Source organism: Kitasatospora saccharophila (assembly GCF_039529925.1).
GTDB lineage: Bacteria > Actinomycetota > Actinomycetes > Streptomycetales > Streptomycetaceae > Kitasatospora > Kitasatospora saccharophila.
In genome coordinates this window covers 57,434-115,104 of record NZ_BAAANS010000007.1, presented here as the reverse complement: position 1 = coordinate 115,104, position 57,671 = coordinate 57,434, and the positions used below count along the sequence as shown (strand labels likewise).

Genomic DNA, 57,671 nt, shown 5'->3' with positions numbered 1-57,671 from the left:
AGGGCGTGTCGCGCCGCGACTACCCGGTGGTGCAGGACCTGCTGCTGCTGGTGGTGGTCGGCTACGTGGCCGTGCAACTGCTCACCGACCTGCTGTACTCCTGGCTCGACCCGCGCGTGCGGTGGGAGTGACGACACGATGACCACGATCTCCTCTCCTCTTCTCCTCAAGGCGGCCCGCCCGCGCAACCGCTACGTCGCCGGGCTGCTGACCTGGCGGGGCGTCAGCGGGCTGGTGCTGGTCGGCACGGTGGCGCTGGCCGGGCTGCTGGCGCCCTGGCTGACCGACGCCGACCCGAACGCGCAGGGCCCGCAGGCGCTGGCCACCCCGAGCGGGGCGCACCCGCTGGGCACCGACGACATCGGGCGGGACCTGCTCAGCCGGATCCTGCACGGGATCCTCACCGACCTGTCGATCATCCTGACGGCCGTGCCGGCGGGCGCGCTGGCCGGTGCGGCGCTGGCCCTGCTGGCGGGCACCTCGCGGGCCGCCGACCTGGTGGTGCAGCGGCTGTTCGACCTGGTGCTGTCCTTCCCCGGGCTGATCCTCGGCCTGGCGGTGACGGCGATCCTCGGGCCGGGCCGCTGGCCGGTGGTGATCATCATCGCGCTGGCCGAAGTCCCTTACTTCGGGCGGCAGTTGCGGGCGGGCGTGCTGGTGCAGCAGGAGCGCGAGTACGCGCTGGCCGCCCGGGTGGGCGGCGCGAGCCGGGCCCGGGTGCTGCTGCGGCACGTGCTGCCGAACGCGGTGGACCCGCTGATCGTGCAGGGCGCGGTGGCGCTGTCGGTGGGCGTCTTCATCGAGGGCGCGCTCAGCTTCCTGGGCCTGGGCGTCCGCCCGCCGGAGCCCACCCTGGGCAGCCTGATCAGCGGCTCGGTCGCCTACCTGGACACCAACCCCGTCCTGGCCGCCGCCCCGCTGGCCGTCACCACCGCGCTCGTCCTCGGCTTCACCCTGCTGGCCGAGGCCCTGAACCGGGGAGCGCGCGGATGAGCGCGGGAACCCGACCCCAGCAGAGTCCCGAGCCGGAGGGCCGCCCGATGACCGAACTGATCGACCGTCCCCCGCTGGTGGACCGACTCCCCTCCCCCACCGCCGAGTTGCTGCGGGTGCGCGACCTGCACGTGGCCTTCGGCGAACGGGTCGCGGTGCGCGGGGTGGAGTTCGCGCTGGGAGCCGGGGAGAGCCTGGGGATCGTCGGCGAGTCCGGGTCGGGCAAGTCGACGACGGCGCTGGCGCTGCTGCGGATGCTGCCCGCCGGGGGCCGGATCACCGGCGGCTCGGTGGAGCTGGGCGGGCAGGACCTGGCCGGGCTGCCGGAGGAGGCGCTGCGGGCGGTGCGCGGCAGGCGGATCGCGATGGTCTTCCAGGACCCGATGTCCTCGCTGAACCCGGTGCTCTCGGTGGGCCGCCAGCTGGACGAGGCGCTGCGGGCGCACGGCGAGCGCCGGACGAAGGCCGAACGCTCGCTGCGGGCGGCGGAGTTGCTGGAGCTGGTGGGCGTGCCGAAGGCCGCCACCCGGCTGGACGACTTCCCGCACCAGTTCTCCGGCGGCCAGCGCCAGCGGATCATGATCGCGCTGGCGCTGGCGCACGACGCCGAGGTGCTGGTCGCGGACGAGCCGACCACCGCGCTGGACCCGACCGTGCAGCGGCAGATCCTGCGGCTGCTGGCCCGGATCAACCGGGAGCGCGGCACCGCGCTGGTGGTGATCAGCCACGACCTGGGCGTGATCGCCGAGACCTGCTCCCGGCTGCTGGTGATGCGCGACGGCGAGGTGGTCGAACAGGGCGGCACCGAACGGCTGTTGACCGATCCCCGGCACGCCTACACCAAGTCCCTGCTGGCGGCGGTGCCCCGGCTGGACGCCCCGTCCCGGGCGGCCGCGAACAGCACCCCGGGGGCCGAACCGCTGCTGGTGGTGCGCGGGTTGGCGAAGGGCTACGGGCCGCGCCGGCGGCGGACGGTCGCACTGGCGGACGTCGACCTGGAGTTGCACCCGGGCGAGACGCTGGGCCTGGTCGGCGAGTCGGGTTCGGGCAAGTCGACGCTGGCCCGGGCCCTGGTGGGCGGGCACGCGCCCGACGCGGGCAGCGTCAGCTTCGCCGGCCGGCCGCTGGACGGCCGGCGGGCCCGGCGGGAGGTCCAGATGGTCTTCCAGGACCCGTACGCCTCGCTGAACCCCCGGCTGACGGTGGGCCGGATCATCGCCGAGCCGCTGATCGCGCACCGGATCGGCGACCGGGCGCAGCGGCAGGCCCGGGTGGCCGAACTGCTGGAGCAGGTGGGCCTGGAGGCGTCGGCGGCGGCCCGTTCGCCGCGCGAGTTCTCCGGCGGCCAGCGGCAGCGGATCGGCATCGCCCGGGCGCTGGCGCCGGAGCCGAGCGTGCTGGTCTGCGACGAGCCGGTGTCGGCGCTGGACGTGTCGATCCAGGCCCAGGTGATCGACCTGCTGGCCCGGTTGCAGCGGGAGTTGGGCCTGGCGGTGCTGTTCATCGCGCACGACCTGGCGGTGGTGCGGCAGGTCAGCCACCGGATCGCGGTGCTGCACCGGGGCCGGATCGTGGAGAGCGGCCCGGCCGACCGGGTCATCACCGCTCCCGAACACCCTTACACGGCCGAACTGTTGGCGGCCGTCCCGTCCCTTCCCACCCCTACCGCCGGGAGCCTGCTGTGACCGAACGGACCGAGCCGACCGAGCCAACTGAGCCGACCGAGGGCGCCGGCCGGCGCCGCGATCCGTACCAGGGCTTCCCCGGGCGGGTGGGGCGGACGTTCGGCGAGTCGGTGCCGTCCTGGCCGCGCCGGGTGCGCCCGCGCGAAGGGGCGCCGAACGTGGTGGTGGTGCTGGTCGACGACCTGGGCTACAGCGACATCGGGCCGTTCGGCTCGGAGGTGCCGACGCCGGTGCTGGACGCGCTGGCCGAGCGGGGCGTGAAGCTCGCCAACTACCACACCATGCCGCTGTGTTCACCGGCCCGGGCGGCGCTGCTGACCGGTCTGAACCCGCACCGGGTGGGGTACTCGTTCGTGGCCAACGCGGACCCGGGCTTCCCCGGCTACGGGATGGAGATCGCGGACGACATCCCGACCCTGGCGCAGACCCTGCACGACGCCGGGTACGCGACGTACGCGGTCGGCAAGTGGCACCTGACCCGGGACTCGGCCTCCTCGGCGGCCGACAGCCGGGCCAACTGGCCGCTGCAGAAGGGCTTCGACCAGTACTACGGGGTGCTGGAGGGGCTGACCAGCCTGTTCCACCCGCACCAACTGGTGTGCGACAACTCGCCGTTGGACATCGACGAGTTCCCGGACGGCTACTACTACACCGACGACATCACCGACCGGGCGATCGGCATGGTGAAGTCGCTGCGGGCGCACGACGCGGACAAGCCGTTCTTCCTCTACCTGGCGCACAACGCGGTGCACGGCCCGCTGCAGGCCAAGCCGGAGGACCTGGAGCGGCACCGGGGCCGCTACGACGGCGGCTGGGACGAGCTGCGCGAGCGGCGCTTCGCCCGGCAGCTGGCGGCCGGGCACTTCCCGCCCGGCACCGAACTGCCGGAGCGCAACGGCGAGGCCGGGTACGAGGTCGGGGCGTGGGACGAACTCGACGAGGTGCAGCGCAAGTTGTACGCCCGCTACATGGAGGTGTACGCCGCGATGGTCGACAACGTCGACCGGAACCTGGGCCGGCTGACCGCCGTCCTGGAGCAGCTCGGCGAACTCGACAACACCATCGTGGTGTTCACCTCCGACAACGGCGGCACCGGCGAGGGCGGCGCGGAGGGCACCCGCAGCTACTTCAGCCGCTTCGTCCACCACCCGAACCTGCCCGCCGACTGGAACCCGGACGTGCAGCGGGAGATCGACCTGATCGGCGGCCCGCAGTCGCTGGTGCACTACCCGCGCGGCTGGGGCATGGCCTCCAACACGCCGTTCCGGCTGTACAAGGGCCAGACCCACGCGGGCGGCGTGCGGGTGCCGTTCGTGCTGTCCTGGCCGGCCGGGCTGCCGCGCGCGGCCGGCGACGACGGGGTGCGCGGACAGTACCAGTACGTCACCGACCTGCTGCCGACGCTGCTCGAACTCGCGGGCGTGCGAAGGCCGCTGGAGCGCGGCGGCCGTCCGGTGCAGGAGCTGGACGGGGTGTCGTTCGCGTCCGTGCTGCGGGCCGCCGACGCGCCCTCCACCCACCGCGAGCAGTACTGCGAGATGACCGGCAACCGCTCGTACTACCGGGACGGCTGGAAGCTGGTCACCCTGCACCGGCCGGGCGCGCCCTACGACGACGGCGAGTGGGCGCTCCACGACCTGCGCACCGACCCGACCGAGATCCACGACCTGGCGGCTCAGCACCCGGAGCTGGTCAAGGAGTTGGCCCAGGCGTGGGAGGACGCGGCCTGGCGCGACGGGGTCTTCCCGCTGGCCGACGCCTCCGGCGGCTTCGTGCTGCGCAACCCGGAGGAGGAGGCGCTGCGCCGCCCGGTCACCCTGCTGGCCGGGACGCCGGAGCTGGAGCGCTACCGCTCCTCCCGGCTGGTGGCGTTCCGCTCGTTCACGGCCGAGGTCGCGCTCGACCACCACGGCGCCGCCGACCAGGGCGTGCTGGTCTCGCACGGCGACCAGGGCGGCGGCTACAGCCTGTACGTGGAGGACGGGCGGCTGCGGCTGGCGTACAACCAGTACGGCGAGCTGTTCGAGGCCGACGCGGGCGAACTGCCGCCCGGGGCGCACCTGGTGGCGCTGGAGGCGACGGCGGTGGCCGAGCTGAAGTGGACGTTCGAGGTGCGGGTGGACGGGGTGGTGGCGGGTGCGCTCGGCCCGGTGCACCAGCTGATCGGGATGGCCCCGTTCCAGGGCATCAGCGTCGGCGTGGACCGCAAGTCGCCGGTGTCCTGGCCGGTGTGGGAGCGCCACCGCTCGTTCCGCTACACCGGGGCGCTGCGCTCGGTGACCTACCTGCCGGGCCCGGCGGCGCCGTACGACCCGGAGACGGTGGTGCGGGCGCTGCGGGAGGCGGCGGCGGCCTTCGAGTAGCCGGGGCGGGGGCGGGGCCGGGAGGTCGGCAGCCGCAAGGTTGTTGACCTCCCGGTCAAATATGGCGTACCGTCAGACGCATGGGAAGGCCGAAGCAGTTCGACGAGGAGGCCGCCGTCGCGCAGGCGATGGAGGTGTTCTGGACCAAGGGCTACGCCGGCTCCTCGCCCGCCGAGCTGGCGGAGGCCGCCGGGATCGGCAAGGGCAGCCTCTACCACGCCTTCGGCTCCAAGCGGGAGCTGTTCGGGCGGGCGCTGAGCCGCTACGACCGGGCCGGCGCCGAGTTCACCGAGGAGTTCCTCGCCGGGCCCGGCACCGCGAAGGAGTGCATCCGCGCCTACCTGCGGACGCTGGTCGACGCGGACCTCGACGCCCCGGTGCGGCGCGGCTGCCTGGCCGTCAACACCGCGCTGGAGCTCGGCGGGCGCGACCCTGAGGCCACCGCCGCGGTGCGCCGCTCGGTGGAGCGCAGCGCCGACCTGCTGGCCGCCCGGATCGAGCGCGGCAAGCTGGCCGGGGACGTGCCCGCCTCGGTGGACGCGGCCGCGCAGGCCCACTTCCTGATGGTGACGGTCGCCGGCCTGCGGGTCGCGGCCCGGACCTTCGACCGGGAGACCCTGCACGCCGCGATCGACACGGCCGTCGCCCCGCTCTGACCCGCCCTCCACCCCTCCTCCGGGAGGGGTCTCGCACGCCCGAATATTTGACCTCCAGTTCAAGAAAATTCCCCCGCGCACCCCGCGCACCCCGCGCGCTCCACGGCCCCAGGAAAGAGGACCACCATGAAGCTCGGACTCGACGGACGCACCGCCCTGGTCACCGGCGCCGGACGGGGCATCGGCCTGGCCGTCGCCCGCGCCCTCGCCGCCGAGGGCGTCCAGGTGGTCGGGGCCACCCGTACCGCCACCCCCGAACTGACCGAGGTCGCGGCCGCCGTCGCCGTCGCCGACCTGGGCACCCCGCAGGGCGCCGCGGACGCCGTCCGGCAGGCCCTCGACGCGGTCGGCGGCATCGACCTGCTGGTCAACAACGTCGGCGGGGGCGACGCCGACCGACTGGTGCTGGGCAGCGTGCTGGACGTCCCCGACGAGCAGTGGGCGGCGATGCTGGAGCTCAACCTGTTCAGCGCGGTGCGCACCACCCGGGCCGCGCTGCCGAGCCTGCTGGAGCGCGGCGGGGCGATCGTCAACGTCTCCTCCATCAACGGCCGCACCCCGGCTGGCTCCCCGGTCGGCTACGCCGAGGCCAAGGCCGCGCTCACCCAGTACGGCAAGCGCCTCAGCGAGGAGCTCGCCCCGCGCGGCGTCCGCGTCAACACCGTCTCCCCCGGCCCCACCGCCACCGACCTGTGGACCCACCCCGCGGGCTACGGCGGCCGGGTCGCCGCCTCCCTCGGCATCCCGCACGAGGCCCTGCTGGCCAACCTCCCCGCCCAGGCCGGGAGCGCCTCCGGCCGCCTCACCACCCCCGAGGAGGTCGCCGACCTGGTCGTCTTCCTGCTCTCCGACCGGGCCGCCAACATCCACGGCGCCGACCACGTCATCGACGGCGGCACCCTCAAGACCGCCTGACCACCTGACCGCCTGACCGCCTCCGGCCGGCGCGGCAACGGGCGGACGTCAGGGCGCGGACGCCACGGAGCGGACGTCACGGGGCGGGGGCGTCCAGCGGCTTGGTCCAGCGGCGCCACTGGTCCTCGCGGCCGTAGCCGGCGGCCTGCCAGGCGGACCGGCCGAGCTCGTTGTGCTCCAGCACCATCGCGTCGGCCCGGCGGCCGCCGGCCTCGGTGAAGCGGGCGTGGGCGGCGTCGAGCAGGGCGGTGCCGATGCCGCGGCGGCGGGCGGCGGGGTGGACCGCGAGGCGGTAGAGGTGGCAGCGCCAGCCGTCCCAGCCCGCGATGACGGTGCCGAGGAGGGCGCCCTCCCGCTCGGCCAGGATCAGCGCCGCCCCGTCCCGCTCCAGCAGCCGGGCCACGCCCGCCCGGTCGTCGCTGATGCTGGTGCCTTCGGCGGCCTCGGCCCAGAAGGCCAGCACCGCGTCGATGTCCTCGGGGCGCGCGGCCCGCAGTTCGTACTCGCTCATGCCACCGTTCCTATCACCCCAGCTCAGCGTGCTGCCAACGGGTTTACGCCCGCGCTCCGCCCCTGACGCGTCCACCCGGCGGTCCGGCCGGCAGCCCGTGCGGCGGGCCCTCTTGACGGCCCGGGCCCGGCCCGACAGGGTGTGGCGCACTCCCTCGCACCGCTCCCGTCCTCCTCCCCCAGCCTGGAGATGGCATGCGTGCACCCCTGCTCCGCCGACACCGGCCCCGCTCCCGCCGCGCGGGCGACGGCCTGCCGGCGGCCGCCGCGATCGGCGCGGTCGCCCTGGCCGCGACGGCCACCCTCGGCCTCGGCGGCCCGGCGTCGTCCACCGAGCCGCCGCGGATCGAGGTGCTCGGCAACGGCACCTTCACCGCGCCCCTGGAGTACACCGGCACCCCGACGGGCTGGCTCTGCCAGCAGAACGTGCTGCGGTCCTACAACCAGTACCGGGGGTACTGGCTGGAGGGCAGCCCGGCCGCCGACGAACTCGCCTGGTGCACCCAGCGGGTGGCCGTGCTGCCGAACTCGACGTACACGCTGAGCGCGGACGTCCGCGGCCCGTACGTCTTCCTCGGCACCGAGGGCGGCGGGCCCGGCGAGACCGTGCAGAGCTGGTCGAACGATCCGGACTGGAACCTCCTCACCGTCACCGTCACCACCGGGCCCGACGCCACCTCGCTGCTGGTGCGCCTGCACGGCTGGTACGGGCAGACGCCCTACCAGGTCAAGCGGGTCAGCATGGTCGGGCCGGGCGTCCTGCCGACCTGGTGCGCCCCCAGGTCCCCGGGCGGTTCGCCGTCGACGCTGCCGCCCAGCGCCCCGCCGTCCACCCGCACCAACACGGCCAGCCCCGGCAGCACCGCCAACGACACCGTCGGGCCGTACCCGGAGACGCCGAACCCGACCTTCAACACCGTCGACCCGTGCCCCGACCAGTACTGACCCTCTGACCTGACCGTTCGTCACCTTCCGGCCCGCACACCCGCGGGAGCGGGCCGGAAGCGGCCTTTGCCGGCCCTTGACTCGCGCCCGCGGCATCCCGCATGGTGAGCTCACTCCCTCGCACCGCTGCCCCGTTCACCTCCCCCACCCGGAGTTCCGGCATGCGTGCATCCCCACCCCGTCGCCAGCGCGAGCGGCTCCCGCTCGGCACCCTCGCCACGGCCGCCCTGCTGACCGCCACCGGCGGTTTCGTCCTGTTCGGCCCGGGCAGCGCCCAGGCCGCCCAGGAGACCGTCCGGGACGGCTCGTTCGCCCGGCCACTGCCCGACAACTGGACCTGCGAGGGCGACGTCCGGCGGCTCGACCAGGGCCAGGGCGTCGAGGGCCGCCCCGGCGGGTACGACTACGCCGGCTGCACCCAGCAGGTGACGGTCAAGCCGTACACCAGCTACGACCTGACCGCGGACGTCTCCGGCGCGTACGCCTTCGTCGGCGTCACCGGCGGCGAGGCCGAGACCACCTACCTGTGGGCGAACGGGCCGGAGCGGACCGGGCTGCACACCGTGGTCCGCACCGGCGGGACCACCCGCACGCTCACCGTGTACTTCCACGGCTGGTACGGGCAGGGCCCCTACCAGGTGCGGCGGGTCTCGCTGTACGACAGCAGCACCGGCCTGCCGGCCTGCCCGGACATGACCGGGACGACGCCCAGCTCGTCGCCGCCCAGCCCGCCGACCCCGACCTGGAGCCCCGGTTCCAGCCCCAGCGGCACCCCCGTCCCCACCCACGCGCCGCCCTCGATCACGCCGACCCTGCTCCTGCCGGCCGGGTCGTACTCGCCGCCCCCCGGCCCGACGTTCGGTACGACGCCCGCACCGTCCTCGTCCTACTCGCCCCCGCCGGGCCCGACGTTCGGTACGACGCCCGCACCGTCCTCGTCCTCCCCGACCTGGACCGGTCCGACCTGCCTGGTCCCGCCGACCGCCCCGCCGTCGGCGTCGGTCAGCACGCCGGCGCCCCGGCCGACCGAGACCTGACGCCGTGTCAGCCGCGCAGCGTCCACACCGTGGTGGCCTTCTCGGCCGCGTCCTCCAGGTCGGCGGCGACCGGGACGGTGTACTCGGCGAGCGCGGTGAAGCGCCCGCGCGGCAGGTAGGCCCGCCCGGGGTCGCCGACCACCACGGTCGCGCCCCGGGCCGCGGCCCGCTCCAGGAACGGCAGGAAGCGGGCCGCCATCGCCCGCTCGTAGAACACGTCCCCCGCCAGCACCACCTCGTCCGGCGCGCCGTCGCCGTCCAGCACGTCGGCCAGCTCGCCGGTCACCGCGACGCCGTTCAGCTCCGCGTTCACCTCGATCGAGGCCACCGCGTACGCGTCGATCTCGACCGCCCGCACCGCGGCCGCCCCGCTCAGCGCCGCCGCGACGGCCACCAGGCCGGAGCCCGCCGCCAGGTCCAGCACCCGGCGGCCCGCCACCAGTTCGCGGTGGTCCAGCACGTACCGGGCCACCGCCACCCCGCCCGCCCACGGGAACGCCCAGAACGGCGGCGGCAGCCCCTGCAGTCCGCGGGCCCGCTCGGTGGTCTCCCACAGCGCGATCGCGTCCCGCGCCGTCCGCAGCCGGACCTCCGGCACGAACGGCACCGGCTCCGGTGAGGTGTGGGCCCGGACGAACTCGGTGTCGGCGGACGCGCTCTGACGCACGGCGGCCGTGTTGTTCCCCATGCCGCCCAAGGGTAGGGGCAGCGGGCGGACGCCCCGTACCGCGGCGCGGCCCGCACCGGGTCACCACGTGATCACGGGCGACGTACCGTTTCGATACCGAAGCCGTTATGAGCTGCGGAAACGCTCGCCCCGCCGCGGGCCGCGCGAGTACGATCCGGGCAGACGCCCCGGTCGTGGCACCCCACAGTGCCAGCCCGCGGGCGGCGGCTCCGCGCGGGCCCGCTCCTGCCCGACCACGGCGGGAGGGGCGAAACCGCGCTCCACGGCACCGCGCGCCGGGCAGTCGCGCGAAGCGGAAGGGCACCGATTTGACGGACCGGCTCACCGGAGGGGACTCCTCACTGCTGCGGCGGATCAACGCGGCGGTCACCCTGCGGTCCTTGCGCGACGGGCAGGCCGTCACGCTCACCCAGCTCGTCGGCGACACCGGCCTGTCCCGGCCGACCGTCGAGGGCGTGATCGAGGGACTGCTGGAGTCCGGGCTGGTCGCCGAGGTCGAGCACGGCCAGGAGGCCGGGCGCCAACGCGGCCGCCCGGCCCGCTGGTTCCGCTTCCGCGCCGAGGCCGGGCACGTGCTGGGCATCGAGATCGGCGTCCACGACCTGCGGGTGGTGCTCGCCGACCTGGCCGGCGAGATCCTGGCCAGCCACGCCAAGCCGGTGGACGAGTCGGTGGAGGCCGAGGAGCGCCTCACCCTGGTCCGCACCACCGTCGCCGAGGTGCTGCGCAAGGCCGGCGTCTCCCGCGACAGCCTGTGGGAGGTCGTCGTCGGCACCCCCGGCATCGTCGACCGGGACGGCACCGTCCGGCTCGGCACCGCGATGCCCGGCTGGACCGGCCTCGACCTCGGCGCCCGGCTGCGCCGCTCCTTCCGCTGCCCCGTGGTGATCGAGAACGACGCCAACCTGGCCGCCATCGCCGAGCACTGGAAGGGCGCGGCCGTCGGCAAGGGCGACGTGGTCTTCGTGATGGCCGGGCTCAGCCCCGGCGCCGGCTCGCTGATCGGCGGCCGCCTGCACCGCGGCCACGGCGGCGCCGCCGGCGAGATCGGCGCGCTCCACCTGCTCGGCCAACAGGCCACCCCCGAACGGCTGCTGTCCACCACCGGCAAGCCGCTCGACCCGCTGGACGAGGCCGCCGTGGCCCGGGTGCTGCGGCTCGCCCGGGAGGGCGACCAGGTCGCCCAGATCGCCATGGACCGCTTCCTGAGCCGGCTCGTCCACGACGTCACCGCGCTCGTCCTCGCCCTCGACCCCGAACTCGTCGTGGTCGGCGGCTGGGCGGCCGGCCTGGACGGCGTCCTGGAACCGCTGCGCGAACAGCTCGCCCGCTACACGCTGCGCTCCCCCGAGGTGGCGATCGCCGCGCTCGGCTCCGAGGTGGTCGCGATGGGCGCGCTGCGGATCGCCCTCGACCACGTCGAGGAGCAGCTGTTCGCCGTCGACCCGCCCGCCAACCGGTAGGCCCGGCAAGGGCGTCGGGGCTTCGGTCCGTTACGGCAGGCAGAGCAGGTCGTACTCGCCCCCGAGCCGCCCCCGGGCGTGCGCCGCCATCCGGCGCGCGTACCGGGGGTCGTGCTTGAGCGAGTCGTAGCCCGGGCGGTCGCCGGACGGCAGGACGCCGGCCGTCTCGGCGAGGTAGACGTCGAAGCCCGGGTGCATCAGCACCGCGTACGGCAGGTCGTCCACGTCGAGCGCGAACACCGGGTACTCGCCCAGCCCGTCCCGCTCGCCGCCCGGACCGACCGAGAGGACCCGGCGCGAATCGGAACCGCCGGGCAGCAGGAAGCACTCGCCGAACAGCGCGGAGAACGGCTCGAAGCACGAACCCCAGCCCTCGCCGTACTCCTCGGTGGCGATCTCGCCCAGGGTGCGCGGCGCGAGCCCGCCACCGGCGTCGAACCAGCCGTGGCGCTCCAGCATCCCGCTGTCGTACGCCAGCCAGCTGCGCAGGCTGGGCGGCAGCGGGTGTCCGCTCGGGAAGGCTTCGAGCTCGGGGCGCGGGCGCAGCGGGCCGTCGACCCACGGGCCGGCGAACCGGTCGTGCGGCAGCACCGGACGGGACGGGTCCGCCCGGACGGCGGCGAGCGCCCGCTCGACCAGTGCGCTGCCGTGCGCCGCGGCGCCCCCCGGGTCGGTCGGGTCCGCCGAGTCAGCCGGATTCGTCGGCTCCGAAGCGTCGATCAGGTCCATCGCGGTGCTGCCCCCGTCCACCGGCCGTCAGTGGGGAGAGCGTAACGCCGGGCACTGACAAGCGCCCTGACGCCCCGTCACACCGGGCCGGGGGCCCGGGGCGGGTTCAGGAGACGGCGGCGGCCTTGACCTCGCCGGCGACCTTGACGGCCACGCCGGACTCGCCGAAGGTCAGCTTGCAGGTGTCGGCCCGGTAGGTGGAGACCGCGACCGCCGCCAGCCGGCCGGCCGCCGCGTACTGGGTGGTGACCACCAGCACCGGGGTGCCCGGGGGGCGCTCCAGCAGCGCGGCCTCGGCGGACTCCGCGACGCCCAGCTCCACCGAGCGGGACTGGCCGTCCACCCCGACCCGCTCCAGCTGGCGCAGCACGCCGCGGGCCCGGTCGTTGCCGTCCACCACCACGGCCAGGTGCGGCAGCGCGGCCGAGGGCACGTGCAGCGACTCGGCCGCCACCGTCACGCCCTGGACCACCCGCGTCCGGCGCACCGTGTGCACCTGATCGCCCTCGGCCAGGCCCAGCGTGCGGGCCAGCGCGGCGGAGGCCGGACCGGTGGTGCAGTCCACCACCTTCCACTCCTGCCCGCCGTGGACGGCACTGCCCCGGCCGCCCTCCCGTCCGCTGACCGGGATGCCCACCCGCGGGGCCGCCACCAGCGTGCCGATCCCGCGGCGGCGGACCAGCCGCCCCTCCAGCTCCAGCTGGTCGAGTGCCTGCCGCAGCGTCGCCCGGGCCACGCCGAAGCGCGCCGAGAGCTCCCGCTCGTTGGGCAGCACCTGCCCGGTGGAGAACTCGGTGTCCATGGTGCGCAGCAGCACCGTGCGCAGGTGCCAGTACTTCGGCTCCGCCACCGCCGCGAGCGTTCCTTGCCCCACCGTGTCCTCCACCCTGAAGGGACGACAGTCCACCGCTCACCTCCGTTTCGGCAGGTGGAGGGGGCGGGCTTTATCCGTCCTTCTTTATTAAAGGTCTTTGCAGTAAGTGACAGTAGGGGGTGTCCCGGGAGATGGTCAAGACCAATGAGAAGGGTTCCTTGCGGATCGCCCCCCGACCCGGTATGGCGTCCCGATTCGCCCGCAATGCCCGGCTTTCCGGGCGAACCGGTACCCTCACTGCGTGCAAAGCATCACGACAGTCAACGTCAACGGGATCCGGGCCGCCGCCAAGAAGGGCTTCCTGGAGTGGATCGACGACACCAAGTCCGAGGTGGTCTGCCTCCAGGAGGTGCGCGCCGAGCCCGGGCAGTTCGCCGAGGTGCTGGCCCGCCTCGACGGCTGGCACGCCGTCTGGGCCCCCGCCGCCGCCAAGGGCCGGGCCGGGGTCGCCGTGCTCTCCCGCCGCACCCCCGACGCCACCCGGATCGGCTTCGGCTCCGCCGAGTTCGACCTCTCCGGCCGCTACGCCGAACTCGACCTGCCCGGCCTGACCGTCGCCTCGCTCTACCTCCCCTCCGGTGAGGTCGACACCGGGCGGCAGGACGAGAAGGAACGCTTCATGGCCGAATTCCTCGTCCACCTGGGCGAGTTGCGCGCCCGCGCGGCCGCCGAGGGACGCGAGGTGCTGGTCTGCGGCGACTGGAACATCGCCCACCGCGAGGCCGACCTGCGCAACTGGAAGGCCAACCAGAAGAAGGCCGGCTTCCTCCCCGAGGAGCGCGCCTGGCTCTCCCGCGTCCTGGACGAGCACGGCTACGTCGACGTCCTGCGCCACCACCACCCCGACCAGGACGGCCCCTACTCCTGGTGGTCCTACCGCGGCCGCGCCTTCGACAACGACGCAGGGTGGCGGATCGACTACCACATGGCCACCCCCGGCCTCGCCGCCCGCTGCACCGACGCCCGGGTCGAGCGCGCCGCGACGCACGCGGAGCGCTGGAGCGACCACGCGCCGGTCACGGCGGTGTACGACACCGCCGGGTAGCGGGCCGGGCGGGGGCCGGCCGCCCGGCGGCGATCCGCGCCCGACCCGCACCACGGAGAACGCCGATGACCACCGGACCCGAGCCGGTCCCCGGCCCGTTCGGGCAGCGGGGACCGGTCGGGACGGCCGAAGGCGGACGGGCGGACGGGCGTCAGACCCGGTCGGCGGCGATCAGCACGTACTGGAACGAGCCGTCCTTGTAGGACTCGATGAAGGCCTCCTCGATGCCGGTGACCAGCGAGGAGGTGGCGCGCAGCTCCCAGTAGGGCAGCGTGTCGGGGGTCAGGTCGATGACGGCCTGCGGGACGAGGCGGTTGTCGGCCATCGCGCGCAGGTACTCGCGGCGGGAGTGGATGTTGCACTCGAAGTGCGCGTTGATCTGCGAGACCCACTTGGAGGGCTGGCCGTAGCGCGGGTTCCAGCAGCCGGTGATGGTGACGTAGCGGCCGCCGACCTTGAGCACCCGGGAGTGCTCGGCGAACAGGTCGTGCAGGTCGACGTACATGCTGGACTCGTTGTTCCACGAGCCGGACATCTGGCCGTTGGCGAACGGGGTGTCGAGCATGTTGCAGACCCGGGAGCGGACGTGGTCGGCGATGCCGAGCTCCTGGACCCGGCGGTTGCCGAACTCGGCCTGGGTGCTGGAGAGCGTGACGCCCTCGACCTTGCAGCCGAAGCGCTGGTGGGCCATCACCATCGAGCCGCCGCGGCCGCAGCCCGCGTCCATCAGGGTGTCGCCGGGGGCGATCGGGCCGAGGTGGTCGAGGAGCACCTCGGCCTGGGCGGACTCCAGCCGGTGCAGCTCGTTGATCAGCTTCTTCTCGTACTCGCTGTCCTCGGGGGTGCCGAGGGCGGCGGCGTCGATCTCGCCGATGCCGTAGTGGTGGTGGTAGAGCCCGTCGACGTCGCCCAGGCGCAGGTTCACCGGGCGGGCCTCGTTGTTCCAGTAGCGGGCGATGTCGCCCTGGTAGGCGGTCGCCGGGGACGGGACGAACGCGGACGGGGACACGGCGGTGCCGGTCTCGGTGCTGGTCATCAGGAAGTATCCGTTTCCTACTGGTTATCGGTGTTCATCGGTGCGGGTCCGCTGCTGCTACCAGAAGTCGGGCAGGCTGTAGCGGTACGTGTTGGTCTGGTGCCAGTGGTGGTTGCCGTCGACCCAGGCGGCCACGCCGCGCAGGAAGCGCAGCAGTTGCGGGGCCGGGTGGGTGGCGGCGAGGGCGGCGGCCTCGGCCTCGAAGGCGTGCATCAGCTCGTTGTGGACCTCGACGGCCTTGAGGTAGCCGTCCTGGTCGGAGAGGCCCTCGCGCTCGGAGATCACCACCGGCAGGTTGAGGTGCCGGCCGGGGCTGGCGAGCTCCTTGGTGTACGAGTACAGGTCGTTGACGATGGTGGTGGCGTTGCCGGCCAGCGCGATGACCCGCTGGGTGCCGGGCAGCGCGTGCAGGTCGGCCGGCAGCTCGTAGCCGCCGACGCTGTCGGTGATGGTCGGGCAGGGGCGGAAGTTGTTGAACTGGCGCATCGCCAGGTACTCCCACACCTCGGGCACGTGGTCGGTCTCGGCCCAGGCCGCCTCGGCCAGGTAGCCCAGGTGCAGCCGGGCCATGTCGTGCCGGAACCGGTCGGCCTGGGAGGGGCTGGCCAGCTCGGTGAAGTACCGCATCGCCGAGTGGTAGGCCCGGCGCGGGGCGTCCGAGCCGAGCGACTCGGCCCAGCCGGGCGCGTACTCCGCCGTGGTGTGCAGCGGGTCCAGCGCGGTGTGCGCGAGCAGCAGCCGGCTGCCGAGGCCGACCGGGGAGCCGCCGTGGTCCTCGCAGTAGCAGTCGTCCACCGCGTTCTCGGCCACCATCAGGCGGGTGGCCAGCATCAGGTGGTCGACGGTGGGGGCGTCCGGGTGGCAGGCCACCATGTAGCGCCCGACCGAGAACCCGTCGAACTGGTTCTCCCACTCCTCCGGGAACAGGTCGACCTCGTCCACCGCCCAGTCCTTGATCCGGCGGCTGACCTCCGCCACCCGGACCGGGTCCGGTTCCGGGATCGGGTGGAAGTACAGGCCCGGCACCGGGATGCCCTCCACAGGGGACGCCGCCGCGACCGGCCCGGCGAGCGGCTCGACCGCGGCGGCGGGCTGCGGCGGCACGACCCGGAACAGCCCGCCGGTGCCGAGCCCGCTGGGGCCGCGCAGGACCCGCCCGAGCCCGGAGGCGGCGGCCGCCGCCTCGACCGCCGGGGTGGCCTCGGCGGGTGCGGCGCCCTCCGCCCGGGCAGCCGGGGCGGCCGGGGCGGTGGCGGTGGCGGCGGCCTTGACGGACGCGGTGGCGGCGGCGAGCACGGCGCTGAGGGCCGCCGCGAAGGGGTCGGCGGCCTGGGGCGGAGAGGAGAGCCCTGGCTCGGGCATCCGTGACTCCTTCACTGGGAGGGGGCGGTCTGGTCGGGGCGTGCGGAGCTGACCGGTCGGGGTACCGGTGCGCCGGTGGTGCGAGTGGGGCGAACGATCCTCGGAGAACGAAAAGATGACGAATCGGCAGAAATCGTGGGCGACTCGGTCGGATCTTGAGGAACGCTAACGCTCCGTAGGCGCGCTTCGCCCGCGCGGCAGGGGGTATTTACCTCGATACGGTGATCTTGCGGATCACGATGTTTACCCGGGCCACCAGCGGCATTTGAGTCATCCACCCCGAGTCGCCCCCGAACCACCGGCCCGCGACACCGCCCCTCCGCCCGCCGCACCGCCCCACCGGGCCGTTTCCGGCCACCGCCGCGCCCCCGGACGCCCCGCCCGCGAACGCGAACGCCCCCGCCCCCGCGCGGCGGCGGGAACGGGGGCGGGACGGAACGCGGGACGGAGCCCGGTCGGACGGGTCGGACGGGTCGGACGGGTCAGACGGGTCGGACGGGTCAGATGTTCGTGCAGGCGGTGCCGTTGAGCGTGAAGGCGGGCAGCGCGGCGGGCGTCCCGGTGGCCTGGAAGCCGAAGGAGGCGCTGCCGCCCGGCGCCAGCGTGCCGTTCCACCCGGCGTCGGTGACGGTCACGGCCGTACCGCTCTGGGCCACCTGGGCGTTCCAGGCGTTGGTGATCACCTCGTTGCCCCGGTACGTCCAGCCCAGCTTCCAGCCGGAGACGGTGCCGCTACCGGTGTTGCGCACCGTCACGTCGGCGGTGAACCCGGTGCCCCAGCTGTTCACCTTGTAGGCCACCGCGCACCCGGAGACCGGCTGGGGCGAGGCCGAGGGGGACGGGGACGCCGAGGGGGACGGCGAAGCCGAAGCGGACGGCGAGGGGGACGGAGAGGGCGACGGGGACGGCGAGGCGGAGGCCGAGGCGGACGGCGACGGGGAGCCGGACGGCCCGGTGCCGCCCGGTTCGGCGCCCCACTGCGGCGTGCCCCCGTCCAGCAGCCGGATGTTCGCCGCGTCCACCGGCGTCGAGCCGGGCACCAGCGAGATGCCCTGGTAGGACCAGTCGTTGGTGGGGTCCCAGGCGCCCGAGGAGGCGATCCGGAACTGCACCTCCTTGCGGTAGGCGGACTGCCCGGCCGGGGCGATCACGGTGTTGGAGCAGTCGACCGTGACGTAGTAGGTGGAGCCGGAGTAGAGCGTGGGCCCGCTGACCGTGCCGCACTGGTTGTAGTTGGTGGTCAGGGTGATCTGGCTCGGGCTGACCCCGGGTTCCAGGGTGAAGTAGTAGCGCAGCGAGGCGTTCTTGAGCGCGCGGGCCGGCCAGGCCGACTTGTTGATCAGGTACGCCTTGATCTCGGTGAAGTTGGTGCCGGAGGCGTTCACCGACGCCTGGACGGACATCTCCGGGCCGTCCGGGGTCTCCTTGGGCGGGAAGCTCGCGAGCGGGTTGCCGCCGTACTCGCCGTAGAGCCGGGCCAGCGCGCCGGTGAAGGCGGCGTTGTAGTCGGTGGCGACCTCGTTGTTGACGTAGTTGGAGCGGTCATCGGTGTAGGAGTCGTCGGCCGAGCTGGGGCCGCCGACCAGGGCGCCGATCAGGGTGTGCCGGCTGTCGACGGGGTTGGTGAGCTGGTCGGTCCAGGAGCCGTGGGCGGTGCGGTGGTGCGGGTTCTTCGGGGAGTTGGTGCCGAAGCCGATCAGGTAGCTGGACTTGCGGGGGTTGTCGCCGAGCGCGTAGTCGATCTGGCGGACCGCGAAGTCGTGGTAGCGGGCCTTGCGGGTGGGGTCGCCGGTGAGCGTGTCGGAGTAGACCAGGGCGACGAAGGAGGTGTTGGCGGCGTAGCGCAGCGACCCCCAGGAGTCGAGCACGGCCTCGCCGCCCGGCGAGTACTTGACCTGGCTGCCGTTGACGCCGACGGTCCACCAGTCGAGCCAGCGGTTGGCGTCGTCGACGTACTGCTGCTTGCCGGTGAGTTGGGCCAGCAGCACGTAGGCGCCGTAGGACTTGTCGTCCCAGGCGATCGTCCACTTGTAGGACTTGGTCGTGGACTGCGGTTCGGTGGAGAGGTTGGCGTAGTAGCTCTCGGCCTTGGCCAGGTAGCTGCTGTCGCCGGTGGCCTTGTAGAGCCAGATGGCGCCCCAGACCAGCTCGTCGTTGTAGCCGCTCCAGGAGTTGTAGTACCCCTGGGCGTCCTTGATGCAGTCGCTGTACTTGCCCCGGTAGGTGTCGGCGAAGGAGTACAGCTGCTTGGCGTGGGTGAGCAGGGTCGCGGAGTACGTCGGGTCGCTGTCGGCGAAGACCATCGAGGAGGAGGCGAGCGCGGCGGCCGTCTCGCCCGCCAGGTCCGAGCCCGGGCAGGAGGCGTCGATCTTGTACGCGGGCCGGGCCATCGGCAGCACCTCGGCCGGGCCCCACCAGGCGTGGTCGGCCGAGCCGCTGCCGACCTGGCCGTAGAGCACGTTGGGGGCGGGGTGCGCCTTGATCAGGTAGTCGTCGACGAAGCGCAGGTTGTTCTTCAGGTACGTCATCTGCCCGGAGGCGGTGTAGCCCGCCTTCTCGGCGATGCCGCCCCAGGCCAGCATGGTGGTCGAAGCGGCCATCGGCAGGCCGAACTTGACGTGGTCGCCGGCGTCGTACCAGCCGCCGGTGAGGTCGAGCCCGACGTCCTTGCCGTCGTCCAGCGCGGAGTCGCCGCGCCAGCTCACCCGGTTGGTGGCGGGCAGCTTTCCGGACTGCTGGGCCTCGTAGAAGAGCAGCGACTTCTGCAGCGCCTCGCCGTAGTTGTACGCGGGGGCGGCGGTGGCGTCGGCGGCGGCGGTGTGCAGCGGCAGCAGCGCACCGGCGGCCAGCGCCCCGGCCGCGCCCAGACCGAGGACGGTCCGGCGGACGGAGCGGGCGCCGCGCGACGGGCGGGGCGGGGGTGCAGCGGGACGGGACATGGCGTCCTTCCGGGGCGGCCGTGGGGGCGGCTCTGGGGGTGGGGGTGCCGATCGGACGGCCCGTGACCTGCCCGAACACCATGGGAGCGCTCCCATGTCCGATCGGTCCGGAGCGGTGTCGGCAGGCGGTGGGCGGCGTCCATGGTGTCCGCGCCGCAACATTCGTGTCAATGCGCAACTTGTAAGTTACACAGCGGAGTTGACGGTACGAAAGGAGCACCCGTCGACTGCTGCCCGGCCTGCTGCCGCCCGATCACCGGCCGCCCCCGGTCCACCGTGCACGCTCCACCACCGCACGGGGTCCCGGCCCTCGCCCGGTGGGCCGGCGGGGTGTCACGGCCCCGCCGGCCCGTCCTACGGGTGAAGCTCCACCGTACGGCGGGGCGGGGCGGGGCGAGCAGGGGCCGAACGTCCCTGCCCGGGGGAACTCCGGCCCGGCCGGGGGCGGTTGCTCAGCCGCCGGTGAAGGCGATGCCGATCCCGCCGGCCGGGACCTCCTCCCCGAGCCGGTACTGGACGACCTCGAACGGGGCGAACGTCCCGGGCGCGACCGCCCCGGCCGGTTCGATGGTGACCTCCAGCGGGCGCCGCTCGCCGCCGTCCAGGGTGAGCGCGCAGGAGAGTTCGCCCTCGCCGCGGGCCCGCTCCCGCCCGTCGGCGCCGGTGAGCACGATCAGCCGGGCCTCGGCCGCCACCGGCTGCGGGTCCCCGTCGAGCCGGAAGCCGGGCCACCGCACCGGCGGGACGGGGCCCGCGCTGATCAGGAGTTCGGCCGGGTCCGGCAGCGGGTTGGAGGCCAGGAACGGGAGGGTCCCGGCGCCGCCGGACGGCAGCACGACGAGGTTGTGCTGCGCCCAGTGCCGGTCGTTGACCGGGTCGGCCGTGGTGGTGCCCGGCGGGTCGAGCGGGTGCCAGACCTCGGCCAGCAGGCAGACGTGGTCGCCCGCGTCGGCCGGGATGCGCCCGGTCAGCGGGTCGGAGACCGCCTGCCCGCCGTGCGGCGGCACCAGCACGGTGGTGAAGCCGAGGAACTTGTCGGCGTCCGGGACGAGCGGGCCGCTGACGGGCGGCGACCACCACAGGCCCAGCTGGGCGATCGTCTCGCTGTTGCCGCCCTGCCAGTTGCCGACCGTGACCTGGACGGTCAGGTCCTCGCCCGGCCGGAAGGCGGTGAGCGGCTGGATGCCGGAGCACAGGTACCAGCAGACCTCCGGCGGCACCGGCCGCGTGCCGTTGTCGACCGGGTAGGAGCCGGCCGGCAGGACCGGCGGCGGGTAGCTGTGGACGAACAGGTACGGCCGGTCGTCGGTGGTCGTCTCCGGTTCGCGGCCGTCGGTGGTCGTCTGCGGTTCGCGGCCGTCGTTCCGCGCGGGCATGGCCGTCTCCTCACGTCTCGCCGTAGTCGAGGATCCGCACGTCCACCGGGTCGTCGTCGATCGACCCGCCGGCGGCCCAGCAGTCGTAGCGGCGGAACCGGTCGGCGTCGAGGTCCGGGTTGGCCTCGCCGGTCGCGCCCCGGGCGATCCCGGTCCACAGGGCGACCACCGCGGCGGTGGACTCCCCCAGCAGCCAGCCGGGGTCGGTGCCGACCGGCAGCCCGCCGCCGCCGTCGGACGGCTCCTCCAGCGGGGTCAGCGGGTAGCGGTAGAACACCGCGACCGGATCGGCCTCGGGGCGGCGCGGCGTGATGTTGTCGCCGCTGGACGGGACCTTGAGGAACTGCCGGTACAGCGGGTAGTGCAGCCGCCCGTCCGGCGCCGCCACCCCGCAGCCGGCCAGGTAGCCGCCGGCCTTCCGCAGGCCCTCCCAAAGGTGGTTCTGGTAACTGAACAACAGGCCCACCAGTTCGGTGAGTTGTGGCAGGTCGGCCACCCGGGCGAACTGCTCCGAGGTGAGCGGCTGGGCCTGCGAGGCGAGGGCGGCCTGCTCCTCGGGGCTGAGGTCGGTCTGGAACGCGTGCCGGAAGTTGTCCACCACGTGCTTGTCCCACAGGGTGCACCGCTGGCGGCTCCCCCACTGGTCCCAGCAGATGGCGGTCAGCGTCCCGGCGAAGACGAGGAACGCCTCCACCCCCGACCAGAAGCTGCCGCACTGGTTGTCGCTGTCCCGGGTGCTGTCCGTGGCGGTCGGCGGTCGCTGGTACGGGGGCACCGAGGGGCCCGAGTACGAGGCCGGCCCGAGCCCGGAGTCGGCGACGGCGGGCGGGGTGGCCGTCCGGGTCGTGATGACCGGGGGCGGCGGGTTCGCCGGGTCGGCCCACAGCTTCCGGACGAACCCGGGGGCGGGCAGCTCCGGCCGGGGCGGCTGCCGGAAGGTGTCGAGCAGTTCCAACTGCCGTACCAGGCGCCGGTACCCGAGCTGGAGGTCGGGCAGCGGCGCCGTGGCGCCGAGGTCGTAGACCTTTCCGAGCACCTCGGAAAGGAACGCCGCCGTCTCGTCGGGGAGCCGGGCCTCGGGGGCGTCGTCGTACCGGATCGCGGTGGCGAGTCGGCCGAAGTCCCCTATTTCTGGCCGTAGTTGGGCGAGGTAGGAACCGACGGTGTTGCGGGCGATCCGGTCCCGGAACCGGTGGCTGCGCCGGGGGCCGCCGACCACCTTGCCCAGGTAGGCCGAGCCGGCCGCGTTCGCCGCGTGGCCGGACAGGATGCCCAGGGCCGTCGCCCGGGTGGCGGGGGTGCCCGCCACCGCGAAGGCGGTGCGGACGAAGGCGTCGGTGCGCCGGGCCAGGAGGACGTCGCCCCAGCCCCAGGTGTCCAGCGGGGCGTCGAGCTGCCGCGGGTGCTCCGGGACGTGCCGCATCTCGCCGAGCCGCCGGCCCAGGTCCTGGATCTCCAGGTGCTTGTCCCGGACCTGCTCCTTCAGCCCGCGCAGGCGCAGCAGGGCCGCCCAGTACTTCGCCGCCGCGCCGGGGTCCGCCGGGTCGGCGAGGGCGGCCTCGATGTCGGCGCGCACCGAGCCGATCTCCGTGTAGAGGGTCAGTCCCTCGGTCCACATTCCGGCGGCCTCGGTGAGCAGGTCGAGCTCCAGGCCGTCCGACTGGGCGTGCTGGAGCAGGTGGTCCAGCAGGCTGCCGAGGGCGGCGTCCGCCGGGTGGTCGGCCGCTTCGGCGAGCAGGTCGTCCAGGGCGGGGCGCAGCGCGGGGTCGATCGGCGCCGCGGCCAGGCCCTCCAGGTGCTCGGCCAGCGCGGCGGCATGGGTTCTGGCATCGATCATGGGAAGTCACCCACGTCCCACTGTCGGGCGGGCGTGCGGCGGCCGACCGGCGGCACGGCGCGGCGCGGCGCGCGGCCTCCCGGCCGGACGGACACGTCCGAATCTTCGGGCCGCATCCAGCGTCACGCCGCCCACCGGCTCCGGCAACTCCCCACGGCCGCCGGACCGGTCGGGCCCGTGCCGGTCGGTCGCACCGTCCGCGCCGGCCACCCGCGCCGGCTACCCGCGCCGGCTACCCGCGCCGGTCGGCCCCGGGGGCGTCCGTCCGGGTCGGCGCGGGCAGGTCGAGCCAGGCGCAGGCGTCCGGGGCCAGTCGGCCGTCCTGGAGCGGGGCGCTGGCCAGCAGGACGGTGCTGCCGGGCGGGAGGGGTTGCGGGTGGGGGGTGAAGTTGACGGCGCAGGCGAAGGAGCCGTCGCGGGTGAAGGCGAGGACGCCGGGGGCGGCGGGCAGCCAGTCGAGCCGTTCGGGCAGGGCCGCGAGGCGGTCGCGGCGCAGTCGCAGGGCGGTGCGGTAGAGGGTGAGCGCGGAGTGCGGGTCGGCGTCCTGCGCGGCGACGCTCTGTCCGGCCCAGTCGGCGGGCTGCGGGAGCCAGGGCTGGGCGGCGCCGTCCGGGGAGAAGCCGAGCGAGGGGCCGTCGGCGGTCCAGGGCAGCGGGACGCGGCAGCCGTCGCGGCCGCGGTCGGTGCCGCCGGAGCGGACGAAGGTGGGGTCCTGGATGAGCCCGTCGGGGATGGACTCGACTTCGCCGAGGGCGAGTTCGTCGCCCTGGTAGACGTAGACGCCGCCGGGCAGGGCGGTGGTGAGCAGGGCGGCGGCGCGGGCGCGGCGCAGGCCGAGTTCGCGGTCGGTGGGGGCGCCGAGCCGCTTGTTCCCCATGTCGAAGGAGGTGTCTTCGCGGCCGTAGCGGGTGACGTGGCGGATGGTGTCGTGGTTGGAGAGCACCCAGGTGGGCGGGGCGCCGACCCGGGCGTGGGCGGCCAGGGTGCCGTCGACGACGTCCTTGACGGCGTCGAACTCCCAGGCGGAGCAGAGGAATTCGAAGTTGAAGGCGGAGTGCAGCTCGTCCGGGCGCAGGTAGCGGGCGAACTGTTCGGGGCTGGGGAGCCAGACCTCGCCGACGAAGGCCCGGTCGCCGGAGTAGCCGTCGGTGATCTTGCGCCAGGAGCGGTAGACGTCGTGGACGGCGTCGACGTCCTGGTAGGGCAGGTCGGTGACGTCGGGGTCGGGGCCGACGTCGGGCAGGCCGGGCTTCTTGGCGAGTCCGTGGGCGACGTCGATCCGGAAGCCGTCGACGCCGCGGTCGAGCCAGAACCGCAGCACGGACTCGAACTCGGTGCGGACCTCGGGGTGTTCCCAGTTGAGGTCGGGCTGCTCGGGGGCGAACAGGTGCAGGTACCAGTCGCCGGGGGCGCCGTCGGGGCCGGTGGTGCGGGTCCAGGCGGGGCCGCCGAAGTACGACTGCCAGTCGTTGGGCGGGAGTTCGCCGTGCTCGCCCCGGCCGGGGAGGAACCAGAAGCGTTCCCGTTCGGGGGCGCCGGGGTCGGCGGCGAGCGCCTCGCGGAACCAGGGGTGCTGGTCGGAGCAGTGGTTGGGCACCAGGTCGACGATGACCCGCAGGCCGTGCCCGTGGGCTTCGGCGATCAGGTCCTGGGCCTCGGCGAGGGTGCCGAACAGCGGGTCGATGTCGCGGTAGTCGGCGACGTCGTAGCCGCCGTCGGCCATCGGGGAGAGGTACCAGGGGTTGAACCAGAGCGCGTCCACCCCGAGGTCGCGCAGGTACGGCAGGCGGCTGCGCACGCCCGCGAGGTCGCCGACGCCGTCGCCGTTGCCGTCGGCGAAGCTGCGCACGTAGACCTGGTAGATGGCGGCGGTGCGCCACCAGGGCTGGGCGGGGCGGGCGGTGGGCGGGTTCACGGGGTTCTCCTCGTTCGTGGACGGTGCGGGGGCCCGCCCGCGCGCGCCTGCGGAGTGCGGGTGCGGGTGCGGGCGGGCCCGGGTGCGGGTGCGGGTGCGGGCGGGCGCCCCGCGGGGAGCGGGGCCGGGGCCGGGGCTACCAGCCGGTGTTGCCGGTGCCGCGCTGGACGGTGAAGCCGCCGGTGACGTTCAGCGGCGCGTCGGCGGTGCCGCTGACCTGGGTGTTCGCGAAGGTGCCGTGCCCGGTGGCGTTGACCTCGATGGCGTTGTGTCCGGTCCGGTCGATGACCAGTCCGTCGACGCGCAGGTCGGCGACCTGCTTCTGCCAGGACAGCAGGAGCGCGCTGTAGGTGGAGTCCTGGACGGTGTTGTCGTTCAGGACGACGGGCTGGGTGAGGTCGCTCTGGTCGGCGTAGATCCACACCGCGCCGAGCTGGGAGTTCCAGTTGACCTCCAGGCTGCCGGTGCGGCGCAGCAGGTTGCCGGAGACGGTGGTGGTGCCGGTGAAGGGTTGGCCGAAGCGGCTGGAGACGGTGATGCCGGCGCCGGCGGTGACGGTGTCGGAGATCAGGTTGTCCTGCACGCTGTTGCCGCTGCCGCCGTAGACGGCGGCGCCGTTGGCGAGGGAGGGCAGCTGCACGGTGTTGTTGCGGAAGGCGCTGTTGGTGACGGCGGCGCCGTCGGACCACATGGCCAGGGCGTCGTCGCCGGTGCCGCGGATGCTGCTGTTGGAGACGACGGTGCTGTCGACCGCGCCGTGCAGGTTGACGCCGTCGGCGTAGGTGTTGCGGATGCGCAGGTCGCTGGCCCGCAGGCCCTTGGTCGGCGCGTTGATCCACAGGCCGACCTTGGTGTGCTGGATCCAGACGTCGCGGATCACCGATCCGGTGCCGAAGTCGCCCTCGATGCCGGCCTGGCCGTTGGCGTCGTCGCGGGCGGTGTTCTGCCCGTCGATCATCAGGTCCTCGACGGTGCTGGTGCCGCCGGTGCCGTAGAGGCCGCCCTTGAGGCCGGTGCCGCGCAGCACGGTGTACCAGACGCCCGCGCCGCGCAGTCTGACGCCGGAGAGGTTGACGTGGTCGGAGACGACGTAGGTGCCGGCCGGGAGGAACAGGCCCTTGCCCTGGTTCTTCGCGGTGGTGAGGGCGCCGTTCAGGGCGGCGGTGACGTCCTGGCCGTTCGGGAGGACGCCGAGGTCGGCGGCGGAGAGGTAGCCGGCGGGCAGGGTGCCGGCCGGGCCGGTCTGCTCGGCCTCGACCAGGTCGAGGGTGTAGGTGGCGGCGGTGTCCGCGGCGTCCTTCTGGAAGCGCAGCACCGTGCCGGCCGGCAGGGTCCGGCCGAAGGTGGCGCGGGTCTCGTCGAAGAAGCGGTGGCCCTGCCCGCCGGCCGGGTTGTTGTCGTACGGGTAGGCGCCGTAGACCCAGGCGTAGCGGGAGGTCAGCTGCAGGTCGGGCAGGGCCTGTCCGTCGGCGTAGACGCTCAGGGTGGCGTCGAGTCCCTTGCCGTCGGCGCTGTCGGGCAGCGCGTAGCGCAGGTTGATCGCGTTGGCCGGGGCGGTGAGCCTGACCTCGACGTACTGGCCGGTGGCGGCGAGCTTGACGGCGCTGCGGCCGGAGGCTTCGGAGGCGACGCTGAGGTAGCTGCGGTCGGGGGTGAGGACGGTGCCGTTGGTGCTGCCGGCCTCGGCCTCGTAGCTGGTGAAGGGCAGGGTGGCGCCCACACCGGCCGGGTCCGGGGTGGTGGAGCCGGACGGGGACGGGCCGGGGGTGGTGGTGCCGGTGGGGGTGGTGGGGGTGAGGCTGTCGAGGTTGACGTTGCCGCTGTCGGCGGTGGTGAACTTCAGCGCGAGGGTGTTGGCGCCGGCGGCGAAGGTGACGGGCTGCTGGACGGTGGCCCAGCTGTCCCAGTTCGCGGTGGCGGGCAGGGTGACCTGCCCGGCGGCGGCGCCGTTGACCAGCAGGGTCAGCGTCCTGGCGGAGCCGGTGCCGTTGGCGTACCGGATCGCGACGCTGCCGCCGCCCGCGGCGGCCGAGGTGACGGAGAACGCGGTGCTGGCGGTGCCCTTGTTGCCGTCGGTGTAGCCGCCGACGAAGCCGGTGCCGGTGTACCCGGCGTGGTCGGCGGCGACGGCGGCACCGCCGGTGAGCGCGGCGGACTCGGCCTCCAGGGTGCCGCCCGGGGCGGTGCTGCCGGTGGTGGCGGTCAGGTTGTCGAGGTTGACGTTGCCGCTGTCGGCGGCGGTGAACGCGTAGGCGACGGTGTTGGCGCCGGCCTTCAGGGTCACGGTCTGCTGGACGGTGGCCCAGCTGTCCCAGTTCGCGGTGGCCGGGAGGGTGACCTGCCCGACGGCGGCGCCGTTGACCAGCAGGGTCAGCGTCTTGGCGGAGCCGGTGCCGTTGGCGTACCGGATCGCGAGGGTGGCGGTGCCGGCGCTCGGGGCCTGGACGGTGAAGGAGGTCTTCGCCGCGCCCTTGTTGGCGTCGGTGAACCCGCCGACGAAGCCGGTGCCGGTGTACCCGGCGTGGTCGGCGGCGACGGCGGCGCCACCGGTGTTGGCGGCGGACTCGGCCTCCAGCACGGTGGAGGCGGCCTGGGCGGCGCCGGGGGCGAGCGTCCACAGCGCGAGGCCCGCCAGCACGGCGGCGGCCGAGGCGAGGGCGGTGGCCTTGCGGGCCGGGCGGGCGCTTCCGGCGGTGCGGGCGGCGGCACGGGCGGTGGTACGGGCGGCGGCACGGGCGGCGGCACGGGCGGCGGCACGGGCGGCGGCACGGGCGGCGGCACGGGCGGTGGCACGGGCGGTGGCACGGGCGGTGGCACGGGTGGTGCCGGGTGCAGGGTACACGTGGGCTCCCGAAGGTGACCGGGGCGCGGCGGCTCCCGGTGTGGGGGGTGGGGGTGAGGCGGCGGCGGCGGCCGGATCGAGCGGCTGCTTCGGTCGGCGCCGGGTCGGTGGGGGCGGGCGGCCCCGGGCCGGCGGGGGCCGCGGCCGTCCCCGGGAGGTCGGCACCGGGGACGGCGGCCCGCGAGAGGGCGGCGAGCCAGAACTGACTATCCGTCAGTTCCCTTCTCTCACAACGGAGTTCAGCCCTTGAGGCTGCCGGCGGTCAGGCCCGCCATGATGTGCCGCTGGAACAGCAGGAAGATCACCAGCAGCGGGACGGCGGCCATCGCCATCCCGGCCAGCAGCTGGTTGGCGGGCATGTCGTTGGCGAGGGTGTTGAGGGCGACGGTGATCGGCTGGCCCCGGGGGTCGGGCAGCGTCAGCATCGGCCACAGGAAGTCCTTCCACACCCCGACCACCGCGAAGATGGACACCACGGCCAGCACCGGCCGGGCCAGCGGCAGCACCACGTGCAGCAGGATCCGCAGCGGTCCGGCGCCGTCGATCCGGGCGGCGTCGACCAGTTCCTCCGGGATCTGGTCGAAGAACCGCTTCAGCACGAAGATGTTGAAGGCGTTGGCGCAGGCCGGCAGCCAGATCGCGAACGGCGTGTTGATCAGGTTGACGTGGATCAGCGGGATGTCCACCACCGTCAGGTAGGTGGGCACCAGCAGCGCGGAGACCGGCAGCATCAGGGTGGCCAGCATCATCGCGAGCACCACGTTGCCCAGCACCGGCCGCAGCTTGGACAGCGCGTACGCCGCGCAGACGTCCACCACCAGCTGGAACAGCAGCGCACCGGCGGCCAGCAGCAGGGTGTTGAGGAAGTAGCGGCCGAGCCCGGTGCTGCTCCACGCCTGGCTGTAGCTCTCGGGGTGGAAGCTCTGCGGGAGCAGCGTCGGGTTCGGGTCGGCGAGTTCGGCGGAGGACTTCAGCGCGCCGGAGACCAGCCAGTACAGCGGGAAGACGAACGCGACGGTGAAGGTGACCAGGACGGTGCCCAGCACCGTGCGGTAGAGCAGCCGTCCGAGCGGCCGGTCGAGCTCGGCGGGGGCGATGAGGGTGCGGGCCGGGGATTCGGCGTGGGCCATGGCGGGTTCCTCTCAGCCCTTGGAGCGGGTCAGCCGCAGGTAGAGCCCGGCGAAGGCGCCGAGGACGACGAACAGGACGGTGCTCATGGCGCTGGCCAGGCCGAAGTCGTTGTAGACGAAGGCGTAGCGGTAGAGCAGCAGCAGGACGGTGACGGTGGCGTCGTTCGGGCCGCCGCCGGTCAGCACGAAGGGTTCGATGAACACCTGCATGGTGCCGATCACCTGGAGCAGCAGGGTGATCAGCAGGATGAAGCGCATCTGCGGGATCGTCACGTGCCACAGCCGCTGCCGGATCGAGGCGCCGTCGAGCTGCGCGGCCTCGTACAGTTCGCCGGGCACCCCCTGCAGCGCGGCGAGGTAGATCAGCGTGGTGGTGCCCATGTTGGCCCAGGTGGAGACCAGGACGAGGGAGAGCATCGACAGGTTCTCCGACTCCAGCCACTGCTGCGGGGGCAGGTGCAGGATGCCCAGCGCGTGGTTGAACAGGCCCGGGCCCGGGTCGTAGAACCAGCGCCACAGCAGCACGGTGACGATCGGCGGCAGCATCACCGGCAGGTAGACGGTCATCCGCAGGTAGGCCCGGCCGTGGCGCAGTTCGTTGAGGACCACGGCGGTGACGAACGGCGCGGCGAAGCCGAACACCAGGGCCAGCACGGTGAACCAGAGCGTGTTGCGCCAGGCGGTGAGGAACAGCGGGTCGTCGAACAGGCGGTGGAAGTTGTCCAGGCCGACCCAGCTGGCGGGTTCGGCGAAGTTGACCTGCTGGAAGCTCAGCAGGAAGCCGCGGACGATCGGGTACCAGGAGAACAGGGCGAAGGCGAGGAGGCCGGCGGCGAGGAACAGGTACCCGACGAGGTTGTCGGTGACGCGGCGCCGCAGTCCCGCCCGGCGCGGGGTGGTGGAGGAGGAGGACGGGGGCGGTGCGGGGTCGGCGGCGGGCCGCCGGGTGCGGCGCGGGGCGCCGACGGTGTCGACCTTCATCAGGGGTGGCTTTCGGCTCGGGCGGGACCGGGAGGGGTCCGAGCGGGACCGGGACGGTCGGGCGGACCGGGAGGGGTCCGGCGGGACCGGAGGAGCGGGCGCGGCGGGGCCGGTGGCCGGCCGCGCCCGGGGCTCACTGCGCGGTGGCGAGGATGCTGTCGACCTTCTTCTGGGCGTCCTTCAGCAGGCCGTCGAGGTCGGCGTCCTGCTTGGTCAGCACGGCCTGCATCACGCCGTCCAGCACGGTGTAGATCTGCTGCGCGTTCGGCGGCTCGACCTTGACCTTCACGTCCGCGGAGCGGTCCACGAAGGGCCGGTAGTTCTGCTGCGGGACGTTGGCGTACTGGGCGTGGATCGCCTTGACGGCCTCGCCGCTCTTGCCGTCGAGCAGGTCGGGCTGGGGCAGGCCGATCGGGATGTCGGAGCCGGCCGACTTCTTGGTCGCGGTCTCCTCGTGCTCCGGGCTGAGGTACTTCCACTGGACCCAGGCCAGGCCGGCCTTGATCTTCGCCGGGGTGTCCTTGGGGTTGAACATGAAGCCGTCGCCGCCGCCGAGGGTCGCGGTGCCGGGCATCGCGGCCAGGCCGTACTCGTCGTACTTGCGCTCGAACTGCTTGACGATGGTGGGGATGTTGTCGGGGCCGGCCAGGTACATGCCGAGCTTGCCCGCGCCCATCATCTTCTGGACGTCGGGGATCTCCAGCAGCTGGCGGCTGCCCATGCTGTCGTCGGTCCACCGCATGTCGTGCAGGTGCTGCAGGGCCTGGTGCGCCGCGTCGGAGTCGACGGCGGCCTTCCACTTGCCGGAGTCGTCCCGGGTGGCGACCTCGCCGCCCAGCGAGTAGATCCACGAGGTCAGGTGCCAGCCGCCCTGGTTGTTCTTGGAGAAGTCGGCGTAGCCGACGGTGCCGTCGCCGAGCGCGGTGATCTTCTGCGCGGCGGTGCGGACCTCGTCCCAGCTGGTCGGGGGCTTGTCCGGGTCGAGGCCGGCCTTGGTGAACAGTTCGCGGTTGTAGACCAGGCCCATCGAGTAGTTGCCGGTGGGCAGGCCGTAGACCTTGCCGTCCCTGCCCTTGAAGACGTCCTGCAGCGCGGGCTTGATGTCGGCGAGCCCGGGGACGTCCTTCAGGTACGGGGTGATGTCGGCGGCCTGGTGGCGCTGGATCAGGCCGGCCGGGTCGGTGAAGTAGACGTAGTAGACGTCCTCCAGCTGTCCGCCGGCCAGCTTCGCGGCGAAGGTCTTCGGGTCCATCAGGCCCTCGTGGGCGTCGATCCTGATGTTCGGGTGGCTGGCCTCGAACGCCTTGACGTCGTCCTCGAAGTTCTTGCGGTCCACGGTCTGGGTGGCCGGGGGAAGGCCGTTGACGGAGATGGTGACCACGCCCCCGGCGTCGCCCGAGCCGCTGCCGCCGCTCCCGCACGCGGTCGCGGCGAAGGCGGTGGCCGCGGCCAGCGCCACGGCGGAGGCACGGCGGATTCTGTTGCTTCCCATGATGATTCGGACCTTCCGTGGATCCTGCAACCGCTTGCGCGGAGCTCGGCCCGCAGCGCAAACGGTGTGACGGAGGAGAGGCCCGGGCCGGTGACTCCGGGCGCTCTTCGGTGCCCCGAACACTGACATCGTGAACGCAAGAAGTCAACGGGATGACGCAACATGCTTGCGTTGCCACGCCGTTTCGCGCCCCCACTACCCCCGGGCGGCCGCCACCGCGGGCGCCGGGCAGGTCGAACCCCGCACGATCAGCTCCGGCTCGAACAGCACCTCCTCCGCCTGCGCCTGGCGGCCCTCGATCTGGTCCACCAGCGCCTTCGCCGCCGCCGCGGCCATCGCGGCCACCGGCTGGCGCACCGTGGTGAGCGGCGGATCGGTGGCGATCATGTACGGGGAGTCGTCGAACCCGATCACCGAGACGTCCCGCGGCACCACCAGCCCCTCCCGCCGCAACCGCCGCACCGCGCCCAGCGCCAGCGCGTCGCTCGCGCACACCACCGCGCTCGCCCCGGCCTCCACCAGCCGGGGCACCGCCGCCGCCCCGCCGTCCATCGAGAACATCGCGTGCGCCACCAGCCGGCCCAGCTCCCCCGCCCGCCCGCGCCGGCCCAGGTGGCGGGCGAACGCGTTCAGTTTGCGCACGGACGGCACGTGTCCGGCCGGGCCGAGCAGCAGTCCGATCCGCTCGTGCCCGAGCGCCTCCAGGTGGGCCAGCGACTGCTCGACGGCGGCCTCGTCGTCCACCGAGATCAGCGCCGAACCCCGGTGCCCGTCCGCCGCGTTGATCAGCACCACCGGCACCCCGCGCTCCCGCAGCGCCCGCCCCTGCTCCGGCCCGGCGTCCGCGTAGCTGGCCCCCACGAACACGATCCCGGCGACGTTCTGCCGCAGCAGCATCTCGATGTAGTTCGCCTCCGACACCCCGTCGGCCGTCCGGGTGCACAGCACCGGCATCAGCCCCTGCTTGCTCAGCGCCCCCGCCAGCACCTCGCAGAACCCCGGGAACACCGGGTTCTGCAGGTCCGGCACCACCAGCCCGACCAGCGGCGCCCGGTCCGACCGGAACGCCGCCGGCCGCTCCACCCCCAGCACGTCCAGCGCCGTCAGCACCGCCTCCCGGGTCTCCCGCGCCACCCCCGGCCGGTTGCGCAGCACCCGGCTCACCGTCACGGAGCTCACTCCGGCGAACCGGGCCACCTCGTCCAGCTTCTTCGTCATGGCCGAAGCGTACCGAGACCTACGCAAAAAAACGACTGAGATCTGAAAATCTACGAAAGCGGGACGGTCGATCCTCTGGTGGAACGCCGGAAGCCGGAACCCGTGGGGGTTCCGGCTTCCGTCCGGCGGTCGACCGCCCGGCTCAGAGCAGCGGGCGGACGTGTTCGGCGAAGGTGTACGCCTCCTCCAGGTGGGGGTAGCCGGAGAGGACGAACTCGTCGACGCCCGCGTCGCGGTACTCGGCGAGGCGGTCGGCGACCTCGCGGTGGCTGCCGACCAGGGCGGTGCCCGCGCCGCCGCGGACCAGGCCGATGCCGGCCCACAGGTTGGGGGCGATCCAGAGCCGGTCGCGGTGGCCGCCGTGCAGGTCGAGCATCCGGCGCTGGCCGACGGACTCCAGGGCGCGCAGCCGCTGCTGTCCGGCGGCGATCGCGGTGTCGTCGAGCCCGGCCAGCAGCGCCTCGGCGTCCTCGCGGGCGCGGGCGGCGGTGGCCCGGCTGAGCACGTGCACCCGCAGGCCGAAGCGCGGGGAGCGGCCCCGCGCGGCGGCGAGCGCGCGCACCCGGGCGATCTTCTCGGCGACCTGTTCGACGGGTTCGCCCCAGGTCAGGTAGGTGTCGGCGTGCCGGGCGGCGACGGCGAGCGCGGGCTCGGAGGAGCCGCCGAAGTAGACCCCGGGCACGGGCTCGGGCGGCTGCCGCAGCTGCCCGTCCTGGATCCGGTAGTACTCTCCGGCGTGGTCGTACGGGGTGCCGCGCCAGGCGGTGCGGACCACGTCGAGGAACTCCTCGGCCCGGGCGTAGCGGGCGTCGTGGCCGAGCGGGTCGCCGTAGCCGCGCTGTTCGGCGTCGCTGCCGCCGGCCACCACGTTGAGCAGCAGCCGTCCGCCGGAGAGCCGCTGGAAGGTGGCGGCGGTCTGGGCGGCGAGCGCGGGTTCGACCAGGCCGGGGCGGAAGGCGACCAGGAACTTGAGCCGGCTGGTGGCGGCGATCAGCGCGGCGGTGGTGATCCAGGCGTCCTCGCAGTGCGCGCCGGTCGGGGTGAGCACCGCTTCGAAGCCCAACTGGTCTGCTGCCTGCGCGAGTTGGGTGAGGTAGCCGAGGGTGGCGGGGCGGCCGGCCGGGGCTCCGGCGGCGGGGCCGCCGATGCCGGTGCCGTGCGCGGCGCCGCCCAGGTCGCGGGCGTCGCCGCCGGTCGGCAGGAACCAGTGGAAGGCGGTGCTCATCGCTGCGGCCCCCCGTCCAGCACGGGCCCGGCCGGGGTGCGGACCAGTAGGAACGCGGTGCGGCGGCGCAGCGTGAAGCCGAGCGACTCGTACAGGGCGATCGCCCGGGTGTTCTCGGCGGCGGCGTGCAGGAACGGGGTGTCGCCGCGCTGTTCGATGCCGTGGGCGACGGCGCGCACCAGGCGGGTGGCGTGGCCGCGGCCGCGCTGTTCGGCGTCGGTGCAGACGGCGCTGATCTCGGTCCAGCCGGGCAGTCGCAGGCGTTCGCCGGCCATCGCGATCAGTCGGCCGTCCTGGCGCAGGCCGAGGTAGCGGCCGAGGGCGACGGTGCGGGGCAGGAACGGGCCGGGCCGGGTGCGGGCCACCAGGTCGAGCATCTCGGGGACGTCCTCGGGGCCCAACTCGACGGCGTCGGGGGCGGGTTCGGTGCGCAGCGCGGTGGCGACCAGTTGCACGCCGTGGCCGCGTTCCAGGATCTCCCAGCCCTCGGGGGCGGTGCCGGTGGCGGTGACGGGGGTGGTGCTGCCGGGCGGCCCGGCCAGCGTGGCGAGGTCCTGCCAGGCTCCCGGGTCGGCCGGGTCGGCGATCGCGGTGAACGGGGAGACGTCGACGGGGTAGCGGGCGGCGCGGCCGACCCGCTCGGCGAGGTGGGCGTGCGGGCCGGTGAGGGCGGCCCAGGCGGCGTTGTCCAGGACGTGGGCGCCGGTGTCGGCGGTGGCGGGCCCGGTGGTTCCGGGCACGGTGGTGACGGGCATGGCGGTGCGGCTCCTGTGCGGCGGGTGAACGTCGGTGCTGGCGCTGGTGGTTCAGCCGGCCGGACAGAGCGCGCTACTGACCCGCTGGAGGTCGACGGGCCGGTCGAGGTACACCTCGCGTTCCAGTGCCCGCACCGCCGTCCACCTCCTGGATCGTCCCGTCGCAGTCAAGCTAGGCCGGTCCCGAACGGTATGTCAACGGCCGTCCGCCGCAACGGATCCGGCGGTTCGTTACCGCTGTATGAACAGCGTTGTGCCGGGCCCCGGTGCGGGGTTACGGTGCGGGGACGGCGGCACCCGGGCGGTGCCGCGAGACGCGGACGGGGAGGTGACGGCGGTGCGGGCCCTGGAGCGCGAGGTGTTCCTCGACCGGCCGGTCGACCTGCTGCGGGTGAGCACCGCGCTCTGTACGGGCTGCCCGTCCCGGCCCGTCCGTCCGGCCCCCTGAGTCCGGGCCGCTGAGCCGGGCCGCAGCCCGTCCGGCCCCGTCCCTCCCGCTCCCGCCGCCGCTTCCCGGCCGCGCCCCGGTGCGCACCCCGACGCGGCCGCCCGCCCTCCTCGTGAAACCCCGAAGCCGCGCGGCCCCGGACGCCCCCGAGGCCCCTGGAGCCCGCGAAGCCCCTGAACAGGAACCGGTCCCGCCATGCCCGCATCCCCAGCAGCATCCCCGTCCTCCCCCGCCGCCTCCCCCCTGCACCTGGCCGTCGCGCTGGACGGCGCCGGTTGGCACCCCGCCGCGTGGCGGGAGCCGGACGCCCGGCCGAAGGAGTTGTTCACCGCCCGGTACTGGGCGGACCTGGCGGCGGAGGCCGAGCACGGCCTGCTCGACCTGCTGACCATCGAGGACGGGCTGAGCCTGCAGTCGGAGCACCCGTTCGAGGCGGACGCCCGGACCGACCGGGTCCGAGGCCGGCTGGACGCGGTGCTGGTGGCGGCCCGGATCGCGCCGCTGACCCGGCACATCGGGCTGGTGCCGACGGCGGTCACGACGCACACCGAGCCGTTCCACCTGTCGAAGGCGGTGGCCACCCTGGACTTCGTCAGCCGGGGCCGGGCCGGGGTGCGGGTGAAGGTGTCGGCCCGGGCCGACGAGGTCGCGCACTTCGGCCGCCGCGCGCCGAGCACGCTGCGGCTGGAGGAGCTGGACTCCCCCGCCGGGCTGGCCGCGCTGGCCGAGTTCTTCGGCGAGGCCGAGGACTACGTCGAGGTGCTGCGTCGGCTGTGGGACAGCTGGGAGGACGACGCCGAGATCCGGGACGCGGCGACCGGCCGGTTCATCGACCGGGACAAGCTGCACTACATCGACTTCGAGGGCTCCCGGTTCTCGGTCCGCGGCCCGTCCATCACGCCCCGCCCGCCGCAGGGCCAGCCGCTGGTCACGGCGCTCGCCCACCGCGGTGAGCCGTTCCGGCTGGCGGGCCGGTCGGCCGACCTGGCGTTCGTGACGCCGCGCGACGCGGACGACGCCCGGGCGATCGTGGCCGAGGTCCGGGCGGCCCAGGAGGCGGCCGGCCGGGCGGACGAGACGGTGCACGTCTTCGCCGACCTGGTGGTGTTCCTGGAGGAGCGGCCGGGCTCGGCGGCCGAGCAGTTGGCGCGGCTGAACGCGGCGGCGGGCGCCGAGTACACCAGCGACGCCCGGGTGTTCACCGGCACCTCCAGCGAACTGGCCGACCTGCTGGCCGAGTTGGCGCAGTCCGGGCTGTCGGGCTTCCGGCTGCGGCCGGGCCGGCTGCCGTACGACCTGGAGCGGATCACCCGCGGCCTGGTGCCGGAGCTGCAGCGCCGGGGGCTGTTCCGCACCGCCTACGAGGCGTCCACCCTGCGCGGGCTGCTGGGCCTGCCGCGCCCCGCCAACCGCTACGCCGCCGCCCCCGCCGGCAGCGCTGCCGCCGACCCTGCCGACACCGGCACCGCCACCGCTGCCACCGCCGCCGTCGGCGCCTGAACTCCGAAGGAAAACCAGCGACATGAGCAACGAGAGCAGCAGCGGCAAGCCGCTCAAGCGGATCCACCTGGCGGCGCACTTCCCGGGCGTGAACAACACCACGGTGTGGAGCGACCCGCAGGCGGGCAGCCAGATCGAGTTCGACTCCTTCGCGCACCTGGCGCGGACCGCCGAGCGGGCCAAGTTCGACTTCCTGTTCCTGGCCGAGGGCCTGCGGCTGCGCGAGCAGAACGGCCTGATCTACGACCTGGACGTGGTCGGCCGCCCGGACACCTTCACCGTGCTGGCCGCGCTGGCGGCGGTCACCGACCGGCTCGGCCTGGCCGGCACGATCAACTCGACCTTCAACGAACCGTACGAGGTGGCACGGCAGTTCGCCTCGCTGGACCACCTCTCGGCGGGCCGCTCGGCCTGGAACGTGGTGACCTCCTGGGACGCCTTCACCGGGGAGAACTTCCGGCGCGGCGGCTTCCTGCGCGAGGAGGACCGGTACGCCCGGGCCCGGCAGTTCCTGGAGGCGTCCTGGGAGCTGTTCGACTCCTGGCGCGGGGACGAAGTACTGGCCGACCCGGCTTCCGGGGAGTTCCTCGGCGACCCGAAGGCGGGCGAATTCGCCTACCGCAGCAGCGAGTTCGACATCGCCGGCCGGTTCGACGTGCCGCGCTCCCCGCAGGGCCGTCCGGTGATCTTCCAGGCGGGCGACTCCGAGCAGGGCCGCGAGTTCGCCGCCGCCTCGGCGGACGCGATCTTCTCCCGGCACGGCACGCTGGACGCCGGGAAGGCGTTCTACGCGGACGTGAAGGGCCGACTGGCCCGGTACGGGCGCTCGCCCGACTCGCTGAAGATCCTGCCCGCGGTGACCTTCGTGCTGGGCGAGACCGACGCGGAGGCGCACGAGAAGGCCGAGCAGATCCGCCGCCTGCAGGTCAGCGGGCAGACCGCGATCAAGCTGCTGGAGCAGGTCTGGAACCGGGACCTCTCCGACCTCGACCCGGAGGGACCGCTGCCGGAGGTGGACCCGCTGGTCGGCGAGCACACCCTGGCCCGGGGGCGGGCCTCGGTCCGGATGAACCGGGACCCGCTGGCGGTGGCCCGCGAGTGGCGGGCGCTGGCCGAGGCGAAGAACCTCTCCGCCCGGGAGGTGGTGATCGAGGTGACCGGCCGCCAGTCCTTCATCGGCACCCCGGCCCGGATCGCCGAGGAGCTGAACCGCTTCGTCCAGGAGGACGCGAGCGACGGCTTCATCCTGGCCCCGCACCTGACGCCCGGCGGCCTGGACGAGTTCGCCGACACCGTCGTGCCGCTGCTCCAGGAGCGCGGCGTGTTCCGCACCGAGTACGAGGGCAGCACCCTGCGCGAGCACCTCGACCTGCCGCCCCTCACCAACGCCCGTACGAAGGAAACGATATGACGACCGCTCAAGAGACCATCGAAACCGCCGAGTTCACCCGCGAGTGGGAGGAGTGGCACGCGGCGAGCCAGCGTTCGCTGACCGACCCGCACGGCTTCCTCGCCGTCACCTCGCTGCACTGGCTGGACGCCGAACCGGCCCGCTTCCCGGACGCGCCGGGCAGCTGGTGGACCGCCCCCGACGGGGTGTGGGTCGAGCTGGCCGAGGACGAGGAACTCGCCCTGGACGGCGAGCCGGTGCGCGGCCGGCACCACTTCGGCGTGCTGCCGGAGCGGGCCAGCGTGTACGCGACGGCGGGCGGGGCGGTGATCGAGGTCGCCAAGCGCGGCGGCCACGACATCCTCCGGCCCCGGCACCCCGACAACCCGCTGCTGCGCGACTTCACCCGCACCCCCGCGTACGCGCCGGACCCGAACTGGGCGCTGACCGGCCGCTACCTGCCGTTCGCGGAGCCGCGCCCGGTGACCGTGGGCGCGGTCACCGAGGGGCTGCAGCACGTGTACGACTCCCCCGGCGAGATCGAGTTCACCCTGCCGGGCGACGGCGGCACCCACCGGCTGACCGCGTTCAACGGCCACCTGCCGGGCAGCCTGCTGGTGCTGTTCACCGACGCCACCTCGGGCGTCACCACGTACGCCGCCAACCGGTCGCTGACCGTCCCGGCGCCGGACGCGGAGGGCCGGGTCACGGTCGACTTCAACCGGGCCACCAACCTGCCCTGCGCCTACACCGACCTGGCGACCTGCCCGCTGCCGCCCGCCGGGAACCGCCTCCCGTCGGCGGTCGAGGCCGGCGAGCGGATCCCGCTGGAGCGCGGCGGCCGGCCGTAGCACCCCGGGCGGCCGGGCCCCGGAGACTCCCCTCCGGGGCCCGGCTCTTCTCTCCGCCCGTCGGCTTTCTCCGGCCCGTCGTCTTTCTCCGACCCGTCGTCCGCCGGGGCGTCGACGGCCCGGCGGACGACGGCCGTGCCCGGGCCGGAGCCCGGCGGGGACGGACCGGACCCGGTCGTCCCCCACTCCCGGGAGGTGCTCACCGCCCGGGCGCCTTCCGGCCGGGCAGGGCCTGGACCACCAGGGCGAACAGCGCGGTGGCGGCCAGCACGTACCACAGGCAGGCCCGGAACGCGGCCGGGACGGCGTCGGGGCCGGGGGTGTCGGCCAGCACCCGGTAGAAGACCAGGCCGATCAGGGCGACGCCGAGCGCGTTGCCGACCTGGAGTCCGGTGGTCAGCACGCCGCCGGCCGAGCCGGCGCTCGCGGCCGGGACGCGGGCCAGCACGGTGGCGGTCAGCGGGGCGAAGGACAGACCCATGCCGCAGCCGTCCAGCAGCAGGCCGGGCACCAGCCACCACAGGCCGCGGTCGGGGCCGCTGACGGCCCACAGTTCCAGCAGCAGTCCGGCCGCCCGCAGCGCGCAGCCCACCGTGACGGCGTGCCGGCCGATCCGGGCGGCCAGGTGCCGGGCGTTGGCGGAGGCGGCGACGTAGCCGACGCCGAGCACGCTGAACACCAGGCCGGAACCGATCGGCGCGAGGTGGCGGCCCTGCTGGAGGTAGAGCGCGAACACCAGGAAGTACGAGGCCATCGAGGCCCAGAAGGTGAGCTGGGCGGCCAGGCCGGCGGTGAAGGCGCGTTCCCGGAACAGCGCCAGGTCGAGCGAGGGCGAGCCGCCGGAGCGGCGCAGCCGGCGCTGGTGGACGGTGAACGCGGCGAGCAGCGGCGGCCCGGCGGCGAGCAGCAGCCAGGTCCACAGCGGCCAGCCGCGTTCGCGGCCCTCGATCAACGGTAGGCAGATCGCGGTCAGCGCGGCGGTGACCAGCAGCAGGCCGGTCAGGTCGAGCCGGGGCCGGCCGGGGGCCTTGGACTCGGGCAGCAGGCGGGCGGCGGCGGTCGCGGCGACCAGTCCGATCGGCAGGTTGACCAGGAAGCAGGCCCGCCAGCCGAGGCCGAACAGGTCGGCGCGGATCAGCACGCCGCCGATCAACTGGCCGAACACGGCGGCGATCCCGGAGGCGGCCGCGTACCAGCTGACCGCCCGGGTGCGGGCCGGGCCCTGGTAGGAAGTGGTGATGACCCCGAGCACCTGGGGGGCCATCAGGGCGGCCGCGGCGCCCTGCAACACCCGTCCGGCGATCAGGAGTTCGGCGTTGGGTGCGGCCCCGGCGGCGACGGAGGCGGCGGTGAACAGGGTCATCCCGAGGGCGAGGACGCGTCGGCGCCCGTACAGGTCGCCGAGTCGGCCGCCGGTGATCAGGCCGACGCCGTAGGTCAACGCGTAGGCGGCGACGACGAGTTGGATCTGGGCGTCGGTGGCGCGCAGGTCCTGCTGGAGGGCGGGGACGGCGACGTTGACGATGAAGAAGTCGAGTCCGGCGAGGAAGACACCGGTGAGGACGATCGGCAGGGTGGCGCGGTGCGGCCCCGGTGGCGGAGTCGTGGTCGGGGCGGCCGCGGGCGCGGTGGTGCTGTCGGTCATGGGTGAGCGGGCTCCTGCGAGTGCGACTGCGGGGAAGGGTGGGCCCGCGCCGTTCCACCCCGGAACGGGGGCGGGGCGCGGTGCGTGCTCCACTCTCCCCGGGGCCGCCGGGTGCCTCAACTACCTGACAGGTAGGCGGCGGTGTCGTCGTCGGCCGGGAAGAAGCTCTCGATGATCAGCTCGGAGGAGGTCAGGTCGCGGGCGGTGCCGAAGGTGGTGAAGGTCGCGAGGAACGACAGCACCCGCTCTCCGCACCGCAGTTCGAGCGGGAGCATGATCTCGTCGGGGCCGGGGATGTCGGCCTCGGGCACCGGCTGCTCGCACGGGTAGCCGAGCAGTTCCTCGTACAGCGGCCGGAGGTTTCCGTCGAGGGCCGAACGGCGGGCCAGCCCGGTGAGCAGTTTGCCGCGCCACCGGCCGAGGTTGACGATCCGGGGGGCCATCCCGTCGGGGTGCAGGGCCAGCCGCAGGACGTTCACCGGCGGCCGGAGCAGGTGCGCGGCGACGCCCTCGGTGAACAGCCGGTCGAACGGTTCGTTGGACGCGATGACGTCGCGCCGGCCGTCCATCACCACGGCCGGGTAGGGGTGGTGGCCGCGCAGCACCCGCCGGACCGCGTCCAGGACGGGCCGCATCGCCGGGTCGTCGAGCGGCTTCTCGTGGTAGACGGGCGCGTAGCCGGCGGCCAGCAGCAGCGCGTTGCGCTCGCGCGGCGGCACGTCCAGGTGTTCGGCCAGCCGCAGCACCATCTCGCGGCTCGGCTGCGAGCGCCCGGTCTCCACGAAGCCGACGTGCCGGGCCGAGACGCCCGCCAGGTGGGACAGTTCCAGTTGGCTGACTCCGCGCCGCCGCCGCCACTGCGCCAACAGCGGCCCCACCTGCGTCCGTTCGACCGCTTCCGCCGTCACCTTCGCCCCCTCCCGGTGCCCGGCCCCCAATCTACTCCGGCCGACGGGCGCGCCGCTCAGCGCGCGGCGGACCCCCGCAGGGCCTGCCGGGCCCCGGCGTGCGCGTCGCCGCGGGTGTGCCAGCCCCAGTGGCGGAGGCGGCACAGCGCCCAGTACTTGGCCGGGTAGAGCACCAGCAGGGTCAGCAGCACGTCGGCGGGGGTGGCCCAGAGCAGGCGCAGCAGGCGGGCGCGCAGGCTCAGGCCGGGGCGTTGCAGCACGTACTGCGCGGCCTCCAGGTAGCGGACGAACAGGTAGGAGGCGGCGATCGCCCACCAGTGCGGCGGGTCGGTGCGGGAGAGGGTTCCGGTGAGGAGCATCGCGGCCAGCGCGGGCAGGGTGGCCCACTGGACCACCGCCAGCAGGGGGAAGAGGAGTTGCCGCCAGGAGAGGTTGGTGACGGCGAACGGCAGCGCCACCCAGGAGGACTTGCCCCAGCGCACCCGCTGCTGGAAGGTGCCGCGCAGGGTGTGCGGCATGACGGAGTGCACGAGCGCGTCGTGGACGGCGACGACCTGGCCGCGCAACTGGGCGTACATGGTCAGTCGGCGGTCGTCGCCACCGGTGCCGGAGGTGACGTAGTCGGCGAGGTTGTCGAACAGGACGGGCGCCCGGTAGAGCGCCAGCGCGCCGGAAGTGGTCTCGACCACTCCGAACAGCGAGCGGGCAGCCCGGGTGAGCAGGCAGGAGGCGCCGATGTTGAGGTCCACCACCCGGGTGAGCGCGTTCTGCCGGTGGTTGCGGGTGAGGACGACGCCGGTCGCGGCCGTCACCCGAGGATCGCTCATCGCCCGCAGCAGGTGCTCCAGCGCGTCGTCGGCGGCGACCGAGTCGGAGTCGACGGTGAGGACGAAGTCCCAGTCGGCGGGCCGCAGTTCGGCCAGTACGGCGGCCTGGGCGCGGCGCTTGCCCGCGTTGTCCTGCCGGTGGAAGCGGACCCGGGGGTGGTCGAAGGTCCGGACGGGGTGCCGGGCGGAGCCGTCGTCGACCACGTGGATCTCGTCGACCTGCCGGGTCTGCCGCAGCAGGGCCCGCAGGGTGTCGTCGAGGAGCTGCGGGTCCTCCTCGTAGGCGGGGACGATCGCCACCACCCGGCCGGGGGCGACCGGTCCGCGCCCGCGCCGGAGGTTGGCCCGGGAGGCGACCAGGCACAGCAGGACCAGCGCGCCGCTGAGCAGGTAGAGCACCGTCAGGGCGGGGCGGGCGTGGGGGTTGAGCAGCGTGCGGCAGACCACGATCCAGGCCGCCATGCCCGCGACGCCCAGGACGCACGCCGTCCGGCCGCTAGTGCGGTTCATGGCGGTTCCCCCGGTTCGCCCACCGGTAGAGCGCCGCGCCGCCGAGGACCATGGCGACGATGACCGCCAGGACCCACTCGTAGGCGACGCTCGCACCGAGCAGGGTGATGGTGGCTCCGGTCTGGGCCAGGCTCTCTCGTCCGTACATCGCACACCTCCGCCGTCGATGCTCGGCCACCCCGTCCGCGGCGGCGGGCAGGCTTACCGTGGCGCGGGGTGGAGCCACCCGGGCGGGGGAACGCCGGGCCCGCCCCCGCCCCCACCCGGCGCGGGGGCGGACCCGGCGGGGTGTCAGCCGATGGTGCTCTGCGGGCCGGCGTACTGGGCGAGCAGCGCGGGCACGTCCTTGGCGTGGTCCAGGGTGTACGGGTAGAAGGAGGACGGGGTGAAGGTGGTGCCGTTGGTCTGCTGCTTGCCGGTGCTGTTGACCACGATGCTGCCGCTCTGGCTCAGCGCGGCGGCGGAAGTGTCGTTGTAGTAGGGGTTGTTGACGTGGTCGTAGTAGCTGTTCTCGATCACCGTCCGGGAGGCGCCGCGCGAGAGGTTGCCGTAGGAGGCGACGTTCTGCAGGTAGTTGTTGTAGAGGTGGGCGTAGGCGACGTTGTCCACGCTGGGGTTGCGCTGGTTGGTGTCGTGGATCCAGTTGTGGTGGATGGTGATCCGGGCGGTGACGTTGTCGGTCCAGCCGATGCCGAACGCCTTGTTCTCCTCGCCGAGGACGTTCCAGGAGACGGTGAGGTAGCTGGTGTCCTTCCGGCTGTCGATCAGGCCGTCGTTCATCCGCTCGATCCGGTTGTGGTCGATCCACACGTGGTCGGCGGTGTCCATCTGGATGCCGTCGTAGTCGTACACCTTGTCGTCCGGGTCGTCGTCGGCCATCTGCGCGTCCCGGATGGTGAGGTTGCGCAGGATCACGTTGTGGACGCCGGTGCCGAGGAAGAACCCGCCGTGGACGATCTCGCCCGCCGTGCCGACGCCGACGATGGTCTTGTCCGACTTCACCGGGATCTCGTGGCCGTACGGGGAGGCGGTGACGGCCGCCGCGACCCGGATCGTGTAGGGGCCGTCCGCCGTCGCGTACTCGACCAGGTCGGCGTAGCTGGTGACGGTGACGGTCGGTCCGGCCGCGCCGCCGGTCGTCCCGCCGCCGGTGGAGGCGAAGCCGTCCGCGGTGTTCGACCAGGTCCGTCCGGTGTCGACGGGGCGGAAGGCCCACTGCTTGTTGGTGTTGGCGGTGCAGGTCTCCTGGATCACCGGCGTCCCCGAGGCCGTCGACGCACCCTGGTCACTGACGCACAACCCGCTGCGCACACTGACGACCTGGAACGTCCCCGACCCGCTCGCCACCAGCGACCACTGCTGATTGCTCTGCCCCGCCCCGCACCCCCACTGCTGCAACTGCACCCCGCTCACCGTCGAACCCGACGGCACGTCCACGCACATCCCGCTCTTCACGTTCACCAACTGGTACACACCCGAGGACACCGGCACCAACCGGAACTGCTGATTGCCCTGCCCGGCCCCGCACCCCCACTGCTGCAACTTCGCCCCCGACGCCGTCGAACCCGACGGCACGTCCAGACACATCCCGCTCTTCACCACCGCCAACTGGTACGTCCCGGCGGCCGGCAGGGTGACGGCCTCCGCCGGGGCCCCGAGGACCGAGACGGTGCCCGCGCCGAGCAGCAGGGCCGCGGCGGTGGCGGTCAGGCGGCGGGTGGTGGTGGCTCGCATGGTGGTGTCCCTTCGAACGGCGGTGGTGGTCATCGGACGGGGTTCCAGCCGTCGGCGCCCGCCAGGTACTTCTGCGGGGTGTAGGCGGCGGCCTGGGCGTCGGTGAGCTGCGGGCGGTTGGCGTTCACGCCCGCGCCCGCGCCGGTGTTGCGGTACTCGAAGTACCGGGCCTTCTGCCAGGTGCTGGTGGACATGTCGGTCCAGGGCTGCGCGGTGGCGATGGTGTCGGTCAGCACCGACTCCCGGTACACCACCTGCGCGTCCTGCCGCCACGGCCGCCCCAGCTGGGTCTTGCCGGCGGTCGTGCCGTCCACCGTCGAGCGGTAGAACAGGAAGCCGTAGGCTCGGGCGGCCGGGGTGCTGGCGGCGGTGACCGGGCCGCCGGTGGTGCGCTTCTCGTGGATCCGGCAGTTGTCGAACACGGCGACGCCGCCGCCGTAGATGAAGTCGACCGTCCCCTCGACGTACGAGCCGACCACGTACGTCCGGGCGCTCTCGTTGACCAGGAAGGTGTCCTGGTCGCCCAGCAGCCGCACGTTGTCGAGCAGCGCCCGGTCGGCGTCCAGGTAGAGTGCGAGCGCCTGGTCGCCGGTGTCGGAGCTGTTCTCGTCGAAGTCGTTGCTGAAGGTGAGGTTGGTCGCCGTGAAGTCGTGGCCCTGCGCGACCACCGTGGCGCTGCCCGAGGTGCCGTAGCTGCCGGCGTTCCGGTTGCCGACCAGCACCACGTCCGCCGGGCCCGCGCCCAGCCCCTGGAGGGTGACGAACGGCTTGTCGGCGGGGACGGTGACCTTCTCCCGGTAGGTGCCGGGCTTGATGGTGATCACCACCCGGCTGGCGTTGCCGCTGCCGACGGCGTCGATCGCCGCCTGCACGGTGCTGTAACGGCCGGTGCCGTCCTGGGCGACGGTCGGCGCGGCGGTGCTGCCGACGGGGCGGAAGGCCCACTGCTTGTTGGTGTTGGCGGTGCAGGTCTCCTGGATCACCGGCGTCCCCGAAGTGGTCGACGCACCCTGGTCACTGACGCACAACCCGCTGCGCACACTGACGACCTGGAACGTCCCCGACCCGCTCGCCACCAGCGACCACTGCTGGTTGCTCTGCCCCGCCCCGCACCCCCACTGCTGCAACTGCACCCCGCTCACCGTCGAACCCGACGGCACGTCCACGCACATCCCGCTCTTCACGTTCACCAACTGGTACACACCCGAGGACACCGGCACCAACCGGAACTGCTGATTGCCCTGCCCGGCCCCGCACCCCCACTGCTGCAACTTCGCCCCCGACGCCGTCGAACCCGACGGCACGTCCAGACACATCCCGCTCTTCACCACCGCCAACTGGTACGTCCCGGCGGCCGGCAGGGTGGCCGCACCGGCCGGGGCGGCCGTCACCACCCCCGCCCCGAGCACCACCGCGGCCACCGCCGCGCCACGCAATCTTCCGGACATCGGTCCGCCCTCTCTGCACAGGGAACCCTCGCTGCCGGCCGGGTCGGCCCGCAGCACCCCTGTAGACGGGCGGCGGCACGACGGGATGACAGAAACTTTTCAGCGGGATTTCCGCCGGCCCCTCGGGGCGGGCACGCGGAGGGGCGCCCGACCGTCGGCCGGGCGCCCCTCACCGCACTGGTGCGATGCCGTGCTGGTGCGTGTCGGTGTCAGATGTCGCGGAAGACCTCGATCTGCGCGCCCACCGAGTTGAGCCGGGCCGCCAGGTCCTCGTAGCCGCGGTTGATCACGTAGACGTTGCGCAGGATCGAGGTGCCCTCGGCGGCCAGCATCGCCAGCAGCAGCACCATCGCGGGGCGCAGCGCGGGCGGGCACATCATCTCGGCGGCGCGCCAGCGGGTCGGGCCCTCGACCAGGACGCGGTGCGGGTCCATGAGTTGGACGCTGGCGCCGACCCGGCCGAGTTCGGTGAGGTAGACCGAGCGGTTCTCGTACACCCAGTCGTGGACCAGCGTGCTGCCGTGCGCGCAGGCGGCGATGGCGGCGAAGAACGGCAGGTTGTCGATGTTGATGCCGGGGAACGGCATCGGGTGGATCTTGTCGATCGGCGCGACCAGCTTGGAGGGGCGCACGGTGAGGTCGGTGAGCCGGGTGCGGCCGTTGGCGGCCGGGTACTCGGGGCCGCGCTCGCAGTCGAGGCCCATCTCCTCCAGGACGGCGAGCTCGATCTCGATGAACTCGATCGGGACGCGCCGGATGGTGAGTTCGGAGTCGGTGACGACGGCGGCGGTGAGCAGGCTCATCGCCTCGACCGGGTCCTCGGAGGGGGCGTAGTCGACGTCGGCGTCGATGACGGCCTTGCCGTGCACGGTGAGGGTGGTGGTGCCGATGCCCTCGACCCGGACGCCGAGCAGTTCCAGGAAGAAGCACAGGTCCTGGACCATGTAGTTGGCGCTGGCGTTGCGGATGACGGTGGTGCCGGGGTGCCGGGCGGCGGCCAGCAGCACGTTCTCGGTGACGGTGTCGCCGCGTTCGGTGAGCACGATCGGGCGCTGCGGGGAGACGCCGCGGTCGACGGTGGCCCGGTAGGTGCCGGTGGTGGCGCTGACGTGCAGGCCGAACTGGCGCAGTGCCGACAGGTGCGGCTGGACGGTGCGGGTGCCGAGGTCGCAGCCGCCCGCGTAGGGGATCTCGAAGTGGTCGGCGCGGTGCAGCAGCGGGCCGAGGAACATCAGGATGCTGCGGGTGCGCCGGGCGGCGTCCTCGTCCATGCCGGAGAGGTCGAGTTCGGCGGGCGGGGTGATCTCCAGGTCGGTGCCGCCGTTGGTCCAGCGGTGGCGGACGCCGATGCTGGCGAGGACCTCCAGCAGCCGGTAGACCTCTTCGATCCGGGCCGCGCGCCGCAGGGTGGTGCGGCCGGTGGTGAGCAGGGAGGCGGCGAGCAGCGCGACGCAGGCGTTCTTGCTGGTGCGGACCTCGATGCTGCCGGAGAGGGGGCGGCCGCCGACCACCCGCAGGTTCATCGGCCCGGCCACGCCGAGCGAGACGATCTCGCTGTCGAGCGCCTCGCCGATCCGGGCGACCAGGTCCAGTCCGATGTTCTGGCCGCCGGACTCGATCCGGGCCACCGCGCTCTGGGTGGTGCCGAGGGCGGTGGCGAGCTGGCTCTGCGTCCAGCCCTTGTGGGTGCGGGCGGCGCGGACGAGCTTGCCGATGCGGGAGAGGTAGTCTTCGCTCACCGCGTGAACATATCTCACCTGTGCGATACGACGCACATCTGCTGGCCGTTCCCGGGCGTGTCGGGGGACGGACGGGGGACGGACGGGGGACGGACGGGGGACGGACGGGCGTCACCGGAGGGCCGGACGGGGACCGCCGGGAGGAGGCCGGGTACCGAACCGCTTTACTGCCCGGGCGGGGTCATGCCAGGATGCGGACCCCGGTGCGGTCGGTCGGGGACGGAGAGGGGTGGCGGCGGTGCTCGCGGACGGTCGGCGGGAGGCGGTGACGGACGTCCCGCGACTGGTGACGGCGGCCCAGCAGGGGGACGCGGCGGCGCTGGAGCGGCTGCTGGGCACGCACCTGCCGCTGGTCTACAACCTGCTGGCCCGGGCGGTCGGTCCGACGGACGCCGACGACCTGACCCAGGAGACCATGCTGCGGGCGGTGCACGGGCTGGCGGGTCTGCGCGAGCCCGAACGTTTCAGGTCCTGGCTGGTGGCCATCGCCTACCGCCGGGCCCAGGAGCACGGGCGCCGCCGGACGGTGGAACTGCCGCACCGCTTCGAGTCGTTGGACGTCCCCGACCCGGGCACCGACTTCGCCGACCGGAGCGTCGCCGAACTGCTGCTCTCCGCCCAGCGCCGCGAACTCGTGCGCGCCACCGCCTGGTTGGACCAGGCCGACCGCCAACTGCTGGCCCTGTGGTGGCAGGAGACCGATGGCATCCTCACCCGCACCGAGCTCGCCGCCGCGCTCGGCCTCCAACCCGCGCACGCCGCCGTCAAGTTGAAGCGGATGAAGGCCCAACTCGACCTGGTCCGCGCCCTGGTGCGGGCCTTGGACGCCACGCCCCGCTGCGCCGGGCTCGAACGGGCCGCCGCCGGGTGGGACGGCCGGCCCGGCTCGGTGTGGCGCAAGCGGCTGGCCCGGCACCTGCGCGAGTGCGCCGCCTGCGAGGACCGCGCCACCGGCCTGGTCGCCCCGGAACGGCTGCTGCCCGGCCTCGGCGTGCTGCTGGTGCCGGACCGGCTCGCGGACGGGCTGGGCGCCGCGCTGCGCAAGGGCGTCCCCACCGCGGGCCGGACCGCCGCGGGCCGGACCGCCGGGTGGACGGCGGCGGGCGCCGTCGCCGCGGCGACGGCGGTGCTGCTGGCCGTCGTCCCGTGGTCGGGCCCGGACTCCCCCGCCCCGCAGCCCCCCGCACCCGTCACGGCCGCGACCACGCCCACGACCGCTGCCACCCAGGCGCCGCCGCCCTCCGAAGCCCCCTCGGCGTCCCCGTCCCCGTCCCCCTCCCCCACCGCGTCCGCCCGGCCCGCGGCCCCCGGCCCCGGCGTGGCGGTCGCGGACCTGTACGTCGCGCCGGACGGTTCGGACGACGCGGACGGCTCGCTGGCGCACCCGTTCGCCTCCCTGGCCCGGGCCGCGTCCGCCGTCCGGCCGGGCCAGACCATCGCGCTGCGCGGCGGCACCTACCGGCTGGCGGCGCCGGTGGGCATAACCGCGGCGGGCACCGCCGGGCAGCGGATCACCCTCTCCGCCTACCGCGACGAGCACCCGGTGCTGGACGCCGCCGCGCTGCCCGACTCCGCCTGGGCGGTCACCCAGAGCGGCGGCTTCTGGACCGTCCAGGGCCTGGAGCTGCGCGGCGCGGCGGGCCACGGCTGGGTGTGCACCGGCTGCCGCTCGATGGTGTTCCAACGCCTCGCCTTCCACGGCAACGGCCGCTCGGGGCTGCTGCTGCGGGACGCCGGGACGAGCGGGAACGCGGTGCTGGACAGCGACTTCTACGACAACCGGGACGCGGCCGGCACCGCGGGCATCGGGCTGGGCCTGACCTTCGGCTCGGGCGCGGGCAACGTGGTGCGCGGCAACCGCTTCCACGGCAACGCCACCGACGGCCTCGACCTGGGCGGCTTCACCGACCCGGTGACGGTGGACAGCAACTGGTCGTACCGCAACGGCAACGGCTTCACCCTGGGCGGCGGGGGCGGCCGCGCCCCGGTGGCGCACCTGGTGGCCAACAACGCGGCCTGGGACAACTCCGGCCTGGGCTTCAACGACGAGGGCAACCCGGGCGCGCTGCGGCTGACCGGCAACTCCGCCCTCCGCAACGCCCTGGCCGGCTTCTACCTGCCGGACGCGGCGGCCGAGCTGGCCGCCAACGCCGCCCTCGGCAACGGCCGGGATGTCCAACGCGCCCCGAAGTCCCGCTCATCCGGCAACAGTTGGGACGCCCCGGCCGCCGACCTGTTCGCCTCCACCGACCCGGCCGGCGCCGAGGGCCCGCGCCCGGCCGACGGCTCGCTGCCCGCCGGCGCCTTCCTGCTGCCCCGCACGGCGGCCGGCGCCACCATGACCGAGCGGCCCGGCTCCTGACGCCCGGCCCGGGGTCCTCAGCGCAGCCGCCGGGCCCGGAGGTACTCGCGGGTCAGCAGCCGCAGCAGGCCCGGCTTGCCGGGGCTCGCCGGGCGGCGCGGCAGTGCGCCGAGGTCGGCGCGGGCGGCGGCGGCGGTGAGCCGTTCGACGCCGATGATGCAGCGGATCATCGGCCGGTGCGCGGGCGGCGCGAGTTCGACGATCGCGCCGGCGGCGGCGCGGTCGCGGTCGGAGCGGTCGAGCAGTTCGCCGAGCAGGGCCCGGACGGCGGGGGTGTCCCGGGCGGCTTCGAGGTCGGCGCGGGTGACGCCGTGCGCGGCCAGGGCCCGTTCCGGGAGGGTGAGCCTGCCCTCCGCGAGGTCCTCGGCGAGGTCGTTGACGAAGTCCAGCCGCTGGCTGGAGTCGATGAACGTCCGGCAGGCGGCCCGGTAGGCGTCCTGGTCGCCGTCGGGGCCGAGCAGCGCGGCGACCACCATGAAGCCGGGCAGCGAGTACCCGTCCAGGTAGGTCTGGTAGTCGGCCTCGGTGGCGAAGCCCGCGAAGTCGAGGTCGGCGTCCGCGGCGGCCAGGAACTCCAGCACCCGCCCGCGCAGCACCGGGCGCGCCGCGGCGCTGTGCAGCAGCGGCCCCAGCTCGGGGTCGTCGGTGCGCCCGGCCTCCAGCGCGGCGGTGACCCGCTCGCGCCAACGGGCGGACGCGGCCCGCCGGGTGTCGACCGGTCCGCTGTCGAGCAGGTCGTCGGTGCGGTGCATGAACGCGGTCGCGGCGATCACGTGCGGGACGGTCGCGGGCGGCAGCAGCAGCCCGGCGGCCAGCGCGACCTCCCGCTTGTACGCCACCACCCGCTCCCGTTCCCGCCCGTACCCGGCCCGCAGTTCCGACTCCCGCACCCCCGCCGCGTCCAACGCCCGCTCCCAGCCGCCCACCCGTCCCCCCTCCCTCGCCCGTTCCGTCCGGTCCCCATCCTGCCAACCCTGCGGCGCCCCGGTTCCCACCGGGTCCTTTCCGGTCGCGGAACGGCCCGCAGCGGGCGGAAGCGGTCACCGCCGGCCGCTGCTGCTCTCGCTCACACCCGGCTGGCTGAGCATCACCCTCAATCTGTCGGCCGCCCTCACCGGCACCGCCACCGGCCGCCCCGTCCCCGGCGCCGCCGTGGCCTTCGAGGTCGGCACCGCCCCGCCGGGCTCAGCGGGCGGGCTTGTGCCAGGTCAGCGAGTAGCGGCGCAGCAGGTGCCGCCGGTAGCGGACGCCGGGCAGCAGGCGGCGGGCCTCGGCGCGGACCTGGCCGTAGCCCATCCGCGGGTCGGCGACCGGCATGCCGGCGGGGGCACTGGCCCGGCGGAGCACTTTGACGGCCCGGACGAGCGGGGCGGCGGCGATCAGGAAGGCCCGTTCGGCGGGGGTGCTCTCGCGGGCGATCCCGACGACCACCAGGGTGCCGCCGGGGCGCAGCAGTTCGCGCATCCGGGTGAGCGCGGCGGTGAAGTCCATGTGGTGGACGGCGGTCACCGAGCAGATGAAGTCGTAGGCCCCGGTGGGGAGTTCGGCGGTGAGGAAGTCGCCCTCCAGGAAGTCGGCCGCGGGCTCCCCGGCCGTCTGCCGCCGGGCTTCGGCGATCATCTCCGGCGAGCTGTCGATGCCGGTGACCCGGGCCGCCCGGCCGCTCAGTTTCCGCACCAGCAGCCCGTCCCCGCACCCGACGTCGAGCGCGGCGCCGCACCCGGGCGGGACCTCGCGCAGGATGCCGGGGTGCCTGGCGACGTTGGTGTTCCAGTACGGCCGGGGGTCGGGCTGCGGCATCCGTCCATGGTAGGCGGGCCGCGGGCGGTCAACTGCCCGGTTCGGCCCGGAGGGCGAGGACCCGGGTGAGGCCGGAGGGGTAGGGGAGGGTGCGGGCGAGGTGGTCGGCGCGGGTGAGGGCGGTGCGGGCGGTGGCGCCGTCGCCGAGGCGGGTGGCGGCGGTGGCGTGGGCGATCAGGGCCTCGTTCTCGGCGAGGCGTTCGCCGGTGCTGCGGGCGCGGGCGGCTTCGGCGGCGGCGATCCGGGCGGCTTCGGCGGGGCGTCCGGCGGCGAGGTGGGCGTAGGCGGCGAGTTCGGGGGCCCGTTCGGCGGCGCCGTCGCCGAGGGCGGCCAGCGCGCCGTCCGGGTCGGCGGCGTGCAGGGCGTACAGGGCGCGGGCGCGCCGCACTTCGTGGTGGGCCTGCTGGTCCTCGGGGGCGCCGGCCCGTTCCAGGAGGGCGGCGGCGCGTTCGCGGTCGCCGGTGCGCAGCAGGACGCGGGCGAGGACGGCCAGGGCGTAGGGCAGCGACCAGGCGTCGTCCCAGGCGGCGCCGGCGACGGCGGCTTCGGCGTACTGGGCGGCGGTGTCGTTCTCCTCCAGCAGGAGGTGGAGTTCGGCGAGGTTGAGCTGTTCGAAGGCGGTGGCGACGGGGTCGCCGGACTGCCGGGCGTGGTCGAGGGCCTGCCGGCCGAAGCGGACGGCGTCGTGCAGGCGGCCGTGCCGGCGGGCGTTCTCGCGCAGGGTGGAGAGCACGGCGCCGAGCAGGGTGGGTTCGCCGTACGCCTGGGCGGGGGCGAGGGCGCGGTCGCCGGCCTCGCGGGCTTCGCCGAAGCGGCCGGCCAGGCCGAGGTTGATGGCCTGCATGGCGTGCGAGCGGGCTTGCAGGAGCTGGCCGGCGGGGCCGGGGACGTGTTCGGCGGGCTGCTGGGCGCGGCGGGCGGCCCGGTGGGCGTCCTGGTAGCGGCCGTGGACCTGGTCGAGGTTGGAGCGGGCGAGGTGGTGCAGGGCGCGGGCCTCGGGGCCGGTGTCCTCGCCGGGCGGGTGGGCGCGCAGGACGGCGTCGGCGCTCTCCGACTCGCCGGTGCGGAACAGCGCCTCGGCGAGGTGGGCGGCGGCGATGACGGTGTCGTCGTGGGCGCCGCGGGCCAGGAACTCGGCGAGCGCGCTGCGCAGCACCTCGGCGGCGCGGCCGGGTTCGCCCATCCGGCGCAGGACCTGGCTGTGGGCGAGCCGGGCGCGGGCGGCGTCGACGTCGAGGCGGGCGACCAGGTCGCGGTAGTAGCGGTCGGCGGTGTCGTTGGCGTAGAGCGCGGCGGCGCGTTCGGCGGCGCGGCGCAGGTAGTCGGCGGCGCGCGGGTCGTCGGCGCGGGTGAAGTGGGAGGCGAGGGCGTCGACGGCGTCGGGGCGGCGGCGCTGGACGGCCTGGGCGTAGGAGGCGTGCAGTTGGCGGCGGCGGACGGCGGAGAGGCCGTCGTAGCAGGTGAGCCGGACGAGCGGGTGGCGGAAGGCGAGTCCGGCTTCGGCGCGTCCGGCGATGACGACCTGGCGTTCCTCGACCAGGGCGGCGGCGATGGCGTGTTCGACGGCGTCGGCGGCGGCGGCGCCGGTGACGGGCGGGTGCAGGCCGTGTTCGGCGACGTCGAGGAGTTCGGCGAGGGCGGCCTCGCCGCCGGCCACGGAGAGCGCTTCGACGAAGCGGCGGGCGTGCGGGTCGAGCCGGACGAGGCGTTCGCCGACCAGGTCGCGGACGCCGGCGGGGGGCTGGTCGGGGGCGTCGCCGCGGTCGCCGCCGCGGGCGAGTTCGAGGGCGAACAGCGGGTTGCCGAGCGAGAGTTCCCACACTTCGGGGCGGGGGGCGCGGCCGGTGGCCTCGCGGACGGCGGCCAGCACGGCGGCCTCGCCGAGCCGGCCGAGTTCCTCGCGGGCGGCGAGCTGCTGGCGGAGCAGGGCGGTGACGGCGAGGCGGCGGACGTCGCCGTCGGGGAGTTCCTCCTCGCGGTAGGTGGCGAGGAAGCGCAGCGGGGTGCGGCGGTCCTGGGCGCGCCGGGCGAGGTGGCCGAGGAGCTGGTGGGAGCCGGTGTCGGCGGCGTGCAGGTCGTCGAGGACGACCAGGACGGGGCGGGTGGCGGCGAGGTCGCCGAGCAGGGCGGCGCCGGCCCGGAACAGCCGGTCGCGCTCCTCCTCGGGGCTGCGGGCGGTGCCGGTGGGGATCTGGCCGAGCGAGGGGAGGAAGGCGGCGAGTTCGGGGTACTCGGCGCCGACCCTGGCCCGTTCGGCGGGGTCGTGTTCGGCGAGCCAGCCGTCGAGGGCGGCGGCGAAGGCGCCGTAGGGGGTGTGGTCCTCGGCGTCCTGGCCGCTGCCCCACAGGACGGCGGTGCCGGCGGCGGCCGCGCGGCGGGCGGCTTCGGCGGCGAGCCGGGTCTTGCCGATGCCCGCTTCGCCGGTGAGCAGGCGCACGGGCGGTCCGGCGGGGTCGAGCAGGCGGTCGAGTTCGGCGTCCCGGCCGTGCAGCCGGGTGGGGGCGGCGGTGCGCAGCCGGGCGGGGAGGGCGGTGGCGGCGGGTGCGGGTGCGGGGGCGGCGGCGAGGGCGGCGCGGTGCAGGCGTTCGGTCTCGGGGCCGGGGCGGATGCCGAGTTCGGTGTCGAGGGCTTCGCGGCACTGGTGGTACTGGCGCAGGGCGCGGCGGCGCTGTCCCTGGCGCAGGCAGGCGTCGATGAGCAGGCGGTGGGCGAGTTCCTCGGCGGGGCTGGTGGCGAGGACCTGTTCGGCGCAGGCGGCGGCGTCCTCGGGCCGGTCCTGGTCGAGGTGGGCGGCGGCGAGCCGGAGCAGGAGGTGTTCGCGCAGCCGGTCGAGCCGGCTGCGGCGGGCTTGGGCCCAGTGCGCGTAGCGGTCCTCGGGGAGCAGTTCGCCGCTGAACTGGCTTATCGCGTGGGCGAGTTGTTCGGCCCGTCCGTCGGCGAGGGCGTCCTCGGCGGCCTGTTCGGCGTGGTCGGCGTCGATCCAGACGGCGGCGGGGTCGAGCAGCAGGAGTCCGCCGTCGGCCTTGAGGTAGGAGGAGGCGGCGCGGGGGGCGAGTTCGGGTTCGAGGGCGTGCCGGGCGGCGTGCAGGGCGACCCGGAGGCTGCCGGCGGCGGCGGACGGGTCGGCGTCGGGCCAGCAGGTCTCCATGGCCTGTTCGCGGTGCAGCCGGTGGCCGGGGGTGACGGCGAGCAGTTTGACCAGGGCGCGGGCGCCGGGCCGGGGCCAGCGTTCGGCAAGTGGCGGCCCCGCGTCGCGTTCGGCCCGGAATCCCTCGAAGAGGTAAAGGCGCAGCATGGGTGGTGCGGTGTCCGTCCGGTCTGTCTCTCGTGCGCCCATAAGGCCGGTAACAGTACACGAACGAGCCCGGCACCCCGCAGGCGGGAGCCTGCGGGGTACCGGGTCTTTACCCGTTCGGGCGGTCTCGCGGGGGTTCCGTGGAGAACCTCAGGAGAGCTTGAACGTCGTCATCTGGTGAATGCCGTTGTCGATCGACAGCACGCCGCCGCCGAGGAGTTCGGCCGCCCGGTTGACGCCGAGGGCGTCGAAGTTGAGCGAGACCATCTCCTCCTTGCCGTCGCCGTCCAGGTCGACCGCCAGGTAGCTGCGGTTGCCGCGGCCGCCGGCCAGGGCGAGGGCGGAGTGGAAGGCGTTGCCGTCGCCGACGATCGCCGGGTCGTAGGCGGCGATGCCGCCCTCGGTGCCGCCGACCAGCAGCCGCTTGCCGTCGGGGCCGGTGATGAACTGCGCGGTGCGCAGCGGCGCGGTGGTGGAGGTCCAGCGGTCCTCGCCGTTGGCCAGGTACTGGCGCAGCACACCGAAGCCCATCTCCTGGAGGCCGTCGCCGTCCTCGCCGGTGAAGAAGTCGCCGTGCGACCAGGGGCTGCCGGCGACCTTCTGGTAGAGCACCTCGCCGGTGCGGCCGTCGCGGATCTCGGTGACCGACATCGGGCTGGCCAGGTCGGTGCTGCCGTCGTCGATGCCGCCGGGGACGGCCGTGATGATCCAGGTGTAGACCACGGCGTGGCCGTCGGCGTACGGGATCTTCGGCGAGGCGTAGACCGCGTGGTCGAGCAGCGCGCCGTGCAGCTTCCCGTCGACGGCGGCGGCGGGCGCCTTGGGGTCGGCCTGCCAGCGCAGGGTGCCCTTGGCGGCGTCCAGGGCGACGCCGTTCTGCACCGAGTCGCTCTTGCGCATGGCGCCGACGCCCGAGTACTGGGCGAACACCGTCCCCTCGGAGACCACGGTGTCGGAGAAGACCACCTCGCCGGAGCCGGCCGGGGCGCCGTACGTCCACAGCGGTTTGCCGTCGCCGCGGTAGGCGCGCAGCGCGTCCGTCGGCACCAGGATCTCGGACTTCCCGTCGCCGTCCAGGTCGGCCAGCGTCACCGAGCGGACGTACTTCCCGCCGCCGTCGACGGTGGTGAGCACCTTGCCGGTGCGGCCGTCCAGGACGACGGTGGCGGTGTCGGCGGCGACCACCACCTCGGGCTTGCCGTCGCCGTTGACGTCGCCGGTGGCGACGGCGTGCACCTCGCCGGGGACGGTGGCCCGCCACAGCTGCTTGGGGGCGCCGGTGAGCAGCGAGGGGCCGGAGAAGGCCCAGACGCCGTCGGAGCTGCCGCCCGCGACGACGTCCTGGCTGCCGTCGCCGTCCAGGTCGGCGGCGGCGGCGTAGTTGAGGTCGCCCTGCAGCGGGGTGAGGCTCTTCTGCTTGCCGTTGCCGAGGTTGTAGGTGTGGATGTTCTGCTGCTGGTCGACGGTGCGCACGACGCCGCCGTCGATCTGCTGGAAGCGCGGCGAGGCGCTGGTGCCGGCGGTGCTCCAGCGGACCTTGCCGTTGCCGTTGTACGCGGTGAGCGTGCCGTAGCGCAGGCCGGAGACGTTCTCGGCGGTGTCGGTGCCGGTGCCGTCCTGGGCGCTGGCGTAGAGCGTGCCGTCGACGACGTCGAGCTGCCAGGCGCTGGGGCCGTCGCCGCCGGCGGAGCTCCGCTTGGTGGTGGAGGTCCACTGGACGGTGGAGCCGTCGGCGCCGTCCAGGGCCCGCACGGTGCTGGAGTTGACGTACAGGCTGACGTCGAAGGTGGACTCGCTGACCACGTACTCGGCGCCGGCCGCCTTGCCGATGTCGCCGACGGTCAGGGCGGTGACCATCGCGTTGACCCGGGTGTCGAGCACCTTCCGGGCGCCGGTGCCCAGGTCGTAGGCGACCAGCGAGTAGCTCACGGCCTCGAAGTAGTCGGTCTGCTCGACGGCGACCAGCCGGTTGCGGGCGGCGTCCAGCTGGAGCTGGCGGCCGAGCAGGTCGCCGTCGGTCTGCCAGCCGAGCGAGCCGTCGGCGGTGTCCAGCACCAGGGTGGTGCTGCGGGCCGGGGCGGTGGCGGTCCGGCGCCGGTCGAAGGAGACCGCGACCTTGCCGCCGCCGAGCTTCACCAGGTCGCCCCAGGCGGCCTCGCCGCTCGCCTTGCTGACGCCGGTGTCGTACGTCCAGGTCGAGGCGGGGGTGAGCTTGCCGTCCGCGTGGTCGAACCGGATGCCGCTGAGGGTGGCGGTGGCGGTGCGGGCCGCGCTGGTGTTGTTGCTCGGCGCGTCGGAGACCAGCAGGGTGCCGTCGACGATCCGGACGAGGGTGGCGGTGGCGTACAGCTTGGACCACAGGGTCTGGCCGGTGGAGCCGTCCAGGACGGTGACGAAGGAGCCGTAGGTGAGCGCGGAGCCGGGCGAGGTGATCGGCCGGTAGGGCGCTTCGCCGACGGTCGCGGAGATCACCAGGTCGGGCACGCCGTCGCCGGTGAGGTCGCCGGTGTCGTAGCCCTGGCGGGAGTCCGAGCCGAACGGGTCGAGCGGGTTGTAGCCGAGCGGGATGCGCGCCGGGTACGGCTCGGTGTCCCAGGGGCGCAGCGGCTTGGCCTGCCAGTCGGCGTACAGCGAGGCGTTGGTGCGGGCCCAGGCGGTGGAGCCGTCGGCCTTGTGCAACTGGACGTTGCCGAGGCTGTGCAGGGTGAAGTAGCTGCCGTCGGAGCCGGCCGGGACGGTCTTGGCCAGGCCGCGCACGCCCTCCAGGGCGGAGCCGGCGGTGAAGGTGACGGGCGCGTGGGCGTCCAGGTGGCTGCCGCTGCCGGTGCCGTCCGGGGTTCCGGTCCCGGCGCTGTCGGTGGCGGCGGCCTGCGGGTACAGGTCGGCGTTCAGCCGGGCGTCGATGTCCTGGGCCTGGCGCTCGGTCAGCTTGATCACGCCGTCGGTCCCGGCGGTGGCGTCGGCGGCCAGCGCGTACGGGGCGGCGGTCAGCGCCAGGCCCGCGGCGACCAGGCCGGAGGCGAGCCGGAGGGCTCTGCGGTGGGTGGTCATCACTTGGCTCCCTGGGTGAAGCGGATCGCCGAGCCGTTGGTCAGGACGGCCTGGTTGAAGGAGTACTGGAGGGCGTCGGTGCCGGCCTGGTTCTCCAGGCCGACGGTGGCGCCGGAGCCCGCCCCGGGCACGTTCTGGTACTGGAAGGTGAT

At 74.2% G+C, this 57,671-nt stretch carries 44 protein-coding genes (2 of these 44 running past the window's edge); 15 read left to right on the top strand and 29 right to left on the bottom strand.

Annotated elements, in window-relative coordinates:
• The 6 genes from ABD345_RS07530 to ABD345_RS07505 form a co-directional block, all read left to right on the top strand.
• On the top strand, positions 1-131 hold the 3' end of the coding sequence (locus ABD345_RS07530; RefSeq protein WP_344551078.1) for an ABC transporter permease. The gene continues 814 nt to the left of window position 1, outside the view; only the last 131 of its 945 coding nucleotides appear in the window; the start codon falls outside the window, past its left edge; it ends in the stop codon at positions 129-131.
• A gap of 7 nt (positions 132-138) precedes the next feature.
• Positions 139-993, top strand: a complete 855-nt coding sequence (locus ABD345_RS07525) for an ABC transporter permease (RefSeq protein WP_344551077.1) — start codon at positions 139-141, stop codon at positions 991-993.
• A 47-nt stretch (positions 994-1,040) separates the two neighbouring features.
• Positions 1,041-2,678: an ABC transporter ATP-binding protein gene (locus tag ABD345_RS07520; RefSeq protein ID WP_344551076.1), complete on the top strand. Its 1,638-nt coding sequence runs from the start codon at positions 1,041-1,043 to the stop codon at positions 2,676-2,678.
• Positions 2,675-5,041: an arylsulfatase gene (locus tag ABD345_RS07515; RefSeq protein WP_344551075.1), complete on the top strand. Its 2,367-nt coding sequence runs from the start codon at positions 2,675-2,677 to the stop codon at positions 5,039-5,041. The genes ABD345_RS07520 and ABD345_RS07515 overlap by 4 nt, the downstream gene beginning before the upstream one ends.
• A gap of 80 nt (positions 5,042-5,121) precedes the next feature.
• Complete coding sequence (locus tag ABD345_RS07510; protein ID WP_344551074.1) at positions 5,122-5,697, top strand: TetR/AcrR family transcriptional regulator; 576 nt, start codon at positions 5,122-5,124, stop codon at positions 5,695-5,697.
• Between the two features lie 126 nt (positions 5,698-5,823).
• Complete coding sequence (locus ABD345_RS07505) at positions 5,824-6,612, top strand: SDR family oxidoreductase (protein ID WP_344551073.1); 789 nt, start codon at positions 5,824-5,826, stop codon at positions 6,610-6,612.
• Positions 6,613-6,688: 76 nt separating this feature from the next.
• Here the strand turns inward: ABD345_RS07505 and ABD345_RS07500 are convergent, their stop codons facing one another.
• The gene (locus ABD345_RS07500; RefSeq protein WP_344551072.1) at positions 6,689-7,123 is read right to left on the bottom strand and encodes a GNAT family N-acetyltransferase; all 435 of its coding nucleotides are present in this window, start codon (positions 7,121-7,123) and stop codon (positions 6,689-6,691) included.
• Between the two features lie 194 nt (positions 7,124-7,317).
• Between ABD345_RS07500 and ABD345_RS07495 the strand changes: the two genes are divergently transcribed.
• Positions 7,318-8,067, top strand: a complete 750-nt coding sequence (locus ABD345_RS07495; RefSeq protein WP_344551070.1) for a hypothetical protein — start codon at positions 7,318-7,320, stop codon at positions 8,065-8,067.
• Between the two features lie 161 nt (positions 8,068-8,228).
• Positions 8,229-9,104 carry a hypothetical protein gene (locus tag ABD345_RS07490; RefSeq protein ID WP_344551068.1) on the top strand — a complete coding sequence of 292 codons (876 nt, stop codon included), beginning with the start codon at positions 8,229-8,231 and terminating at the stop codon, positions 9,102-9,104.
• A 7-nt stretch (positions 9,105-9,111) separates the two neighbouring features.
• Here ABD345_RS07490 and ABD345_RS07485 read toward each other — a convergent pair whose 3' ends face one another.
• On the bottom strand, positions 9,112-9,792 hold the full coding sequence (locus ABD345_RS07485; protein WP_344551067.1) for a class I SAM-dependent methyltransferase: 681 nt from the start codon (positions 9,790-9,792) through the stop codon (positions 9,112-9,114).
• A gap of 308 nt (positions 9,793-10,100) precedes the next feature.
• Here ABD345_RS07485 and ABD345_RS07480 point away from each other — a divergent pair, with 308 nt between their 5' ends.
• Positions 10,101-11,255, top strand: a complete 1,155-nt coding sequence (locus ABD345_RS07480) for an ROK family protein (RefSeq protein ID WP_344551066.1) — start codon at positions 10,101-10,103, stop codon at positions 11,253-11,255.
• Between the two features lie 30 nt (positions 11,256-11,285).
• Here the strand turns inward: ABD345_RS07480 and ABD345_RS07475 are convergent, their stop codons facing one another.
• Positions 11,286-12,005 (bottom strand): hypothetical protein, encoded by a 720-nt coding sequence (locus ABD345_RS07475; RefSeq protein ID WP_344551065.1) that lies wholly within the window; start codon positions 12,003-12,005, stop codon positions 11,286-11,288.
• 85 nt (positions 12,006-12,090) lie between these two features.
• Positions 12,091-12,858: a GntR family transcriptional regulator gene (locus ABD345_RS07470; protein WP_425556778.1), complete on the bottom strand. Its 768-nt coding sequence runs from the start codon at positions 12,856-12,858 to the stop codon at positions 12,091-12,093.
• A 250-nt stretch (positions 12,859-13,108) separates the two neighbouring features.
• Between ABD345_RS07470 and ABD345_RS07465 the strand changes: the two genes are divergently transcribed.
• Positions 13,109-13,903, top strand: coding sequence for an exodeoxyribonuclease III (locus ABD345_RS07465; RefSeq protein WP_425556782.1), 795 nt, complete (start codon positions 13,109-13,111; stop codon positions 13,901-13,903).
• 151 nt (positions 13,904-14,054) lie between these two features.
• Here ABD345_RS07465 and ABD345_RS07460 read toward each other — a convergent pair whose 3' ends face one another.
• The 13 genes from ABD345_RS07460 to ABD345_RS07400 all read right to left on the bottom strand — a co-directional run bounded on the left by ABD345_RS07460 (position 14,055) and on the right by ABD345_RS07400 (position 34,011).
• Positions 14,055-14,939: a geranyl diphosphate 2-C-methyltransferase gene (locus ABD345_RS07460; protein WP_344551063.1), complete on the bottom strand. Its 885-nt coding sequence runs from the start codon at positions 14,937-14,939 to the stop codon at positions 14,055-14,057.
• 57 nt (positions 14,940-14,996) lie between these two features.
• Positions 14,997-16,301: a family 2 encapsulin nanocompartment cargo protein terpene cyclase gene (locus ABD345_RS07455; RefSeq protein WP_344551062.1), complete on the bottom strand. Its 1,305-nt coding sequence runs from the start codon at positions 16,299-16,301 to the stop codon at positions 14,997-14,999.
• A 500-nt stretch (positions 16,302-16,801) separates the two neighbouring features.
• Positions 16,802-19,240 (bottom strand): glycoside hydrolase family 9 protein, encoded by a 2,439-nt coding sequence (locus tag ABD345_RS07450; protein WP_344551060.1) that lies wholly within the window; start codon positions 19,238-19,240, stop codon positions 16,802-16,804.
• 452 nt (positions 19,241-19,692) lie between these two features.
• The gene (locus ABD345_RS07445) at positions 19,693-20,616 is read right to left on the bottom strand and encodes a hypothetical protein (RefSeq protein ID WP_344551058.1); all 924 of its coding nucleotides are present in this window, start codon (positions 20,614-20,616) and stop codon (positions 19,693-19,695) included.
• Positions 20,617-20,626: 10 nt separating this feature from the next.
• Positions 20,627-22,453 carry a hypothetical protein gene (locus tag ABD345_RS07440; protein ID WP_344551056.1) on the bottom strand — a complete coding sequence of 609 codons (1,827 nt, stop codon included), beginning with the start codon at positions 22,451-22,453 and terminating at the stop codon, positions 20,627-20,629.
• A 232-nt stretch (positions 22,454-22,685) separates the two neighbouring features.
• A complete protein-coding gene (locus tag ABD345_RS07435) occupies positions 22,686-24,368 on the bottom strand; it encodes a glycoside hydrolase family 13 protein (RefSeq protein WP_344551054.1) in 1,683 nt (560 codons plus the stop codon).
• Positions 24,369-24,504: 136 nt separating this feature from the next.
• Positions 24,505-27,210 (bottom strand): carbohydrate-binding protein, encoded by a 2,706-nt coding sequence (locus ABD345_RS07430; RefSeq protein ID WP_344551052.1) that lies wholly within the window; start codon positions 27,208-27,210, stop codon positions 24,505-24,507.
• 239 nt (positions 27,211-27,449) lie between these two features.
• Positions 27,450-28,340 (bottom strand): carbohydrate ABC transporter permease, encoded by an 891-nt coding sequence (locus ABD345_RS07425; protein ID WP_344551050.1) that lies wholly within the window; start codon positions 28,338-28,340, stop codon positions 27,450-27,452.
• A 12-nt stretch (positions 28,341-28,352) separates the two neighbouring features.
• The gene (locus tag ABD345_RS07420; RefSeq protein WP_344551048.1) at positions 28,353-29,321 is read right to left on the bottom strand and encodes a carbohydrate ABC transporter permease; all 969 of its coding nucleotides are present in this window, start codon (positions 29,319-29,321) and stop codon (positions 28,353-28,355) included.
• A 133-nt stretch (positions 29,322-29,454) separates the two neighbouring features.
• Positions 29,455-30,813 (bottom strand): extracellular solute-binding protein, encoded by a 1,359-nt coding sequence (locus tag ABD345_RS07415; RefSeq protein WP_344551046.1) that lies wholly within the window; start codon positions 30,811-30,813, stop codon positions 29,455-29,457.
• A 195-nt stretch (positions 30,814-31,008) separates the two neighbouring features.
• Complete coding sequence (locus ABD345_RS07410; RefSeq protein WP_344551044.1) at positions 31,009-32,031, bottom strand: LacI family DNA-binding transcriptional regulator; 1,023 nt, start codon at positions 32,029-32,031, stop codon at positions 31,009-31,011.
• Positions 32,032-32,173: 142 nt separating this feature from the next.
• Positions 32,174-33,256, bottom strand: coding sequence for an LLM class flavin-dependent oxidoreductase (locus tag ABD345_RS07405; protein WP_344551042.1), 1,083 nt, complete (start codon positions 33,254-33,256; stop codon positions 32,174-32,176).
• Entirely contained in the window at positions 33,253-34,011 is a 759-nt protein-coding gene (locus ABD345_RS07400; RefSeq protein ID WP_344551040.1) for a GNAT family N-acetyltransferase, read from the bottom strand. The genes ABD345_RS07405 and ABD345_RS07400 overlap by 4 nt, the downstream gene beginning before the upstream one ends.
• Positions 34,012-34,315: 304 nt before the next feature.
• Between ABD345_RS07400 and ABD345_RS07395 the strand changes: the two genes are divergently transcribed.
• The 4 genes from ABD345_RS07395 (at position 34,316) to ABD345_RS07380 (ending at position 38,200) form a co-directional block, all read left to right on the top strand.
• On the top strand, positions 34,316-34,459 hold the full coding sequence (locus ABD345_RS07395; protein ID WP_344551038.1) for a hypothetical protein: 144 nt from the start codon (positions 34,316-34,318) through the stop codon (positions 34,457-34,459).
• A gap of 195 nt (positions 34,460-34,654) precedes the next feature.
• The gene (locus ABD345_RS07390) at positions 34,655-35,959 is read left to right on the top strand and encodes an LLM class flavin-dependent oxidoreductase (protein ID WP_344551034.1); all 1,305 of its coding nucleotides are present in this window, start codon (positions 34,655-34,657) and stop codon (positions 35,957-35,959) included.
• Between the two features lie 22 nt (positions 35,960-35,981).
• Positions 35,982-37,370 carry an NtaA/DmoA family FMN-dependent monooxygenase gene (locus ABD345_RS07385; protein ID WP_344551030.1) on the top strand — a complete coding sequence of 463 codons (1,389 nt, stop codon included), beginning with the start codon at positions 35,982-35,984 and terminating at the stop codon, positions 37,368-37,370.
• Positions 37,367-38,200, top strand: a complete 834-nt coding sequence (locus ABD345_RS07380) for a DUF1684 domain-containing protein (RefSeq protein ID WP_344551026.1) — start codon at positions 37,367-37,369, stop codon at positions 38,198-38,200. Before ABD345_RS07385 ends, ABD345_RS07380 begins: the two co-directional genes overlap by 4 nt.
• A gap of 199 nt (positions 38,201-38,399) precedes the next feature.
• On the opposite strand, the gene ABD345_RS07375 is transcribed toward ABD345_RS07380, so the two are convergent.
• The 7 genes from ABD345_RS07375 to ABD345_RS07345 all read right to left on the bottom strand — a co-directional run bounded on the left by ABD345_RS07375 (position 38,400) and on the right by ABD345_RS07345 (position 47,011).
• Complete coding sequence (locus tag ABD345_RS07375; RefSeq protein ID WP_344551024.1) at positions 38,400-39,845, bottom strand: MFS transporter; 1,446 nt, start codon at positions 39,843-39,845, stop codon at positions 38,400-38,402.
• A gap of 116 nt (positions 39,846-39,961) precedes the next feature.
• The gene (locus ABD345_RS07370) at positions 39,962-40,753 is read right to left on the bottom strand and encodes a helix-turn-helix domain-containing protein (RefSeq protein WP_344551022.1); all 792 of its coding nucleotides are present in this window, start codon (positions 40,751-40,753) and stop codon (positions 39,962-39,964) included.
• Positions 40,754-40,809: 56 nt separating this feature from the next.
• Entirely contained in the window at positions 40,810-42,090 is a 1,281-nt protein-coding gene (locus ABD345_RS07365) for a glycosyltransferase family 2 protein (protein ID WP_344551021.1), read from the bottom strand.
• The gene (locus ABD345_RS07360; RefSeq protein ID WP_344551020.1) at positions 42,077-42,238 is read right to left on the bottom strand and encodes a hypothetical protein; all 162 of its coding nucleotides are present in this window, start codon (positions 42,236-42,238) and stop codon (positions 42,077-42,079) included. The genes ABD345_RS07365 and ABD345_RS07360 overlap by 14 nt, the downstream gene beginning before the upstream one ends.
• A 143-nt stretch (positions 42,239-42,381) precedes the next feature.
• On the bottom strand, positions 42,382-43,857 hold the full coding sequence (locus ABD345_RS07355; RefSeq protein ID WP_344551019.1) for an RICIN domain-containing protein: 1,476 nt from the start codon (positions 43,855-43,857) through the stop codon (positions 42,382-42,384).
• Positions 43,854-45,272: a pectinesterase family protein gene (locus ABD345_RS07350; RefSeq protein WP_344551018.1), complete on the bottom strand. Its 1,419-nt coding sequence runs from the start codon at positions 45,270-45,272 to the stop codon at positions 43,854-43,856. The genes ABD345_RS07355 and ABD345_RS07350 overlap by 4 nt, the downstream gene beginning before the upstream one ends.
• A 209-nt stretch (positions 45,273-45,481) precedes the next feature.
• Positions 45,482-47,011 carry a helix-turn-helix domain-containing protein gene (locus ABD345_RS07345; protein ID WP_344551017.1) on the bottom strand — a complete coding sequence of 510 codons (1,530 nt, stop codon included), beginning with the start codon at positions 47,009-47,011 and terminating at the stop codon, positions 45,482-45,484.
• Positions 47,012-47,240: 229 nt separating this feature from the next.
• On the opposite strand from ABD345_RS07345, the gene ABD345_RS07340 reads away from it, so the two are divergent.
• The gene (locus ABD345_RS07340; protein WP_344551016.1) at positions 47,241-49,373 is read left to right on the top strand and encodes a sigma-70 family RNA polymerase sigma factor; all 2,133 of its coding nucleotides are present in this window, start codon (positions 47,241-47,243) and stop codon (positions 49,371-49,373) included.
• A 17-nt stretch (positions 49,374-49,390) separates the two neighbouring features.
• On the opposite strand, the gene ABD345_RS07335 is transcribed toward ABD345_RS07340, so the two are convergent.
• From ABD345_RS07335 to ABD345_RS07315, 5 genes are all read right to left on the bottom strand, one after another.
• Positions 49,391-50,299, bottom strand: coding sequence for a squalene/phytoene synthase family protein (locus ABD345_RS07335; protein ID WP_344551014.1), 909 nt, complete (start codon positions 50,297-50,299; stop codon positions 49,391-49,393).
• A gap of 259 nt (positions 50,300-50,558) precedes the next feature.
• Positions 50,559-51,173, bottom strand: a complete 615-nt coding sequence (locus ABD345_RS07330) for a class I SAM-dependent methyltransferase (protein WP_344551013.1) — start codon at positions 51,171-51,173, stop codon at positions 50,559-50,561.
• A gap of 28 nt (positions 51,174-51,201) precedes the next feature.
• Positions 51,202-54,468, bottom strand: a complete 3,267-nt coding sequence (locus tag ABD345_RS07325) for an ATP-binding protein (protein ID WP_344551012.1) — start codon at positions 54,466-54,468, stop codon at positions 51,202-51,204.
• Between the two features lie 150 nt (positions 54,469-54,618).
• The gene (locus ABD345_RS07320; protein WP_344551011.1) at positions 54,619-57,519 is read right to left on the bottom strand and encodes an FG-GAP-like repeat-containing protein; all 2,901 of its coding nucleotides are present in this window, start codon (positions 57,517-57,519) and stop codon (positions 54,619-54,621) included.
• Positions 57,519-57,671 carry the 3' portion of a S8 family serine peptidase gene (locus ABD345_RS07315; RefSeq protein WP_344551010.1) on the bottom strand. Its footprint extends 2,394 nt past the window's final position, so 153 of the gene's 2,547 nt are visible here — the last part of the coding sequence; the start codon falls outside the window, past its right edge; the stop codon is at positions 57,519-57,521. Before ABD345_RS07315 ends, ABD345_RS07320 begins: the two co-directional genes overlap by 1 nt.

Bases quoted from the DNA above. Each gene is read 5' to 3' on its own strand.
- ABD345_RS07525 (WP_344551077.1), top strand. From the start codon at position 139: ATGACCACGATCTCCTCTCCTCTTCTCCTCAAGGCGGCCCGCCCGCGC.
- ABD345_RS07520 (WP_344551076.1), top strand. From the start codon at position 1,041: ATGACCGAACTGATCGACCGTCCCCCGCTGGTGGACCGACTCCCCTCC.
- ABD345_RS07510 (WP_344551074.1), top strand. From the start codon at position 5,122: ATGGGAAGGCCGAAGCAGTTCGACGAGGAGGCCGCCGTCGCGCAGGCG.
- ABD345_RS07505 (WP_344551073.1), top strand. From the start codon at position 5,824: ATGAAGCTCGGACTCGACGGACGCACCGCCCTGGTCACCGGCGCCGGA.
- ABD345_RS07500 (WP_344551072.1), bottom strand. From the start codon at position 7,123: ATGAGCGAGTACGAACTGCGGGCCGCGCGCCCCGAGGACATCGACGCG.
- ABD345_RS07495 (WP_344551070.1), top strand. From the start codon at position 7,318: ATGCGTGCACCCCTGCTCCGCCGACACCGGCCCCGCTCCCGCCGCGCG.
- ABD345_RS07490 (WP_344551068.1), top strand. From the start codon at position 8,229: ATGCGTGCATCCCCACCCCGTCGCCAGCGCGAGCGGCTCCCGCTCGGC.
- ABD345_RS07485 (WP_344551067.1), bottom strand. From the start codon at position 9,792: ATGGGGAACAACACGGCCGCCGTGCGTCAGAGCGCGTCCGCCGACACC.
- ABD345_RS07460 (WP_344551063.1), bottom strand. From the start codon at position 14,939: ATGACCAGCACCGAGACCGGCACCGCCGTGTCCCCGTCCGCGTTCGTC.
- ABD345_RS07455 (WP_344551062.1), bottom strand. From the start codon at position 16,301: ATGCCCGAGCCAGGGCTCTCCTCTCCGCCCCAGGCCGCCGACCCCTTC.
- ABD345_RS07450 (WP_344551060.1), bottom strand. From the start codon at position 19,240: ATGTCCCGTCCCGCTGCACCCCCGCCCCGCCCGTCGCGCGGCGCCCGC.
- ABD345_RS07445 (WP_344551058.1), bottom strand. From the start codon at position 20,616: ATGCCCGCGCGGAACGACGGCCGCGAACCGCAGACGACCACCGACGGC.
- ABD345_RS07440 (WP_344551056.1), bottom strand. From the start codon at position 22,453: ATGATCGATGCCAGAACCCATGCCGCCGCGCTGGCCGAGCACCTGGAG.
- ABD345_RS07425 (WP_344551050.1), bottom strand. From the start codon at position 28,340: ATGGCCCACGCCGAATCCCCGGCCCGCACCCTCATCGCCCCCGCCGAG.
- ABD345_RS07420 (WP_344551048.1), bottom strand. From the start codon at position 29,321: ATGAAGGTCGACACCGTCGGCGCCCCGCGCCGCACCCGGCGGCCCGCC.
- ABD345_RS07415 (WP_344551046.1), bottom strand. From the start codon at position 30,813: ATGGGAAGCAACAGAATCCGCCGTGCCTCCGCCGTGGCGCTGGCCGCG.
- ABD345_RS07410 (WP_344551044.1), bottom strand. From the start codon at position 32,031: ATGACGAAGAAGCTGGACGAGGTGGCCCGGTTCGCCGGAGTGAGCTCC.
- ABD345_RS07405 (WP_344551042.1), bottom strand. From the start codon at position 33,256: ATGAGCACCGCCTTCCACTGGTTCCTGCCGACCGGCGGCGACGCCCGC.
- ABD345_RS07400 (WP_344551040.1), bottom strand. From the start codon at position 34,011: ATGCCCGTCACCACCGTGCCCGGAACCACCGGGCCCGCCACCGCCGAC.
- ABD345_RS07390 (WP_344551034.1), top strand. From the start codon at position 34,655: ATGCCCGCATCCCCAGCAGCATCCCCGTCCTCCCCCGCCGCCTCCCCC.
- ABD345_RS07385 (WP_344551030.1), top strand. From the start codon at position 35,982: ATGAGCAACGAGAGCAGCAGCGGCAAGCCGCTCAAGCGGATCCACCTG.
- ABD345_RS07380 (WP_344551026.1), top strand. From the start codon at position 37,367: ATGACGACCGCTCAAGAGACCATCGAAACCGCCGAGTTCACCCGCGAG.
- ABD345_RS07375 (WP_344551024.1), bottom strand. From the start codon at position 39,845: ATGACCGACAGCACCACCGCGCCCGCGGCCGCCCCGACCACGACTCCG.
- ABD345_RS07365 (WP_344551021.1), bottom strand. From the start codon at position 42,090: ATGAACCGCACTAGCGGCCGGACGGCGTGCGTCCTGGGCGTCGCGGGC.
- ABD345_RS07360 (WP_344551020.1), bottom strand. From the start codon at position 42,238: ATGTACGGACGAGAGAGCCTGGCCCAGACCGGAGCCACCATCACCCTG.
- ABD345_RS07355 (WP_344551019.1), bottom strand. From the start codon at position 43,857: ATGACCACCACCGCCGTTCGAAGGGACACCACCATGCGAGCCACCACC.
- ABD345_RS07350 (WP_344551018.1), bottom strand. From the start codon at position 45,272: ATGTCCGGAAGATTGCGTGGCGCGGCGGTGGCCGCGGTGGTGCTCGGG.
- ABD345_RS07330 (WP_344551013.1), bottom strand. From the start codon at position 51,173: ATGCCGCAGCCCGACCCCCGGCCGTACTGGAACACCAACGTCGCCAGG.
- ABD345_RS07325 (WP_344551012.1), bottom strand. From the start codon at position 54,468: ATGCTGCGCCTTTACCTCTTCGAGGGATTCCGGGCCGAACGCGACGCG.
- ABD345_RS07320 (WP_344551011.1), bottom strand. From the start codon at position 57,519: ATGACCACCCACCGCAGAGCCCTCCGGCTCGCCTCCGGCCTGGTCGCC.